The 56,886-nt window shown below is 72.2% G+C and carries 49 protein-coding genes and 1 pseudogene (1 of these 50 only partly in view); 31 read left to right on the plus strand and 19 right to left on the minus strand.

Annotated features, from left to right (window positions below; all coding sequences use genetic code 11):
• Window positions 1-1,090, plus strand: a 1,090-nt coding sequence (locus IF29_RS0108545; protein WP_030251878.1) for an HNH endonuclease signature motif containing protein, incomplete at its 5' end; no start/stop codon positions are given.
• A 38-nt stretch (window positions 1,091-1,128) separates the two neighbouring features.
• Here the strand turns inward: IF29_RS0108545 and IF29_RS0108550 are convergent.
• The 3 genes from IF29_RS0108550 to IF29_RS0108560 form a co-directional block, all read right to left on the minus strand.
• Window positions 1,129-1,659, minus strand: a complete 531-nt coding sequence (locus tag IF29_RS0108550; protein WP_037594669.1) for a hypothetical protein — start codon at window positions 1,657-1,659, stop codon at window positions 1,129-1,131.
• Window positions 1,660-1,909: 250 nt separating this feature from the next.
• Window positions 1,910-3,226 (minus strand): MFS transporter, encoded by a 1,317-nt coding sequence (locus IF29_RS0108555; RefSeq protein ID WP_030251882.1) that lies wholly within the window; start codon window positions 3,224-3,226, stop codon window positions 1,910-1,912.
• Between the two features lie 44 nt (window positions 3,227-3,270).
• On the minus strand, window positions 3,271-3,912 hold the full coding sequence (locus IF29_RS0108560) for a TetR/AcrR family transcriptional regulator (protein WP_030251884.1): 642 nt from the start codon (window positions 3,910-3,912) through the stop codon (window positions 3,271-3,273).
• A gap of 325 nt (window positions 3,913-4,237) precedes the next feature.
• Here IF29_RS0108560 and IF29_RS0108565 point away from each other — a divergent pair, with 325 nt between their 5' ends.
• Window positions 4,238-6,769, plus strand: coding sequence for a carbohydrate-binding module family 20 domain-containing protein (locus IF29_RS0108565; protein ID WP_063757457.1), 2,532 nt, complete (start codon window positions 4,238-4,240; stop codon window positions 6,767-6,769).
• A gap of 83 nt (window positions 6,770-6,852) precedes the next feature.
• On the opposite strand, the gene IF29_RS0108570 is transcribed toward IF29_RS0108565, so the two are convergent.
• From IF29_RS0108570 to IF29_RS0108580, 3 genes and pseudogenes are all read right to left on the minus strand, one after another.
• Entirely contained in the window at window positions 6,853-7,191 is a 339-nt protein-coding gene (locus tag IF29_RS0108570) for a P-II family nitrogen regulator (protein WP_030251888.1), read from the minus strand.
• The gene (locus IF29_RS0108575) at window positions 7,188-8,510 is read right to left on the minus strand and encodes an ammonium transporter (RefSeq protein WP_198037350.1); all 1,323 of its coding nucleotides are present in this window, start codon (window positions 8,508-8,510) and stop codon (window positions 7,188-7,190) included. Before IF29_RS0108575 ends, IF29_RS0108570 begins: the two co-directional genes overlap by 4 nt.
• 262 nt (window positions 8,511-8,772) lie before the next feature.
• Window positions 8,773-9,006, minus strand: a pseudogene (locus IF29_RS0108580) (chaplin); the annotation flags it as partial.
• A gap of 329 nt (window positions 9,007-9,335) precedes the next feature.
• On the opposite strand from IF29_RS0108580, the gene tdh reads away from it, so the two are divergent.
• From tdh to IF29_RS0108610, 6 genes are all read left to right on the plus strand, one after another.
• Complete coding sequence (tdh, locus tag IF29_RS0108585; protein WP_030251896.1) at window positions 9,336-10,364, plus strand: L-threonine 3-dehydrogenase; 1,029 nt, start codon at window positions 9,336-9,338, stop codon at window positions 10,362-10,364.
• 56 nt (window positions 10,365-10,420) lie between these two features.
• A complete protein-coding gene (locus tag IF29_RS0108590) occupies window positions 10,421-11,632 on the plus strand; it encodes a glycine C-acetyltransferase (protein ID WP_030251898.1) in 1,212 nt (403 codons plus the stop codon).
• Between the two features lie 4 nt (window positions 11,633-11,636).
• Window positions 11,637-12,566 carry a LysR family transcriptional regulator gene (locus IF29_RS0108595; protein ID WP_030251900.1) on the plus strand — a complete coding sequence of 310 codons (930 nt, stop codon included), beginning with the start codon at window positions 11,637-11,639 and terminating at the stop codon, window positions 12,564-12,566.
• Window positions 12,567-12,676: 110 nt separating this feature from the next.
• Window positions 12,677-12,991: a hypothetical protein gene (locus tag IF29_RS0108600; RefSeq protein WP_157623658.1), complete on the plus strand. Its 315-nt coding sequence runs from the start codon at window positions 12,677-12,679 to the stop codon at window positions 12,989-12,991.
• 34 nt (window positions 12,992-13,025) lie between these two features.
• Window positions 13,026-13,697: a TMEM175 family protein gene (locus tag IF29_RS43330; protein ID WP_051725066.1), complete on the plus strand. Its 672-nt coding sequence runs from the start codon at window positions 13,026-13,028 to the stop codon at window positions 13,695-13,697.
• A gap of 154 nt (window positions 13,698-13,851) precedes the next feature.
• Window positions 13,852-14,469, plus strand: coding sequence for a mycothiol-dependent nitroreductase Rv2466c family protein (locus tag IF29_RS0108610; protein ID WP_030251907.1), 618 nt, complete (start codon window positions 13,852-13,854; stop codon window positions 14,467-14,469).
• A 40-nt stretch (window positions 14,470-14,509) separates the two neighbouring features.
• Here IF29_RS0108610 and IF29_RS0108615 read toward each other — a convergent pair whose 3' ends face one another.
• The 4 genes from IF29_RS0108615 to IF29_RS0108630 all read right to left on the minus strand — a co-directional run bounded on the left by IF29_RS0108615 (window position 14,510) and on the right by IF29_RS0108630 (window position 19,505).
• The gene (locus tag IF29_RS0108615) at window positions 14,510-15,334 is read right to left on the minus strand and encodes a MerR family transcriptional regulator (RefSeq protein WP_030251910.1); all 825 of its coding nucleotides are present in this window, start codon (window positions 15,332-15,334) and stop codon (window positions 14,510-14,512) included.
• 37 nt (window positions 15,335-15,371) lie between these two features.
• Complete coding sequence (locus IF29_RS0108620) at window positions 15,372-17,111, minus strand: peptide-N4-asparagine amidase (RefSeq protein WP_030251913.1); 1,740 nt, start codon at window positions 17,109-17,111, stop codon at window positions 15,372-15,374.
• A 132-nt stretch (window positions 17,112-17,243) separates the two neighbouring features.
• A complete protein-coding gene (locus tag IF29_RS0108625; protein ID WP_030251916.1) occupies window positions 17,244-17,681 on the minus strand; it encodes a nitroreductase family deazaflavin-dependent oxidoreductase in 438 nt (145 codons plus the stop codon).
• 87 nt (window positions 17,682-17,768) lie between these two features.
• Window positions 17,769-19,505, minus strand: a complete 1,737-nt coding sequence (locus IF29_RS0108630; protein ID WP_084713761.1) for an alpha/beta hydrolase — start codon at window positions 19,503-19,505, stop codon at window positions 17,769-17,771.
• Between the two features lie 114 nt (window positions 19,506-19,619).
• Between IF29_RS0108630 and IF29_RS0108635 the strand changes: the two genes are divergently transcribed.
• The gene (locus tag IF29_RS0108635; protein WP_030251926.1) at window positions 19,620-20,318 is read left to right on the plus strand and encodes a CPBP family intramembrane glutamic endopeptidase; all 699 of its coding nucleotides are present in this window, start codon (window positions 19,620-19,622) and stop codon (window positions 20,316-20,318) included.
• A gap of 53 nt (window positions 20,319-20,371) precedes the next feature.
• On the opposite strand, the gene IF29_RS0108640 is transcribed toward IF29_RS0108635, so the two are convergent.
• The gene (locus tag IF29_RS0108640; RefSeq protein ID WP_030251928.1) at window positions 20,372-22,180 is read right to left on the minus strand and encodes an SLC13 family permease; all 1,809 of its coding nucleotides are present in this window, start codon (window positions 22,178-22,180) and stop codon (window positions 20,372-20,374) included.
• Window positions 22,181-22,195: 15 nt separating this feature from the next.
• Complete coding sequence (locus IF29_RS0108645) at window positions 22,196-23,782, minus strand: leucyl aminopeptidase family protein (protein WP_198037352.1); 1,587 nt, start codon at window positions 23,780-23,782, stop codon at window positions 22,196-22,198.
• 245 nt (window positions 23,783-24,027) lie between these two features.
• On the opposite strand from IF29_RS0108645, the gene IF29_RS0108650 reads away from it, so the two are divergent.
• From IF29_RS0108650 to IF29_RS0108700, 11 genes are all read left to right on the plus strand, one after another.
• Complete coding sequence (locus IF29_RS0108650; protein WP_030251932.1) at window positions 24,028-25,011, plus strand: serine/threonine-protein kinase; 984 nt, start codon at window positions 24,028-24,030, stop codon at window positions 25,009-25,011.
• Complete coding sequence (locus IF29_RS41680) at window positions 25,004-25,459, plus strand: hypothetical protein (protein WP_232242070.1); 456 nt, start codon at window positions 25,004-25,006, stop codon at window positions 25,457-25,459. Before IF29_RS0108650 ends, IF29_RS41680 begins: the two co-directional genes overlap by 8 nt.
• Window positions 25,460-25,490: 31 nt before the next feature.
• Window positions 25,491-26,285: a hypothetical protein gene (locus IF29_RS0108660; protein WP_157623659.1), complete on the plus strand. Its 795-nt coding sequence runs from the start codon at window positions 25,491-25,493 to the stop codon at window positions 26,283-26,285.
• Window positions 26,275-27,066 carry a vWA domain-containing protein gene (locus IF29_RS0108665; protein WP_232242071.1) on the plus strand — a complete coding sequence of 264 codons (792 nt, stop codon included), beginning with the start codon at window positions 26,275-26,277 and terminating at the stop codon, window positions 27,064-27,066. Before IF29_RS0108660 ends, IF29_RS0108665 begins: the two co-directional genes overlap by 11 nt.
• On the plus strand, window positions 27,067-27,858 hold the full coding sequence (locus IF29_RS0108670; protein ID WP_030251941.1) for a PP2C family serine/threonine-protein phosphatase: 792 nt from the start codon (window positions 27,067-27,069) through the stop codon (window positions 27,856-27,858).
• Entirely contained in the window at window positions 27,855-29,084 is a 1,230-nt protein-coding gene (locus IF29_RS0108675; RefSeq protein WP_051725067.1) for a hypothetical protein, read from the plus strand. Before IF29_RS0108670 ends, IF29_RS0108675 begins: the two co-directional genes overlap by 4 nt.
• Window positions 29,085-29,149: 65 nt before the next feature.
• Window positions 29,150-31,756 carry a helix-turn-helix domain-containing protein gene (locus IF29_RS0108680; RefSeq protein ID WP_030251946.1) on the plus strand — a complete coding sequence of 869 codons (2,607 nt, stop codon included), beginning with the start codon at window positions 29,150-29,152 and terminating at the stop codon, window positions 31,754-31,756.
• A 377-nt stretch (window positions 31,757-32,133) separates the two neighbouring features.
• Window positions 32,134-32,886, plus strand: a complete 753-nt coding sequence (locus IF29_RS43335; RefSeq protein WP_051725068.1) for a ferric reductase-like transmembrane domain-containing protein — start codon at window positions 32,134-32,136, stop codon at window positions 32,884-32,886.
• The gene (locus IF29_RS43340) at window positions 32,883-34,787 is read left to right on the plus strand and encodes an FAD-dependent oxidoreductase (protein ID WP_157623660.1); all 1,905 of its coding nucleotides are present in this window, start codon (window positions 32,883-32,885) and stop codon (window positions 34,785-34,787) included. The genes IF29_RS43335 and IF29_RS43340 overlap by 4 nt, the downstream gene beginning before the upstream one ends.
• Window positions 34,784-35,101: a hypothetical protein gene (locus tag IF29_RS0108695; RefSeq protein WP_030251953.1), complete on the plus strand. Its 318-nt coding sequence runs from the start codon at window positions 34,784-34,786 to the stop codon at window positions 35,099-35,101. Before IF29_RS43340 ends, IF29_RS0108695 begins: the two co-directional genes overlap by 4 nt.
• A 333-nt stretch (window positions 35,102-35,434) precedes the next feature.
• Window positions 35,435-37,090, plus strand: coding sequence for an ABC-F family ATP-binding cassette domain-containing protein (locus IF29_RS0108700; protein ID WP_030251956.1), 1,656 nt, complete (start codon window positions 35,435-35,437; stop codon window positions 37,088-37,090).
• Between the two features lie 64 nt (window positions 37,091-37,154).
• Here the strand turns inward: IF29_RS0108700 and IF29_RS0108705 are convergent, their stop codons facing one another.
• The 4 genes from IF29_RS0108705 to IF29_RS0108720 form a co-directional block, all read right to left on the minus strand.
• On the minus strand, window positions 37,155-37,895 hold the full coding sequence (locus tag IF29_RS0108705; protein WP_037594670.1) for an amino acid ABC transporter ATP-binding protein: 741 nt from the start codon (window positions 37,893-37,895) through the stop codon (window positions 37,155-37,157).
• Window positions 37,892-38,803, minus strand: a complete 912-nt coding sequence (locus tag IF29_RS0108710; RefSeq protein WP_084713764.1) for an amino acid ABC transporter permease — start codon at window positions 38,801-38,803, stop codon at window positions 37,892-37,894. Before IF29_RS0108710 ends, IF29_RS0108705 begins: the two co-directional genes overlap by 4 nt.
• Window positions 38,804-38,815: 12 nt before the next feature.
• Complete coding sequence (locus tag IF29_RS0108715; protein WP_030251964.1) at window positions 38,816-39,727, minus strand: ABC transporter substrate-binding protein; 912 nt, start codon at window positions 39,725-39,727, stop codon at window positions 38,816-38,818.
• A gap of 313 nt (window positions 39,728-40,040) precedes the next feature.
• Window positions 40,041-40,493, minus strand: a complete 453-nt coding sequence (locus IF29_RS0108720) for a nuclear transport factor 2 family protein (protein ID WP_037594672.1) — start codon at window positions 40,491-40,493, stop codon at window positions 40,041-40,043.
• Between the two features lie 99 nt (window positions 40,494-40,592).
• Here IF29_RS0108720 and IF29_RS0108725 point away from each other — a divergent pair, with 99 nt between their 5' ends.
• Window positions 40,593-41,162, plus strand: coding sequence for a TetR/AcrR family transcriptional regulator (locus IF29_RS0108725; RefSeq protein ID WP_030251971.1), 570 nt, complete (start codon window positions 40,593-40,595; stop codon window positions 41,160-41,162).
• Between the two features lie 10 nt (window positions 41,163-41,172).
• Here IF29_RS0108725 and IF29_RS0108730 read toward each other — a convergent pair whose 3' ends face one another.
• A complete protein-coding gene (locus IF29_RS0108730) occupies window positions 41,173-41,613 on the minus strand; it encodes a pyridoxamine 5'-phosphate oxidase family protein (RefSeq protein ID WP_232242072.1) in 441 nt (146 codons plus the stop codon).
• 134 nt (window positions 41,614-41,747) lie between these two features.
• Between IF29_RS0108730 and IF29_RS0108735 the strand changes: the two genes are divergently transcribed.
• The 6 genes from IF29_RS0108735 to IF29_RS0108760 all read left to right on the plus strand — a co-directional run bounded on the left by IF29_RS0108735 (window position 41,748) and on the right by IF29_RS0108760 (window position 49,524).
• On the plus strand, window positions 41,748-43,058 hold the full coding sequence (locus IF29_RS0108735) for a YhgE/Pip domain-containing protein (RefSeq protein WP_030251975.1): 1,311 nt from the start codon (window positions 41,748-41,750) through the stop codon (window positions 43,056-43,058).
• Between the two features lie 100 nt (window positions 43,059-43,158).
• Window positions 43,159-43,605, plus strand: a complete 447-nt coding sequence (locus tag IF29_RS0108740) for a MarR family winged helix-turn-helix transcriptional regulator (RefSeq protein WP_030251977.1) — start codon at window positions 43,159-43,161, stop codon at window positions 43,603-43,605.
• Window positions 43,602-44,480 (plus strand): DNA-3-methyladenine glycosylase family protein, encoded by an 879-nt coding sequence (locus IF29_RS0108745; protein ID WP_030251980.1) that lies wholly within the window; start codon window positions 43,602-43,604, stop codon window positions 44,478-44,480. Before IF29_RS0108740 ends, IF29_RS0108745 begins: the two co-directional genes overlap by 4 nt.
• 161 nt (window positions 44,481-44,641) lie before the next feature.
• Window positions 44,642-45,367 (plus strand): lysozyme family protein, encoded by a 726-nt coding sequence (locus tag IF29_RS0108750; RefSeq protein ID WP_157623661.1) that lies wholly within the window; start codon window positions 44,642-44,644, stop codon window positions 45,365-45,367.
• Between the two features lie 3 nt (window positions 45,368-45,370).
• Window positions 45,371-47,500: a hypothetical protein gene (locus IF29_RS0108755; protein ID WP_030251985.1), complete on the plus strand. Its 2,130-nt coding sequence runs from the start codon at window positions 45,371-45,373 to the stop codon at window positions 47,498-47,500.
• Window positions 47,497-49,524 (plus strand): hypothetical protein, encoded by a 2,028-nt coding sequence (locus tag IF29_RS0108760; protein WP_030251988.1) that lies wholly within the window; start codon window positions 47,497-47,499, stop codon window positions 49,522-49,524. Before IF29_RS0108755 ends, IF29_RS0108760 begins: the two co-directional genes overlap by 4 nt.
• A gap of 19 nt (window positions 49,525-49,543) precedes the next feature.
• Here IF29_RS0108760 and IF29_RS0108765 read toward each other — a convergent pair whose 3' ends face one another.
• Window positions 49,544-51,121: a glycoside hydrolase family 43 protein gene (locus IF29_RS0108765; RefSeq protein ID WP_030251990.1), complete on the minus strand. Its 1,578-nt coding sequence runs from the start codon at window positions 51,119-51,121 to the stop codon at window positions 49,544-49,546.
• Window positions 51,122-51,202: 81 nt separating this feature from the next.
• A complete protein-coding gene (locus IF29_RS0108770) occupies window positions 51,203-52,255 on the minus strand; it encodes a LacI family DNA-binding transcriptional regulator (RefSeq protein ID WP_030251992.1) in 1,053 nt (350 codons plus the stop codon).
• A gap of 200 nt (window positions 52,256-52,455) precedes the next feature.
• Here IF29_RS0108770 and IF29_RS0108775 point away from each other — a divergent pair, with 200 nt between their 5' ends.
• From IF29_RS0108775 to IF29_RS0108790, 4 genes are all read left to right on the plus strand, one after another.
• Window positions 52,456-53,721 carry an ABC transporter substrate-binding protein gene (locus tag IF29_RS0108775; protein ID WP_030251995.1) on the plus strand — a complete coding sequence of 422 codons (1,266 nt, stop codon included), beginning with the start codon at window positions 52,456-52,458 and terminating at the stop codon, window positions 53,719-53,721.
• Window positions 53,721-54,728 carry a carbohydrate ABC transporter permease gene (locus tag IF29_RS0108780; RefSeq protein WP_084713770.1) on the plus strand — a complete coding sequence of 336 codons (1,008 nt, stop codon included), beginning with the start codon at window positions 53,721-53,723 and terminating at the stop codon, window positions 54,726-54,728. The genes IF29_RS0108775 and IF29_RS0108780 overlap by 1 nt, the downstream gene beginning before the upstream one ends.
• Window positions 54,729-54,730: 2 nt before the next feature.
• The gene (locus IF29_RS0108785; protein ID WP_030252000.1) at window positions 54,731-55,630 is read left to right on the plus strand and encodes a carbohydrate ABC transporter permease; all 900 of its coding nucleotides are present in this window, start codon (window positions 54,731-54,733) and stop codon (window positions 55,628-55,630) included.
• 164 nt (window positions 55,631-55,794) lie between these two features.
• A protein-coding gene (locus IF29_RS0108790) for a beta-xylosidase/alpha-l-arabinosidase (RefSeq protein WP_030252002.1) crosses the window boundary here: on the plus strand, window positions 55,795-56,886 show its 5' portion. The gene runs 1,341 nt beyond the window's last position; 1,092 of the gene's 2,433 nt are visible here — the first part of the coding sequence; its start codon is at window positions 55,795-55,797; its stop codon lies beyond the right edge, outside the window.

Raw genomic sequence — 56,886 nt, forward strand, 5'->3', positions numbered from 1 at the left:
GCAGCCCTCCTCCTTGTCGGCCCACACGGTGGGTGGCGGTGAGGCGATCCAGGCTGCGACCGGGCTGGACTGGTCGACCGGCTGGCGGCAGCAGGTCGCCGAGGAGGGCGCCGGGGTGTCCGGGCGCAACGGCGGGGTGGGCGGGATGCTCACCGACGCCTCAGGGTGTTCGGTGCGGGCCGGTACGCCGGTGTCCTCGCGTACCGCCGTCCTGTCCGATCCGCTGCGCTCGGTGCCGGGCCGGCCGCAGGCGATGCTGGCGGCGCTGGCCGGGCAGGACCAGGAGGCCCTGCGTGCCACCGGCGCGCTGGCCCTGGGCGAGCAGGTGCTGGCCCTGCTGCGGCTGGGCGAGATGCTGGAGGCCGAACTGCTGCGGCGGGTGGCGGTCTTCGACGCCATGGACGGCGCCACCGTGCTGCGTTCACGTTCCACCGGCGGCTTCCTGGCCACCCACGGCCAACTCGCCAGCGCACCCCAGGACCAGGCCCCGGCCGGGTTCCAGTCCTGGGTGAAACTCTCCGCCACCGGAACCACCGACCGCCCGTTCTGGGTCCTGTCCGGCGAACTGGAGGCCCTGGCCGGGGAGCGGCTGCGGACCGCCCTGGAGGCCGCCGCCGGCCCACCGACGACCGAGGACCCGCGCACCGGCGCCCAGCGCCTGGGTGATGCGCTGGCCACCGTGGCCGCACTGGCCCTGAACACCGGCACGCTACCGGTCACCGGCGGCACCCGCCCCCACCTGACCCTGATCGCCGACCTGGACACCCTCACCACCCCCCACCCACACCCCACCCCACGGCGCCTTCACCACCCGCGGACTGCGCCTGGACGGCCCGGCTGCCAACGGCCACCCTCCTGGTGCGAGGGCCACCACGCCATCCACTGGGCCGACGGCGGACCCACCTCCGTCGACAACATCACCCTGCTCTGCCCCGAACACCACCACGACCTGCACACCACCGGCTGGAACCTCACCCGACAACCCAACGGCCACTACACCGCCACCCCACCCCCCAACACCCCCACACCACCCAACACCCGCATCCCCCCACCACCCACCCGGCACAGACACACCACCGCCGCCGCCTAAACAGCCCGATTCTGGAAGCTGGCGCAGTGTGCCTGCCGCTACCGGCAGGCCGCTCGCTGGCGGGCGCCCTCGTGCCCGTAGGCCGCTGTCTCGCTGGTCTGCTTCAGCACTTGGGCCGGTTCGAGTGGGCTGGGCCAGAACTGGAGCAGGTACCGGTCCAATTGCGGCACTCCGGCCGGTCTGTTGTCGGCGATTCTGGCCCGGTCCATTCCGATGGCGCAGTAGCGAACGCGGTAGTCGATCTCTGCGAGATCAAGATCCCATCGTGCTTCGCCTGCCCGCTGCAGCAGTTGCGTCCTCGGCGATGACGGAGTGAACCCGACTTCGACTATCTCCTCCCAGGCCTCGTCGACCGGCGGGCGATCCTGGTGAAGCTCGACGGTGAACCCGACGTCGCCGGTATGAAGTCCAGTCGTCAGCCACAGGGCTCCTGCCTGTGCACCGCCGCAGAGCCCGGCGGCCTGGCCCGCGAACGCCTCCTCAAGTCCTGGAGTGAACCTGTCCTGGTCGCTTTCGACGTAGAGCTGGTGGTAGTGCACGGACACCTCGCCATCGACCAGTACGCGCATTGCGAATGCCCCATTCCGAATCCCGAGTTGATTGGGTACCAAGCATGGCGGGGAGCTCTGACATCACCAGCCGGCCGGATATTCAGCCGCTCACTGCCTGCGAGATCGTTACTCTGCTTCCGGTCGCCTTCATTGACTTCGACACCGCCCATCCGGTTCGCGAGTCTGGGACGCGGCGTACACCGCGAGGGCACGCAGCGGCAGGCCATCCTGCCTTCTCCCGTCACGTCGCAGAGGGCCACGATCGTCGCTACCTCACCGACGCCCGCTGGATCGAGTCCACGTTCGGGTGACGGGCGTCCCGCCCGGGGAGCAGGGCGGCTGGTAGGAGGCCGAGGGCGGCCAGGGCCGAGAGGGTGAGGAGAGTGGGGGTGAGGGTGGTCAGGCCGGCGGCTATGGCGATGCCGAGGGTGGGGCCGAGGTTGTTGGCGGTCTGTTTGAGGCCGCCGACCACTCCGGCGTAGCCGGGTGGGGCGTCGCCGACGACGGTGCCGGTGGCGGTGACCATCACCGTGGTGAAGCCGGCGCCGAGCAGTGCGAAGCAGACGCTGGTGAGCAGCCAGGGACTGGTCGGGCTCTGCCGGGACAGCGCCGCGATTCCGACGGCGACGAGACCGATGCCGCCGATCGCGGTGCGGCGTGGCCCCTGACGGCGGAGCACCGCCGTGGCGAGCGGCGCGCCGGGGATCATCAGCGCGGTCATCGGGATTCCCCACACCACGCTGACCAGGGGGCTCAGCCCGCGGACGTCCTGGAGGAAGAACGTGGTCGCGAACAGGGCCCCGAACAGGCCGCAGCTGGTGGTCAGCAGCATCGCCATCGAGGCCGTCACCGGGACGGACCGGGCCACCGCTCGCGGCACGATGGGATGTTCCGCACGGCGTTCGTGCCGGACGAACGCGGCCGTGAGCCCCGCAGCGGCGGTGAGTCCGAGAACGGTGCGGCCGGCGGTCCACCCGTACCCGGGCACTCCGGCGAGGGCGTGCACCAGTACCGCGAGCGCCGTCGCCAGCAGGGCCGCGCCGGTCAGGTCGAGGCGGGTGGATTCGACGGGTGCCGGCATCGGCACCCGTACGGCGAGGGTGACCAGGGCGATCGCGACGGCGATCGGGATGTTGATCACGAACACCGCGCGCCAGCCCAGTTGGGTGACCAGAACACCGCCCAGCAGGGGGCCGGCCGCGGCGGCCAGTCCGATCGCGCTGGTACGGACGGCGACCGGGCCGGAGAGTCGGTCGGCCGGGTAGGCCAGCCGAAGCAGCGCGAGTGTCGCCGGTTGCAGCAGGGCGCCGCTCACTCCCTGGGCGACGCGCATCGCTGTCACCCAGCCGATGTCCGGTGAGAGCGCGACCCCGGCGGAGGCTGCAGCAAACCCCAGCAGCCCGATCAGCAGCAGCCGTTGGTGGCCGTACCGGTCGCCTAGGTGTCCGGCGATGACCAGCAGTGCGGCCACCGCCAGCAGATAGCCGGTGCTGGTCCACTGGACCTGGGCCACGCTCGCGCCCAGGTCGCGCTGCAGGCTGGGCTGCGCCACGGTCAGGATGGTGCCGTCCAGGGCGACGATCATCGCTCCGCCGGTGCTGGCCAGCAGGGCCAACCGGTGTCGTGGGGTCACCTGTCGGCCGGGCCGAGGTGGGCATCCAGGGCGGCGTTGATCAACAGGTCGAGTGAGTCAGGGTCAGTGCCCGATCCATTGGTGTCCAGGGCGAGTTGCAGGCTCTGCCAGGTCCAGAGCTGGGCGATGCCGTGGAGGTTGGACCACAGCGCTGCGGCGGCCACAGCGGGGGGAGGGGCGGACGGTCGCTCGCTCTCTGCCGTTTGCCGCTCCGAGCGGTGACGGGTGATGAGCTCGACCACGAGCCGGAACTGCGGCAGGGACGACTCCCGCAGACGCGGCCCGTCCGATTCTTGCTTCCTGCTGTCCAGCAGGTCATGACGGAACATCAGCTCGAACATGCCGCGCTGCTCCAGTGCGTAGCCGACGTAGGCCCGGGCGATCGCCTGCACCTGGTCGCGTGCGGAGTCCAGTCCGGCGGTCGCGGCGGCGGAGCGGTTGCCGAGTTCGGCGAAGCCGCGGCGGGCGATGGCCGACAGCAGGGAGTGGTGGGTCGGGAAGTAGCGGCGCGGAGCGCCGTGCGACACCCCCGCCCTGCGGGCGATCTCACGGAGCCCCAGCGCGGCGGTCCCCTCCGTGGTCACCAGCTCCACGCCGACGTCGATCAGCCGTTCCCGAAGCGATCCCTGATGGTCCATGGAGGTTGTCTACCACCGCTCCGTAGACACTGTCTACTTTCTGAGGGCGACTGCAAGCGCGCATGAAATTTTCGAAAGACGTTGAAATTGTTTGCACCCAAGGCTTGACCACCGCCCGTCAGCGGCGGGATCGTCATCTCGCGCAGCCGTCAAGTCCCCAGTGGCCACCGGGGTTGGACGGTCCATCAGGCGCCGTTCGCAGTGAGCTGCGGACGGGCCATTGCGCTTCGTGCGGGCCCGCATGACGACCTTCCCATCCACCCTCCTGGGAGAAGTCACGATGCAGTCGCAGTCATCGCGCAGATCCACGCGCAGATCCATGCCCATGGCACCACCCCCGGAAGGCGGCTCCCGCCGCAACCGCCGTCTCGGTTCGCGCTCGGGCGGCCTGCTGCTGGCCGGCGCCCTGCTCGCCGGCGGACTGCTGCCGGTGGCGCTGGGCGGAGCCGCGCATGCCAGCAGCAGCAACGGCGGTGACGTGATCGCCAACCTCTTCGAGTGGAACTGGACCTCGGTCGCCTCCGAGTGCACCAATGTCCTCGGCCCCAAGGGCTACGGCGCGGTGCAGGTGTCCCCGCCGCAGGACTCCATCCGGCTCTCGGGCAGCACCCACGCCTGGTGGGACGTCTACCAGCCGGTCGGCTACGACCTCAACAGCCGGATGGGCACCGCGGCGCAGTTCCAGGCGATGGTGACGGCCTGTCACAACGCGGGCGTCAAGGTCTACACGGACGCGGTCATCAACCACATGTCCGGCACCGACCAGACCAGCACCGACTCCTACGGCGGCGACAGCTTCAACGTGTCGTCGCGCAGCTACAGCGAGGTCCCCTACACCTCCGCCGACTTCCACAGCTACCCGACCAACTGCCCCAACTCCGACCTGTCGATCAGCGACTGGAACAGCCAGACCCAGGTCCAGGAGTGCGACCTGGAGAACCTGGCCGACCTCTACACGGAGACGGACGACGTCCGCGCCAAGATCGCGGCCTACCTCAACACGCTGATCGCGGACGGGGTCGACGGCTTCCGGGTCGACTCCGCCAAGCACATCGCCCAGGCCGACATGGCCAACATCGAGTCCCGGCTGAACAACACGCTGTGGGGCGCGCGGCCGTTCGTGCTGCAGGAGGTGTATCCGGGCAGCAGCGGCAATCTGGCGCCCGCGGCCTTCGAGAGCAACGGCAGCCTGATCGGCTTCGACTACGCGTACGACATGAAGAGCCAGTTCCAGGGCAGCATCGCCAACCTCAAGACCTTCGGCAGCACCTGGGGCCTGCTGCCGAGTGCGTACGACGGCGCCATGGTCACCAACCACGACACCGAGCGCAACGGCAGCACCCTGAACTACAAGAACGGCACCCAGTACACCCTGGCCACCGAGTTCATGCTGGCCTGGGGCTACGGCACCCCCTCGGTCTACTCGGGCTTCTCCTTCAGCAGCTCGGACGACTCCCCGCCGGCCGACTCCAACGGCTTCGTCACCAACACCGACTGCTCCTCCAGCGCCTGGGTCTGCACCGACCGCAACACCGGCATCGCCAACATGGTCGGCTGGCACAACGCGGCCGGCACGGCGGCCGTCGCCAACTGGTACGACGACGGCTCCAACCTGATCGCCTTCTCCCGCGGCTCCAAGGCCTGGATCGCGATCAACAACGAGAGCACCACGCAGACCAAGACCTTCGCCACCGGTCTGGCCGCGGGTACCTACTGCGACATCATCCACGGCGACTACACCGCCTCGACCGGCGCCTGCTCCGGACCGACGGTGGCCGTCGACAGCTCCGGCAACGCGACGGTGTCCATCGCGGCCGGCGACTCGGTGGCGCTGTACGCGACCACCACCGGTACCAGCACGCCGACCGCTTCGGCGAGTGCCAGCGCGAGCGCCAGTGCCAGCGCCTCGGCGAGTGCCAGCGCGACGGCCACGGCCACCCCCACCTCGACCAGCACCAGCACCAGCAGCTCGACCGTGAACGAGACCTTCACCGTCAGCGGTGCCCCGAGCAGTGCTCCGCTCTACCTCGTCGGCTCCACCAGTGAGTTGGGCAGCTGGGCCCCGGGCAGTGCGATACCGATGACCCAGTCGGGATCGACCTGGACGGTCACCGTCGCCCTGCCGAAGTCCACCGCGATCCAGTACAAGTACATCGCCAAGGACTCGGCGGGCAACGTCACCTGGGAGCCCGGCTCCAACCACAGTGCGACCACCGGTTCGGGCGCCAGCGCCACCCTCACCGACACCTTCAACGGCTCCAGCACCACCGTGGCGGAGACTTTCAACGACACCGCCACCACCTGGTACGGCCAGAACGTCTACGTGGTCGGCTCGATCGCGGCGCTGGGCGGCTGGAACACCGCCAACGCGGTCGCCCTCTCCTCCGCCAACTACCCGACCTGGTCGGCGACGGTGAACCTGCCGTCCAACACGGCCTTCGAGTACAAGTTCATCAAGAAGGACCCGGACGGCACCGTCACCTGGGAGTCCGGCGCCAACCACACGGCGACCACGGGCACCTCGGCGGCCACCCTCAGCAACACCTGGGGGGCCAACGCCACCAGCTCGGTGGGTGTCGTCTTCGACGAGACCAAGTCCACCGTGACCGGCCAGAACGTCTACGTGGTCGGCAGCATCGGCGGGCTCGGCTACTGGGACCCCAACAGCGCGATCCTGCTGTCCTCCAGCAGCTACCCGGTCTGGTCGAAGACCATCAGCATCACGCCGAACACGTACTTCGAGTACAAGTACATCGTCAAGGACGCCGCCGGGAACGTGACCTGGGAGTCGGGCGCCAACCGCAGCTACACCACCGGCAGTTCGGGCACCGTGACGCTGTCGGACACCTGGAAGTAGTACCGACCGCTGGACGCACGGGTGGAGGGTCCGACACCGAGACCGGTGTCGGACCCTCTCGTGCCGGGCGGACCGTCGGACCGTCAGACCGCGTCCGGGCCCTGCTCGCCGGTGCGCACCCGGACCGCCGTCTCTACGGGGACGCTCCACACCTTGCCGTCGCCGACCTTCCCGGTCCGCGCGGCCGCGACGATCGCGTCCATCACCGCGTCCGCCTCGGCGTCCTCGACCAGGACCTCGATCCGCACCTTGGGCACCAGGTCGATGCGGTACTCGGCGCCCCGGTAGACCTCGGTGTGGCCGCGCTGGCGCCCGTATCCGCTGGCCTCGGTCACCGTGAGACCGCGTACACCGACCTCGTTCAGCGCCGTCTTCACCTCGTCCAGTCGGAACGGCTTGATGACGGCGGTGATCAGCTTCATGGGGTGTGGATCTCTCTGTGGTGGCTCGCGGGTCCAGCGAGGGCGCCCTGGTGGATGACGCCGTGATCGTATGCGGTCTCCGCGTGTTCGGCGAGGTCCAGGCCGGAGAGCTCGTGCTCGGCGGGGGCGCGGAAGCCGAGCACCCGGTCGATCAGCTTGCCGATGCCGTAGCTGGCGGTGAACGCGTAGGCCCCGGTGGCCAGTACCGCGACGGCCTGCCGCCAGAGCTGGTCCAGGCCGCCGCCGTACAGCAGCCCCTCGGCGCCGCCGGTCATCACGCTGGTGGCGAAGACCCCGATCAGCACCGTCCCGGCGATGCCGGCGACCAGGTGCACGCCGACGACGTCCAGCGAGTCGTCGTAGCCGAAGCGGAACTTCCAGGACACCGCGTAGGAGCAGAGCACACCCGCGACCGCTCCGATCACCAGGGCCCCGAGCAGGTCCACCGATCCGCAGGACGGGGTGATGGCGACCATGCCGGCCACCGCCCCCGAAGCGGCGCCGAGGGTGGTGGCGTGACCGTCCCTCAGCTTCTCGGTCAGCAGCCAGCCCAGCAGTCCGGTGCAGGCGGCCGCCTGGGTGTTCAGCAGTGCGGCCGCGGCCAGGCCGTTGGCGCCGAGCGCGGAGCCGGCGTTGAAGCCGAACCAGCCGAACCAGAGCAGCCCGGCGCCCAGCAGCACCAGCGGCAGGTTGTGCGGACGCATCGCCTCCCGGCGGAAGCCCAGGCGCGGGCCCAGGACCAGGGCCAGGGCCAGCCCGGAGGCGCCGGAGTTCACCTCGACCACCGTGCCGCCGGCGAAGTCCAGGGCGTGCAACTGCGCGTTGATCCAGCCGCCGGGCGCGAACACCCAGTGCGCCACCGGGACGTACACCACCAGCGTCCAGACCAGGACGAAGACCACCCAGGCCGCGAACCTGGCCCGGTCCGCGACGGCGCCGCTGATCAGCGCGGCGGTGATGATCGCGAAGGTCAGCTGGAAGGTCGCGTAGAGCAGGGTGGGGACGCTGCCGGTGAGCGAGGACGGGGTGATCCCGGCCATCCCCAGGTGGTCCAGGCTGCCGATCAGGCCGAGCCCGCCGAGGTCGCGGCCGAAGGCCAGGCTGTAGCCGGCCAGCAGCCACACCACGGTGACCAGGGCGATCGAGACGAAGCTCATCATCAGCATGTTGAGCACGCTCTTGGTGCGCACCATGCCGCCGTAGAAGAGGGCGAGCCCCGGGGTCATCAGCAGCACCAGCGCGGTGGCGACGAGCAGCCAGGCGGTGTCGCCGGCGTCGAGGGCGGGAGGGGCGGCGGCGAGCAGGGCAGGGGTGGTCACGCTGGCGATGGTTGCCGGGGCAGATTTCCGGTTGCGTACGGGTGTGTTTCACCGGCGTTTCGCATTGCCGGGAGATGTCCTGAAGGCTTCCGTGCCGTTTCGGTTTCCTCACCGATTCCGCGCCTCCGGCACGGGTGGGCCGGATGGCGGCGCCCGCGGTGCGGGTGGGTCACCCGGACGCGTGAACCCCCGGCACCGTGGCGGTGCCGGGGGTTCACGCGTCGCCCGCGGGCGCGGGGTGGTGCGGGGCGGTTCAGCCCCAGTTGGCGCACTCGTTGCCGAAGGCCGGGTTGAGCACGCCGATGACGTTGACGCTGTCACCGCAGACGTTCACCGGGACGTGCACCGGAACCTGGATCAGGTTGCCGGAGCCGACGCCGGGGGAGCCGACAGCGGCGCCCGCCGCCGTGCTGGAGGCGGAGGCGACACCCGCGCCGGCGGCGAGCAGACCGAGAGCGGCGGCGGCGACGAAGGTGCTGCGCTGGTGGTTCACGATGGGACCCTTTCGAGCGACGGAGACTGAGCGAGCCGATCGGGACACGAGGCTCTGCACCTCCAACGCCGCGCCCGCCCGCCGGGCAACGCCGGGAGGCCGGGCATCACCCGAACGCGTGGCGCGACCGGCCCGTGGTCCGGCCGCCGACCGGCCGGGGCACCGACCGCCGCCGATCGCGGGCGCGGCCGGATCGGGGCACCATGAAGCTCCGGTGGAGGCGTGCTTAAGAAAGCCTCGATGGACCTGCGGCGGGGCGGGCGGGCAGGGTTTGTCAGCGTCGGCCGCACTCGCCGCCGGCGTACGTCGTCGCACCTCAGGAGGCTCCCGCCGTGAAAGCACTGGTAAAGGCGAAGGCGGAGCCGGGGCTGTGGCTGATGGACGTGCCGGAGCCCGAGGTCGGCCCCGGCGAGGTGCTGATCAAGGTGCTGCGCACCGGTATCTGCGGGACCGACCTGCACATCCGTGCCTATGACGGCTGGGCGCAGCAGGCCGTGCGGACCCCGCTGGTGCTGGGCCACGAGTTCGTCGGCGAGGTCGTCGAGGTGGCCCCCGGGGTCGCCGACGTCGCGCCGGGCGACCTGGTCAGCGGCGAGGGACATCTGGTCTGCGGCAAGTGCCGCAACTGCCTGGCCGGCCGGCGCCACCTGTGCCGCAGCACGGTGGGCCTGGGCATCGGCCGGGACGGCGCCTTCGCCGAGTACCTCACCCTGCCGGCCTCCAACGTCTGGGTGCACCGGGTGCCGGTGGACCTGGACGTCGCGGCGATCTTCGACCCGTTCGGCAACGCGGTGCACACCGCGCTGTCCTTCCCGCTGGTGGGCGAGGACGTGCTGATCACCGGGGCGGGCCCGATCGGCATCATGGCGGCGGCGGTCGCCCGGCACGCCGGGGCCCGCAAGGTGATGATCACCGACGTCAGCCCGTACCGGCTGGAGCTGGCCGAGAAGGTCGGTGTCAGCCTGGCCCTGGATGTGAGTACCGCCACCATCGAGGAGGGGCAGCGGCGGCTGGGGCTGCGCGAGGGCTTCGACGTCGGGCTGGAGATGTCCGGCCGCCCCGAGGCGCTGCGCGACATGATCGCCAACATGACCCACGGCGGGAAGATCGCCATGCTGGGGCTGCCGGCCGAGGAGTTCCCGGTCGACTTCGCCCGCATCGTCACCTCGATGATCACCCTCAAGGGCATCTACGGCCGGGAGATGTTCGAGACCTGGTACGCCATGTCGGTGCTGCTGGAGGGCGGGCTCGACCTCAGCCCGGTGATCACCGGCCGCTACGGCTACCAGGACTTCGACGCCGCCTTCGACGACGCGGCCGGCGGACGCTGCGGCAAGGTCATCCTCGACTGGACCGCGTGACCTGACCGCACTTCCCCGGCAACCCTCCGTACCCAGATCCAAGGAGTGACCCCAGAATGCTCGACTCGGTCCGCGCGGACCTCCGCGCCACCCTCGACGAGATCCGCTCCGCGGGGCTGCACAAGCCCGAGCGGGTCATCGGGACCCCGCAGAGCGCGTCGGTCGACGTCACCGCGGGCGGGCGCCCCGGCGAGGTGCTGAACTTCTGCGCCAACAACTACCTGGGTCTGGCCGACAACCCCGAGGTGGTGGCCGCGGCCAAGCAGGCGCTGGACCGCTGGGGCTACGGCATGGCCTCGGTCCGCTTCATCTGCGGCACCCAGGAGGTGCACAAGGAGCTGGAGGCCCGGCTGTCGCGCTTCCTGGGCATGGAGGACACCATCCTCTACAGCTCCTGCTTCGACGCCAACGGCGGCGTCTTCGAGACCCTGCTGGACGAGCGCGACGCGGTGATCTCCGACGCGCTCAACCACGCCAGCATCATCGACGGCATCCGGCTCTCCAAGGCCCGCCGCTTCCGCTACGCCAACCGCGACATGGCCGACCTGGAGCAGCAGCTGAAGGAGGCCGGGGACGCCCGCCGCAAGCTGGTCGTCACCGACGGCGTCTTCTCCATGGACGGCTACGTGGCGCCGCTGGAGCAGATCTGCGACCTGGCGGAGCGCTACGGCGCCATGGTGATGGTGGACGACTCGCACGCGGTCGGCTTCGTCGGCCCCGGCGGGCGCGGCACCCACGAGCTGCACGGGGTGATGGACCGGGTGGACATCCTCACCGGCACCCTGGGCAAGGCCCTCGGCGGCGCCTCCGGCGGCTATGTCGCCGCCCGCGCCGAGATCGTGGCGCTGCTGCGGCAGCGCTCCCGGCCCTACCTGTTCTCCAACTCGCTGGCCCCGGTGATCGCGGCCGCCTCGATCACCGTCCTGGACCTGCTGGAGGACGACAGCGCCGACGGGCTTGGCGCCGGGCTGCGGAGCCGGCTCTACGCCAACACCGAGCTGTTCCGCCGCCGGATGACCGAGGAGGGCTTCGAGATCCTGCCCGGCGACCACCCGATCGCCCCGGTCATGGTCGGCGACGCCGAGCAGGCCGGACGGATCGCCGAGCAGCTGCTGGAGCACGGTGTCTACGCGGTCGGCTTCTCCTACCCGGTGGTGCCGCACGGCAAGGCCCGGATCCGGGTCCAGCTGTCGGCCGCCCACTCGGCCGAGGACGTCGAGCACGCGGTGGGGGCATTCGTGATGGCTCGGGCATCCCTGGCAAAATGACCGGGTGATCGACACCCGGCGGCTGCGCACCCTGCGGGCCGTGGCGGACCACCGGACGGTGACCGCCGCGGCCGCCGCGCTGTATCTGACCCCGTCCGCCGTCTCCCAGCAGCTGGCCGCGCTGGAGCACGAGGTCGGCCACCAGCTGCTGGTGCGCGACGGCCGCGGGGTCCGGCTGACCGCCGCCGGGGAGATCCTGGTGGCGCACAGCAACACCGTGCTGGCCCAGCTGGAGCGGGCCGAGGCCGAGCTGGCCGCCTACAGCGCGGGCGACGCGGGCGAGGTCACCGTGGCCTCGTTCGCCACCGGTATCGCCGCGGTGGTGGCGCCGGCGATGACGGCGCTGGGGGTGTCCGACCCCGGCATCCGGATCCGGGTGCGGGACGCCGAGGGCGACGCCAGCCTGATGATGGTGCTGGACGGGCACGCGGACCTGGCGGTGGCCGTCGAGTACCGGGGGGCTCCGCGCGAGGACGACCAGCGGCTGTCCCGGGTCCCGCTGTACGCGGAGCCGTTCGACGCGGTGCTGCCCCGAGGCCACCGGCTGGCCGGCGGCGAGCGGGTCGACGTCGCCGATCTCGCCGACGAGCCCTGGATCGGCCCCTACCCGGGCAACCCCTGCCATGAGGTGGTCATGCTGGCCTGCGAGTTCGCCGGCTTCCAGCCCCGGGTGACGCACTCCTCGGACGACTTCAGGGCTGTCGCCGCGCTGGCCGGGGCGGGGGCCGGGGTGGCTCTGGTGCCGCGTTCGGCGCTGCGCGGGGTGGACCTGCCGGAGGTGGTGGTGCTGCCGGTGGCCGGGGATCCGGCGACCCGGCGGGTCTTCGCCGCGGTCCGGCGCGGGGCGGAGCAGCATCCGCTGATCCGCCCGGTCCTGGACGCCCTGCGCTCGGCCGCCGACCGGGTCCGGCCGGCCGGACCGCTCGGTCCGTAGCGCGCGGTCCGTAGCGCTTGCCGCAGTCCGCAGGTGGCCTGATTCCGCCGGTGACGCCCGCCCGCTCGCTACTGTGGAGCAAGGAGCTCGACAGACGGGGGAGGGGTTCCATGAGGCGTGCTGTGCTGGTGCCTGTGCTGTTGGGAACGGTCCTGCTCGGAGGCGGCGTGCTCGCCGGCTGTTCCGACTCGGGGGACGTGGGCTGCGCGGGCGGAAGCTGCCATCTGACGTTGAAGGAGGGCGAGAGCCTCACCTTGAACGGCCAGAAGTTCACCATCGACCGGATCGACAACGACCATGTCACCTTCGACTCGCACGGTGTCAGTTTCGTGCTGAACAAGAACACCGACCTCGGCCTCGGCCGCTACCACCTGCACCTGGGCGGCATCAGCGGGGCCTCGGCCAGCGTCGACATGACCAAGTGACGGTGCGGCAGATCACCGTGCGATAGTGTCCGCCATGAACACGCTGACCGAGGACCAAGTCAACGAACGCGCGACCGGACGGCTCTTCGGGCTGTCCGACGGCGTGTTCGCGATCGCGATGACGCTGCTCGCCTTGGACCTGCGCGTTCCCGACGAGGGCGACCGTCCGGCCGACCACGTCCTGGTCCATGCACTGCTGCACGAGTGGCCGCACTACCTGGCGTTCCTGATCAGTTTCTATGTGATCGCCAGCTACTGGCGCCGCCACAACACCGAGATGCGTACCGTGCAGGCCACCCACCCGGCGCTGCTGGCACGCACCCTGCCGCTGCTGCTGGCGGTGTGCGCACTGCCCTTCGCCGCCGAACTGCTGGGCACCTACGGCGGGCAGGACGGGATCGCGATCGCCGTCTACGCCGGGATCAACGTCCTTGCCGTGGTCTCGCTGCTGACGATCCGTCACGAGGCCCGGCGGCACCGGCTCTCCGCTGACGCCGGAACGACCGCGGACAGCCTGGAGCTCTGGTTCGACCTGGTTGCCCTGCTGCTGGCCGTCCCCGCGGGCTACCTCTTCCCCGGCCACGGAGTGCTGGTCCTGGTCGTGCTGCTGCTCGTCGGCGGCCGGGGCGGCTCCTACGCGACCCGCCGCCGCGCCGCCCGGGAGGCGGCGCCCCGCCCCGTCTCCCCGCAGGACCCGGACGCCTGATCGGGACGCCTGATCCGGGCGCCTGGTCCGGACGGAATTGGCCCAGCGGATCATGCCCCCATTGGCCCTGCTGGGCGGATCAATGGGTGACTAACGTGGTTCCTGTCAGCAACTGCGACAGCTAACGCCTGAGATGTCGAGAGGAACCACGGTCATGACCCGAACCGAGACGCCCGCCAAGGTCGACTTCTACTTCGACGCCGCCTGCCCGTTCGCCTGGATCACCTCGCGGTGGATCCTGGAGGTGCGCGGGCTCAGGGATTTGGAGCTCCGGTTCCGGCCGATGAGCCTGTACGTGCTCAACGAGGGCCGCGAGCTGCCGGACTGGTACCGGGAGCTGGTGGACAACTCGCTGGCGATGGCCCGGATCGTGACCGCCGCCGGGCAGGAGCACGGCGAGCAGGTGTACGAGGACCTCTACACCGCCCTCGGGACCAGGATCCACAAGGGCGGCGACAAGGACTACCGCGCGGTGGCCGCCGCGGCGCTGGCCGAGGTGGGGCTGCCGGCCGGGCTGCTCGCCGCGGCCGACAGCGACGCCTACGACGAGGAGCTGCGCCGCAGCCACCACCAGGGCATGGACCCGGTCGGCGAGGACGTCGGGACGCCCACCATCCACATCGACGGCGTGGCCTTCTTCGGTCCCGTGCTCAACTCCATCCCGCGCGGCGAGCAGGCGGCCAGGATCTTCGACGGGGCCCGGGCGCTGGCCGGTTTCCCGGACTTCTTCGAACTGAAGCGCACCCGCACCGGCAGCCTGAACTTCGACTGACCGGCCGACCGGCCCTCGACCGGCCCTCGACCGGCCGTCGTCAGGCCCCGACCACCGGGGCCTGCAGTTCGGCCACCCACTCGTCCGGATCCTCCGAGTAGTTCAGCGTGATCTCCCGGGCGTGCTGGCGGAACCGGTAGCCGTGGGCCTCGGCCCAGCGGGCCAGCAGTTGGCTGGTGGCCAGCACCCGGTCCATCGAGCCGCGGTGCACGATGGTCGCGGCCTGCTCCACGGCGGGCAGGGTGACCACCTGGAAGCCGGGGCCGCCGGTGACCCCGGCGGCGACCGGGAGGCCGGCGTGCACGACGACCTCCGCGCCGAGGGCCTCGGAGGTCTCGTAGTACACGGTGCTCGGGCCGACCGGGGTGACCCCGGCCGCCTCGGTCTGTGCGCACAGCTCGTCGAACAGCCGGTTGACCACCGGGCCGATGGCGGTCGGGTCGAAGCTCGCGGCCGTTCCGCTCAGCTCCGCCAGCCGCAGTGCGGGCAGGCGCTTGATGACGACGTCTTCCTCGGGCATGGCACCCTCATTCTCGATCGACCGGAGCCTCGCCTCGACCTGGACCAGGTTCGACGCCGCCTCGGCGACGGCCGCCTCCAGCTCGGCCCGCCGCAAGCGCAGCATCCCGCGCAGCTCCTGGGCGCTGACGTCCTCGTCGAGGATGGTCTGCACCTGCTGCAGCGTGAAGCCGAGGTCCTTCAGCGCGACGATCCGGTTGAGCCGGGACAGCTGCGCCGCCTCGTAGAAGCGGTAGCCGCTGGACCGGTCCACCCGGGCCGGCCGCAGCAGGCCGATGGCGTCGTAGTGCCTGAGCATGCGGATCGACACCCGTCCGTGCCCGGCGAAGTCTCCGATGGTGAACATGATGCTCTCGAGGTTCGGCCCTCACACGGTGTGAGGGTCAAGGGCGGACCGCCTCCAGTGTCCCCCAGTCGCATCGGGACTGCCGGTCCGCGGTCACATAGCCGTGGGCTGCGGCGATGCTGTGGTCGTAGCAGCCGCCGGTGTCGGTGCTGCCCAGGTAGTGCTCGGAGTCGGTGCCGTCGGCGGCGGTGGTGACGCCGGCGGTGCGGGCCAGGGTGCCGGTGGCGTCGACCCGGTCGTCGGTGACGGCGGTGGGCCGCCAGCCGGCGCCGGTGCGGACGCTGTCGACCAGGATCCGGCCCTGGGAGACGGTGGCGGAGAGCGAGTAGTTGTCGCCGTCGGTGTAGAGCGGGACGTCGGAGTCCACCGTGACCGGGTACGACCAGGCGTGCCGGACGGTGCTGTCCCGGCGGCCCGGGCCGGCGGTGGTGGTCGTGGTGGTGCCGTACTCCTGCTGGGTCATCAGCTGCCGCTGCCCGGCCGAGGAGACCGCGTCGCTGTTGCTGTAGACGGCGTGCTGGGAGACGGTGGTGACGATCCGTCCGTGCGAGGTCTGCAGCCAGCCGCTGGTCCGCCAGTCGCGCTGGGCGGTGGTGCGGACCTCGGTGGTGTCGCCGCTGCCGGCGGTCTCGGTGGTGGCGACGGCGGGGGAGAGCCCCAGGGTGTCGCTGCTGAGCGCGCCGTGGGTGCTCGCCGCGCCGTGGTCGGTGTCCAGGAACAGGGTGCCGTCCACGGTCCAGGTGTCGGCGGCGCCGTAGGGGGTGATGGTGAAGGTGTGCGGCCTGCCGTCGACCAGGGTGCTGGCGAAGGGGGTCAGGTCGATGTCGTAGGCCTGGGTGACGAACTGGTCCACCGCCGGGATCGGCCGCCACAGCGTCGGCACGATGCCGCCCGAGTAGACCACCGGGTAGGGCTGGGCGATCCCGGCGGGCCTGCCGTCAACGGAGACCTGCACCTCGCGGTAGGAGCCGCCGCCGCACAGGTAGTCCGGGTACTTCGCGGCGAGGTCCGACGGGACCGAGTCGAACCACTGCTCGTCGCAGCCGCCGCCCCGGGCGTAGACCTCCAGCTGCACGCCGGTGAGGTTGCGGGGCAGGGTGACGGTCCTGGTCGCGGACTGCCCCGGGCCGAGGGAGTACCAGCTCGCGGCGGAGCCGCTCCCGGCCGGGGTGGAGTCGGACAGCGGCAGTACCTGGTCGGCGGTACGCGCGGCCGGGTGGCTGCGGTCGGCCTGGTAGTAGGTCAGCGTCAGCTTCATGTGGTAGACGCCGGTGTAGGTGGCGTTGACCACGTTGCCCAGCGAGACGGCCAGCGGCTGGGCGGTGCGCAGCAGCGGGATGAAGCTGCTGACGTCCTTCTCCAGGTGCCAGCTGATCCCGGCGGCGGTGGGCTCCGGCGTGCTGGTGCGCAGCACCTCGGCACCGCCGATCCAGACCCCGGCCAGCCGGTCGTACTGGCGTCCCTGCACGCTGCCGGACCAGTCCAGCACGACCTTGCTCCACGGCCCGGGGCAGTCGGCGGGCGGGGTGACGGTGCCGGTGTAGGGCGGCGAGCTGATGGTGTTGCCGAAGTCGTTCTGCATCACCGTCACCGTGCAGTGCGGTGTCGGCGGACGGCTCACCGGTGGCAGGGCGGTAACCGGGTTCTGGTACCCGGTCTCGATCGGCGCGTCGGCGGCGACCGCCGTTCCGGTCCCCGCCCCCAGCGCGGTCGTCACCAGCAGGACGGCGGCGCCGCCCAGCACTCCGAGTCCGTGCAGCAGGCCCCTTGCTCGCATCCGACTGCCCTCCGCCGATCATGACCAGGTCCTCGGAGGACCATGCACCCAATGACAGTGCATGCACAAGAGGGCGGTCCGGGCGGCCGCTGCGAGCGGGGCCTGCGCGGACGGAGCCTATGCCGACGTGAGCTATGCCGACGGGGTCAGCACGAGGACCGGGATCACTCGGTCGGTCTTCTTCTGGTAGTCGGCGTAGTCCGGGTAGGCCTCGACGGCGCGCGCCCACCACTCGTCGCGCTCCGCGCCAGTGACCTCACGGGCCGTCATGTCCTGGCGCACCGGGCCGTCCTGGAGCTCGACCAGGGGGTTGGCGGTGATGTTGTAGTACCAGACCGGGTGGGTCGGGGCGCCGCCCTGGGAGGCGACCACGGCGTAGCTGCCGTCGTGCTCCACCCGCATCAGCCCGCTCTTGCGGATCTTCCCGCTCTTCGCCCCCTTGGAGGTCAGGATGACCACCGGCATGCCGCGCAGGGTGGTCCCCTCGGTGCCGCCGGAGCTCTCGTAGAGCTCCACCTGGTCGCGTACCCACTTCGACGGGCTGGGTTCGTACTCACCCTCAAGAGGCATGTCAGTCCACTCCGTTGTCGATACTGTGCTGCTGCCATCATGGTCCGTCCGCCGACGAACCGCGGCAACCGACCCGCCAGTGCGGCGTCAGGCCTGCCCCAGCAGGGCCTCCAGCCTTGCGGTCTCCGCCGCGGTCCAGCCGGGCGGCTGGGCGACGGCGGCCCAGCCGGCGACGGGCAGGGTGCCGAAGCGGTGGCCGTGGCCGACCGGGACGCTGTCGGCGCCCAGCATGTCGCAGGTGACCTGCCAGAAGGTGACGAAGGGGTACCACTGCATACCGCCGGTCACGTCGGGTGCGCGCGGACCCACCAGCCAGCCGGGGCGGTGCACGATCAGGTGCGGGGTCCACCAGGTGATCGGGTCCCCGCCGTTCTGCAGGTAGAGCACCCTGGGGCCGGGCCACGGGTTGGCAGGCCTGCCGAAGTCGGCGGCGACCTGGCCCCAGCGCACCTTCTGCCCCTGCTGGTAGATCGGCAGCCACATCGGGCTGCCGCTGTCACGGCCGTTGGTGACGGTCTGCCAGAGCGGGTTGTCGGCGGTCGGGCCCAGCAGCAGGGCGCCGCCGGCCCGGGCGGTCAGCTCGTCGAGGCTGCCGTCGAAGGCCCGTTCGGTGGCGTAGGAGCCCAGGCTCTCGCCGGCCAGCAGCAGCTTCGGGCGGGTGGCGGCGGGCAGCGAGGACCACTCGGCGTAGACGGCGTCGAACAGGGCCCGGCCGGCGTGCGCCGCCTCGTCCTCGGTCAGCACCGACACGAAGCTGGGCAGGTAGGAGTACTGGATGGCGACCAGCGCGCTGTCGCCGTCGTACATGTACTCCAGCGGGTTGGCGAGGTTCTGGTTCACCCAGCCGCTGCCGGTGGTGCTGATCACCGCCAGCACCTTGCGCTTGAAGGCGCCGGTCCGCTGCAGTTCGGCGACCGCGAGCCGGGCCCGCTCGGCCAGCGTCGGCGCGGCCCGCAGCCCGACGTAGACCCGGACCGGGTCCATGGCGGGCTGGCCGCTGAAGGCGGTCAGCTGGGCCCGGGTGCGGGCCTGGCCGACGAAGTCGCGGCCCTTGGCCCCCAGGCTGCCCCAGGACTCCAGCGAGGACGGACTGCCGGAGAGGGTGGGCAGGGTGGGCTGGACGATGCCGGGTGACGTGGAGTCATTGGCCAGCCTGGCGCTGCTCTCCAGGACGCTGAGCACCCCGCGCTGCAGGAAGCCCTGGCCCAGGCCGATCACCAGCACGGTCACCACCACCACCGCGCAGGCGGCCGCCAGTCTCGGCGGGAGGATCCGGCCGAGGCCGCGCGCCGCGGCGTGGGTGGCCAGCCGCAGCGAGCGGCCGATCACCACCAGCAGCGCGCAGAGCAGCACCGCGATCGGGGGCACCAGCGCCCACAGCCACCAGGTGACCCGGGGGTCCATGCCGACCGCGCGGCGCGAGTCGCCCTGCCAGGTCACGCTCCACGCGGTGGTGACCACCACGGCGACCGGGGCCGCCACGCCCAGCGCCCACCAGGCGGCGTGCCGCAGCCGCTCGGAGGGGGTGAACCAGATCCGGACCACCCGGGCGATCAGCGCGCCGAGCGCGTAGCCGATGGTGGCGGTGACCGCCGCCGCCAGCACCTGCAGCCACCAGGGCCGGGGCAGCAGCGAGGGGGTGAAGGAGAGCCAGTAGAAGACGGTCGCGGCCAGCAGCCCGCCCCAGTCCGGACCCTGACGCACGATCGGGCGACGGCGCTGCGCGGCCCGGTGCGCCCCGGGCGGCGGCTCGGCGGGGGGTTCGGAAGAGGACGGGGCGGGGGGTTCGGCAGGGGGCTGCTCTTCGGGCACCTGCTGCGACATGTGTCGACTGTAGGTGGTTTCATCCATATTTGACCGATCTGCTCCGCGTGTTGCACCCCCGGGTCCCTTCGTTCGGGGCAGCATCGGACTCCTCCGACCTGCCAGGGGGCATCCGTGCGCGACATCGCCGCGCTCAGCGCCGCAGTGGTGCTGCTGGTGCTGACCAATCTGGTCAACAACCGCTGGCTGCCGGCCTGGGGCCTGCTCACCGCGGTGGTCGTGGTCGCCCTGCTGCTGGGCATCGCCCACTGGGCCGGCGGCGCCCTCGAACTGGTCGGGCTGACCCGGGCCGGCTTGCCGCGCGGCGCCCGCTGGGCACTGGTGATCATCGGGATCGTCGCCGCCGTCTACCTGGTCGGCGCGCTGTTCCCGCCGACCCGCGGGCTCTTCGCCGACCAGCGCACCGACTCGCTGAGCGGCGGTCAGGTCGCGCTGCGGGTGCTGGTCAAGGTGCCGCTGGGTACGGTGCTGCTGGAGGAGGTGGCCTTCCGCGGGGTGCTCTACGGGCTGCTGCTGCGGATCCGCGGGGTCTACTGGGCGACCGGGGTGTCCTCGCTGCTCTTCGGGCTGTGGCACATCCTGCCCTCGCTCCACCTGGCCAGCGACAAGCCGGCCCTCGGCTCGCTCTTCGGACACTCGGTGTTCGGCGCGGTGCTGGCGGACGCCGGTGCGGTGCTGTTCACGGCGGCGTCCGGGGTGGTCTTCTGCGAGCTGCGCCGGCGCAGCACCAGCCTGCTGGCCCCGATGGGGCTGCACTGGGCCACCAACGCCCTCGGCTACGTCTCCGCCTACCTGCTCGGCGGCCTGGTCTAGCCGCCGGGCCCGGTCCAGGGGCCGGGCCCGATCTCCAAGGGCGGAGGGGCAGGTCAGAACCTCCAGACCAGCGGGACCAGGCCGATGGTGACGGCCAGGTACCAGAGCAGGATCGGCGCGCCGAACTTCCAGTAGTCGCCGAAGCGGTAGCCGCCCGGACCCAGCACCATCAGGTTGGCAGCGGTGGCCACCGGGGTCAGCAGCGCGGCCGCGGCCGCGGTCGCCACGCACATCAGCAGCGGCAGCGGTGATACCGCCGCGTCATGGGCCGCGGAGACGGCGATCGGGGTGACGATCAGTGCGGTCGCCATGTTGCTGATGAACTGGCCCAGCACCGAGGTGAGCACGAAGATGCCGAGCAGCAGCAGATAGGGGCTGCCGCTGGCCGCGTCGACCACCACCCGGGCGATCTCGTCGCCGGCCCCGGACTGCTGCAGCGCGACCGAGAGCGGGAACATCCCGCCGACGATCACCACCGTGGTCCAGGAGACGCCCTGGTAGGCGTCGTCCACCCGGACCACCCGGCAGACCACGATGGCCAGCGCGGCCAGCAGCCCCGCCACCGGCGCCGGCACCGCGCCGGTGGCCAGCAGCACCACCATCGCGCCCAGCACGGCCAGCGCACGCCAGGCGTCCGGGCCGAGCCCGGTGCCCTGGCGGCGCAGCTCCGCGGGCTGGTCCACCACCAGCAGGTCCCCGCGCCGGCTGGTGCGGTCCACGGCCTGCCAGGAGCCCTGCAGCAGCAGGCTGTCGCCGGCCTGGACGGTGCACGGGGCCGGGCCGGTGTCCCGGCCCCTGCGTCGGGCGGTGATGATCACCAGCTCGCCGTCGGCGCTGTTCATGCCGGGGAACAGGGTGCTGCCGATCAGCGGCGACCTGGGGCTCACCACCACCTCGACCAGGCCGGTGTCCCGGTTGAGCAGCACATCGGCGAGATGGTCCCGCAGCGGTGGCGGCAGCGGCTGCAGCCCGGTCCCGGCGGCGAAGGCGTCGACGAGTTCCGGGGCGCCGCGCAGGATCAGCACGTCGCCGGACTCCAGCGGTGCGTCGCCCCGGGAGTCGTGGCCGTCGGCGGTCAGCGCGCCGACGACGACCACACCGTCCGGGGCCCGGGTGTTGAGGTCGGCCGGCAGCGTGCCGACCAGTTCGCTGCCGGCCGGCAGTTGCAGGCTGGCCGCGTCCTCGGCCAGACCGTAGTGGGACACCAGGGTGTGGGCGTGCCGGCTGAGGTCGGCGGGCATCGCGGCGGGCTGCCGCAGCGGCAGCAGCCGCGGCCCCAGCAGCACCGCGATCGCCACGGTGCCTGCCAGCACCGGCACACCGACCAGGGCGAACTGGACGAAGCCGAAGGACCCGGCCCCGGCCTCGTCGGCCGCCTCGGAGACGATCAGGTTGATCGGCGAGCCGATGAGCAGCAGCAGCGATCCGGCGTGCGCGGCGAAGGCCAGCGGCATCACCAGCCGCGAGGGGGCCTGGCCCTGTTGCACCCCCAGCAGCACCACCAGCGGCAGCAGCGCGGCCACCGAGCCGTTGACCGTGATCAGCGCGGCCAGTCCGGCGGCCAGCACCATGGTCGCCACCAGCAGCCGGCGCCGGCCGGAGCCGACCACGTCGGCCAGCCGGCGTCCGGCCCAGGCGGTCAGTCCGGTGCTCTCCAGGGCGGTGCTGACCACGAACAGCGCGGCGACGAAGAGCACCACCGGGTCGCCGAACCCGGCGAAGACCTGACCGGACGTCAGCAGTCCGGTGGCGTAGCACACGAGCGCCGAGCCCAGGGCCACGACCTCCACCGGGAGGCGGTTCCACACGAACAGTCCCACCACCACGACCAGGATCACCAGGCACAGCGTCGCGTCGCTCACGGCGGCCGGCTCCGGCTAGGGCTTGCTGAAGTCGAGCGCCAGCTCGGTGAGCAGCCGGGCCCCGAAGCCGGTGCAGCCGCGCGGGCGCCAGGACTTGGGGCTGTCGTTCTGCGCCGGTCCGGCGATGTCGATGTGCGCCCAGGGGCGTCCGGCGACGAACTCCTCCAGGAACAGCGCCGCGTGGATCGCGCCGCCGTTGGGTCCGCCCATGTTCTTGATGTCGGCGACGTCGGAGTCCAGTTCGGCGCGGTAGCGGCGGGCCAGCGGCAGCTGCCAGCAGGGCTCGTCGCTGCGCCGCGCCGCCGCCAGCACCTGGTCGATCAGCGGCTGGTCGTTGCCGAACAGCCCGGCGATCTCCGCGCCCAGGGCGCGCATGCTGGCGCCGGTGAGGGTGGCGATGTCGACGATGGCGTCGCAGGGCTCCTCGGTGGCCAGCACCAGGGCGTCCGCCATCACCAGCCGCCCCTCGGCGTCGGTGTTCAGCACCTCGACGGTGGCGCCGCCGCGGATGGTCAGCACGTCGCCGAGCTTGGTGGCGCTGCCGGAGGGCATGTTGTCGGTGCACATCAGCCAGCTGGTCACGGCGGTGCGGCAGTCCAGCGCCGCCAGCGCGGTCATGGCCGCCAGGATGGAGCCCGCACCCGTCATGTCGTTCTTCATGGTGGCGTGCACCGCGTCGCTGGGCTTGAGGCTGATGCCGCCGGAGTCGTACATGATGCCTTTGCCCACCAGCGCCAGCGTGGCGGCCTCCGGGCCGGAGCCGCCGGCCGGGGAGTAGCGGACCTTGACCATCCTGGGCTCGTCGGTGCTGCCGGCGTTCACGCCCAGCAGTCCGCCGCAGCCCAGCCGCCGCAGCGCCGCGCGGTCGAAGACCTCGACGGCGAGGCCGCAGTCGGCGGCCAGCCTCTGGGCGATGTCGGCGAAGGCCTCGGCGGTCATGATGCTGGGCGGGCAGGTGGCCAGGTCCCGGGCCAGGGACTGGGTCCGGGCCAGCACCCGGCCGCGCTCGGCGCCGCGGGCCACCTGCTCCAGCCGGTCCTCGGTGGTCAGCAGCACCAGTGACTCCAGGGCCGGCTCCGGCTCGGGCCGCTTGAGCACCGGATAGCGGTAGCGGGCCAGCAGTACGCCCTCCACCAGCGCCTGCGCGGCCGACTCCGCGGAGAGGGAGGAGCCGTCCGGGCCCGGGGCCGGGTCCGGGACGATCAGGGCCAGCCGACTGTAGCCCGACGCGGCGGCGGCGAGGGCCGCGCCGGCGTCCCGCAGTGACCGTGCGTCAGCGGCGCTCGCGGCGCCGGTGCCGTAGAGCAGCGCCACGCCCCCGCCGGAGACCGGGCAGGCCAGGGTGGAGCCGACGGCGCCGTCCATCCCCGCGGCCCGGAGCCCGGCACCGCCCAGGCCCAGCCAGGTCTGGTCGCCGACCGGCGTCGCGACCGGTACCCCCAGCACCTCGTCCACCGCCACGGCGTCCACCAGGTCGCCGGGCAGCACCGCCGCCGACACCCCGACCTGCCGCTTCCAGGACGGGACGAGGTTCATCACGTCGCCGTCCACCACGCCACCGTTCACCGTGTCGCTGTCCACCGTGTCGCCGACCTTCGCCATGTACGCGCTCCTCGCGGTCCGGGCGGGGGCCACGACACCCCGCAGCTTCACCCCTTTTATCCCATATGCCCGTTCAGCTGGGACCAGGGCGCGCCGGTGGCCGGGCCTTCGCGGCGAGGCCCGGGCGGCCGAATCGAGTACCCCGCTACGCGTGCCGTCCGCGCCGGGCCGCTGCATGCTCGATGGACCGGGCGGCCGACCAGGGAACCGCCGTCGGGGATTCCGTCCTGCGCGGGGAGGACTGAGTGCGCACGCCCGTCAGTGACCCGTTGACGCTGGGGTCCTACCGTGTCGTCGGCCGCCTCGCCTCCGGTGGGATGGGCTGGGTCTACCTGGGTCGCTCGCGCAGCGGACGGGCGCTGGCCATCAAGGTGGTGCGGCCCGAACTGGCCTCCGACCCGGAGTTCCGCAGCCGCTTCGCCCGCGAGGTGGAGGCCGCCCGCGCGGTCAGCGGCGCGTTCACCGCGGCCGTCGTGGACGCCGACATCGAGGGCGACCCGCCCTGGCTGGCGACCGTGTACGTGCCGGGTCCCTCGCTGGCGGAGGCGGTCAGGGCGGACGGGCCGCTGACCGCGTCGGCGGTGCGGACGCTGGGGGTGGGCCTGGTCGAGGCGCTGCAGGCGATCCACGCCGTCGGCGTCGTGCACCGCGACCTCAAGCCGGCCAATGTGCTGCTCGCCGAGGACGGCCCCCGGGTGATCGACTTCGGCATCTCCATGCTGGGCGGGGCCAATCCGATCACCAGGGTCGGTGAGGTGATGGGCACGCCCTCGTTCATGTCCCCCGAGCAGCTCAGGGGCGAACCGGCCGGACCGGCGAGCGACGTCTTCGCACTGGGCGCGGTGCTGGTCTTCGCGGCGGCGGGACGGCCGCCGTTCGGCTCCGGGGCCGGGGTGATGTACCGGATCACCGAGCAGCCGCCGGACCTGGACGGCGTGCCGGCCGGGCTGCGCGGGCTGGTCGGGGCCTGCCTGGCCAAGGCGCCGGGGCGGCGCCCGGACCTGGACGTGCTGCTGGACGGGCTGATCGGGGTCAGGAACAGCGCCCAGGTCTGGCCGCCGCCCCGGGTCGCCGAGTCCATCAGGGTGCGCACCGACGACCTGGAGGCCCGCAACCACAGCAGGGGGCCGGTACTGCCGGTCTCCTCCTACCTGCTGCTGCACGCACAGGCGCTGCTGGACGCCGGGCTGACCGACGCCCTGGTGGCCGAGGCGGCCGGCCGTGGCTGACGGCACCGGAGCGGCCACCGGCGAGCTGGAACTCGGACTGCACTGGCGGAAGCTGGTGGTCGGCTGGGCCGAGAACGGGCACTACGCCTGGGCCGAGGACGGCGCGTCGATCTCGCTGGACTTCGACCTGGAGGGCACCGACCGCCGGCTGACGCTGCGTCTCATGGCGACCAAGGAGCTGCTGGTGGCCTTCATGACGGACGGTCATGTACTGAAGCCGGGTCAGATAGCGCTGGCCGCAGCGGCATCCAACGCCTGGAACACCGAGCAGCTGATCCCGGTGCTCTCGGTCTGGGACGTCCGCGGTCCGGGACCGTGCCTGGCCGGGGTCTGCGTGCTGCCGCTGGTCTGCCGGATGACCCCGGCGGAGTTCGGCGCGCTGGCGAGCAGATGGGCCGAGCTGGCGCGGCAGATGTTCGTCCGGTGCCACCGGGTGTTCCAGCTCTAGCAGCAGGTCGGACGGGGACGGGGGGCCTCTGGTGTCAGTCGAACCGGCGCGGCGGGGTGGTGCGGCCCGGTCCGCCCGCGGGCGGGCGGTGGTCGTCCTGCTGGTGGCGGCGGCCCTGGCGGTGCTGCTCGGCGCCCTGCCGGGCGGCGGGGCGCAGGTCCGCTACGTGGCGAGGCCGCAGTGCACGGGGCTGCCGCCGTGCGTGCTGTCGCAGGCCGCGTCCGGGTCCGGGCCGGTCTCCCCGTCCGCCCCGGCCTCCCGGTCGGCCTCGGCCGCTCCGTCCGCTGCAGTGGTCCCGCCGCCGGCCCCGAAGGGAGGTCACCACCCCTGGTACGACAGCGGCGGCGTCCAGGCGCTGGGCGGCGGCGCCCTGGCCGTGCTGGTGGGGATCGCCCTGCTGGTGCTGTTGCGCCCGCACCCCGAGCGGGCCGGACCGGTGGCCCGCCATGCCTTCCCAACCCATGCCCTCCCGGCCCGTGCCTTCCAGGCCCACGGCGGACCGCCCACGGTGGTCGACCCGCCGGTGCCGGACCGGTCGGTGCGCGATCCCGCCGGGCCCGATCCGGTCGCCGCGGCGCCTGCCGTCCCGCGGCCGGCCGAGCTGCACCGGGCCACGGTGGCCACCGACCTGCATCCGCAGGGCTACGTCGAGATCGACGACTGCCTCTACCGGGCGGTCTGGTCCGAGCCCGGCGAGCCCGCGCCCGATCCGGGGCAGCCGGTCGAGGTGGGCTTCCCCGAGGTCCGCGGCGCGGACCGGGACGCCGACGTCCTGCTCGCCTTCCCGCAGCCGCAGCACCCCCACAGGAGACACGATGCGCGATAGCACCCATCCGATGACCGTCCGCAACGACCCGCGGACGGCCACCCTGCCCCAGCAGTACGCCGACCTGGAGATCGAGAACAACGCCCAGCGGCTGCCGCTGGTGCTGTGTCTGGACACCTCGCACTCGATGTTGGGCGGCCCGATCGCCTCGCTCAACGAGGCCTTGAGCGAGTGGACCAGGGAGCTGCACGACGACGTGAGCCTCAGCTACAGCGTCGAGGTCGCGGTGCTCACCTTCGGCGACGCCGGGGTCAGCGCCTGGCAGGGGCCCAATCTGCTGTCGCCGGACACCAGGGTGAGCCCCTTCGTCCCCGCGCACCGGTTCGAGCCGCCGCTGCTGCGGGCGGCCGGGGTGACCCTGATGGCCGAGGCGCTGGAGCTGGCGATGCAGATCGTCGCGGCGCGCAAGACCGAGCTGCGACAGCTGGGGCTGCAGTACTACCGGCCGCAGATCTGCCTGGTGACGGACGGTCTGCCGACCGACCGGACCGGGCATCCCACCGAGGCCTGGCGGCGGGTGGTCCCGGTGATCACCGCGGAGCAGCGGGACAAGCGGTTCCGGCTCTACGCCATCGGCGTCGGCGGCATCACCGACCGCGGCGAGGAGGTGCTGCGGGCGTTCGCCCCGGCGTTCAACGCCAGGCTGCAGGGGTTCCCGTTCCGCGAGCTGCTGCAGATGATGTCGGCCAGCGCCAACGCCGAGCAGAAGGGCGCCGGGGACGAGGTCTTCGAGAAGATCTTCAGTCAGTTCAAGACCCAGCGGCCGGCCTGGGAGTCCTGAATGGATCCGGCGGTGGAATGGCGGGTGCACGGGGTCAGCGTCGAGGGCTACCGCCACCGGAGGTCCGGAACGCCCTGTCAGGACGCCTGGCTGTCACGGGAGTTCGGGCCGCCGGAGGCCCCGGTGACGGTGCTCGCGGTCGCCGACGGGGCCGGCAGCCGGTCCCGCTCCGACGAGGGGTCCGCCCTCGCGGTGCGGCTGGCCGCGGCCGGCTTCGCCCGCCGCGCCGCCGAGCGGCCGCGGACCGCGGCCGGGGTCCGCAGCGCGCTGCGCGAGGCGTTCCTCGACGTCCGGGACGAGTTCCTGCGGCGTACCGGTCCCGACGCCAAGGAGTTCGCGACCACGCTCACCGTGGTGGTGCTGGCCCCGGACTGGATCGGACACCTCAGCGTCGGCGACGGATTCGTGGTGCTGCGCGCGGGCACGGTGGACGGCGTGCCGCAGTTCCACCTGCTGCCGCAGCCCGACGCCGCCAGCGAGTACAGCAACGAGACGGTCTTCCTCACCTCCGCCGAGGCCGAGCGCTCGGTGCGCACCGCCTGCGTCCGCGACCCCGGGGTGGACGGGGTGCTGCTGTCCACGGACGGGCTGGCGCAGTTGGCGCTCAGCTGGGCCGACGGCCGGCCGCAGCAGCCCAAGCCGTCGTTCGTCGCGGCCATGCTGCGCAGCCTGGACAGCCCGGGTGAGGACCCCGAGGAGGACGAGCGGGCGCTGGCGGTGCTGCTCCGCTCGGACCAGCTGACCGCGGTGAACGCCGACGACAAGACGCTGCTGAGGGCGGTGCGCCGATGACCGGGACGACCGGGTCGACCGGAACGGCGGGGACGGCCGGGCACCGGATCCTGCTGGACGGCCGTTCGGTGCTGCTGTCCGACCGGCCGCTGAAGAGCGGCGGCGAGGCCGCGGTGTACACGGTGGTCGGTGACGACGGGGTGGTGGTGAAGGTCTACCGGGACACCCCCGGGCCGCAACAGGAGCGCAGGCTGGAACGGATGCTGACGATGACTCCGCTGGGCGGCCGCCCCACCGACCGGGCCCAGCCCTCCGAACTGGCCTGGCCCACCGCCCAGGCCCGCGGCGCCGACGGCGGCTTCCTCGGCTACGCCATGCAGCGGTTCGGCGAACCCGACCACGTGCGGCTGGTCGGACTGTTCACCAGGGCGCAGCGGATGCGGCTCTTCCCGGGCCGGGTGGACTGGCGCTTCCTGCTCGGCGTCGGCTGGAACCTGGCCTTCATGACCGCCCGGATGCACCACGAGGGCCTGGTCGTCGGCGACTTCTCCAGCAACAACGTGGTGGTGGACGCCAACGGCTTCGTCACCTTCCTGGACTGCGACTCCATCGCCTTCACCGACCCCGCCACCGGCGAGTACTTCCCCTGTCTGATGCAGACCGCCGACTACTGCGCCCCGGAGCGGCAGAAGGGCGGCCCGGCCACCGAGGCCGGTGACGACTTCGCCCTCGCGGTGCTGGTCTACCAGTTGCTCTCGGTGGGGAACCATCCCTTCGGCGGCGTCCCGCACGACAGCGACTCGCAGTCCACGGTGAAGGACAACATCGCCGCCAGCTGCTCCTACGTGGTCCAGCCGGAGCGGGTGGTGGTGCCGCGCGGGGTGCTGGACCCCGGGGTGCTGCCGCCGGAACTGCTGCTGCTGGCCCGCGCGGCCTTCGGCCCGGGGGTGGCCGATCCGGCGGCCAGGCCCAGCGCCGAGGCCTGGCTGCGGGCGCTGGACCTGGAGCGGTCCCGGGTGCGGGTCTGCCCGGCCAGACCGCACCACACCTACGGCTCGCACCTGCAGGCCTGCCCCTGGTGCGGGCGGCTGGAGCGTACCGGCCAGGACGACTTCAACGCCGCTCCGGCCGCGGCACCGGTCGCCGCGGCGGCCCCGGCCCGCGCCGCGGTCCCGGCTCCGGCCGCCGCGGCGGCGAGGCCGCACCGGCTGCGCACCGCGCTGCTCACCCTGGTGGGGCTGGTCGTGCTGCTGGTGCTGCTGGGTCAACTGCTGTCGCACGGCTAGTCGATGGGGATGAATCGGGTAGGAATCTCCTTACCGCCCGGCGGGGCGCTCGCTACTGTTCTGGCATGGGCGAGGTCTGGCCGCTGACCGGGCGCTCCGAGGAGCTGCGGCTGATCAACGCGGCGTCAGGTGGTGCCGGAGCGCGCGGAGTCGTGCTCTCCGGCGGCGCCGGTGTGGGCAAGACCCGGCTGGCCAGAGCGGCCCTGGGGGCGGCGTCGAGGCGTGGCGCGGCCACCCGCTGGGTGGCCGCGACCGAGTCCGCGCGGGTGCTGCCGCTGGGAGCCTTCGGCGCGCTGATGGGAACCTCGGGCCACGACCCCGGCCTGGTGGTCCGTCAGGCCTCCGAGGCACTGCTGGCCGAGGCCGGCCGCAGGCCCTTCCTGATCGGTGTCGACGACGCGCACCGGCTGGACCCGCTGTCCGCGCTGCTGGTGCACCGGCTGGTGCTGCACAGCAGGGCCGCCGTGGTGGTCACCGTCCGCAGCGGCGAGCCGGCCCCGGACGCGATCACCGCGCTCTGGAAGGACGGCCACCTGGACCGGGTCGAGGTCGCCCCGCTCGACCGGGCCGCCACCGCCGCCCTGCTGGAGGCGGTGCTCGGCGCCCCGGTGGACGGTGCCGCCGCCGACCGGATCTGGGACCTCACCCGGGGCAACGCGCTCTACCTGCGGCAGCTGGTCGACGGCGAACGCGGGGCGGGCCGGCTCGCGCCGGTGGACGGACTGTGGCGCTGGTCCGGCCGGCCGGTGGTGTCACCGGGGTTGGCCGAACTGGTCAGCACCACCATGGGGGAGCTCAGCGAGCCGCTGCGCGGGGTGGTCGACCTGCTGGCCCTCAGCGAACCGCTGGGGGTGCCGCTGCTGACCCGGCTGGCGGGCGCCGAACCGGTCGAACTCGCCGAGGACCGCGGCCTGGTGAGCGTCGAGCGGGACGGCCGCCGGCTCGACGTGCGGCTGGCCCACCCGCTCTACGGCGAGGTCCGGCGCGCCGAGATCGGCCTGCTGCGCGCCCGCAGGCTGCGCGGCCGCATCGCCGAGGCGCTGCGGGCCACCGGCGCCAACCGGGCCGAGGACACCCTGCGCCGGGCCACCCTCACCCTGGAGTCGGACCTGGAGGCCGATCTGGCGCTGCTCACCGCCGCCGCGCGGCACGCCCTGGAACTGTTCGACCTGGACCTGGCCGGGCGGCTCGCAGCGGCGGCGGTCGCCGCCGGGGCCGGGTTCGAGGCGCGCTGGACCCTGGCCTTCTGCCTGAGCCTGCTGAGCCGCGGCGACGAGGCCGAGGACCAGATGGCCCCGCTGGCCGCCCTGGCCGGGGACGACGGCGAGCTGGTCCGCTGCGCCACCCTGCGCGCCAACAACCTCTTCTGGACGCTGGGCGAGCCGGCCCGGGGGACGGCGGTGCTGGACCGGGCCGAGGCGGCGATCGGCGCCGCCGGACCACGGTTCGAACTGGTCGCGGCACGGGCCCCGTTCCACGCCGCACTGGGGCGGCCCGCCCCGGCGATCGCCTGCGCGCAGGAGGCGCTGGCGAGCCCCTCGCTGTCCGGCCAGGGCACCGCGCTGGCCACCTGGGGCCTGATCATGGCGCTCGGCGCGGCCGGCCGGGCCGACGAGATCGCCCCCTGGGCCGAACGGGCTCACGTGGTGGCGGCCTCCTCGCACGACGCCGCCAATCTGGGTCCGATCCTGACCGACATGCGGATCGACGCCCTGCGCCTGGCCGGCCTGCTGCACCAGGCGGCGCGGGTCGCCGAGGTAAGCCGGGAGCGCGGTGCCGAGGCCCCCGGGCTCTCCCGGGCCTTCGACGCCGCGGTCCAGGGCCGGGCCGCGCTGGCCCGCGGCCGGCTGGGCACCGCGGTCCGGCTGCTCAGGGAGGCCAGGGCCGGGCTGCGCCAGGACACCGGGGGCTGGGCCATGGCCACGCTGATCGCGCTGGTCCTGGCACTGGCCCGGACCGGGGACGCGGCGGCGGCCGAGCGGGCGCTGGCGGAGCTGGAGGCGGCCAGTCACCCGGGGCTGCTGTGCTACGGGCCCGAGGTCCTGCTGGCCCGGGCCTGGGTGGCGGCGGCGCGCGGTACGGTCTCCGAGGCCGCCGCCCTGGCCCGCCAGGCCGCCTGCAGGGCGGGGGAGTTGGACGCTCCCGCGGCCGAGGTGGTGGCGCTGCACACCGCGGTGTGCTTCGGCGACTGCGGCGGAGCCGGCCGGCTGGCCCAACTGGCCGCCGTGGTCCGCGGTCCGCGCCCACGGGCCGCCGCCGACCATGCGGCTTCCTTACTGGCAGCGGATGGTGACGCAGTGTCAATGGCAGCGGATCTGTTCGAGGAGATGGGCGACCCGCTGGCGGCGGCCGATGCCGCCGCCCAGGCGGCGGCGGTCCACGCCGGCGCGGGCCGCACCCGGGCCGCCCGCGCGGCCTCGGTGCGCGCGGCCCGGCTCGCCGAGGAGTGCCAGGGCGCGCGGAGCCCCGCGCTGCTCGCCGCGGCCCGGCCGCTGCCGCTGACCCGGCGGGAGCGGGAGACGGCCACGATGGCCGCGCAGGGGCTCTCCAGCGGTGAGATCGCCCGGCGTCTCGGCGTCTCGATTCGTACCGTGGAGGGCCATCTCTACCGCACCCACGCGAAACTCGGCACCAGCAGCCGAGCCGAACTCGCGGCCTTCCTGGGCACCTGACAATTGCCGGTGAGTGAGCTGGGAATCGCTTTGCCAGGAAGAATTATTCGTCTGCGCCGCAGGCTTCCGTTCTGTTCCGAAAAGTGCCTGGTGGCGGCGGTGCAGGCCATTGTTGATTTCTCGGGAATAGTGGCCTATATCCCATTTCGCCTGCTTGGATCGGGCCTGTCCGGTCGCAATCGACCGGCTGCGATCCCGTGGTGTAGCCTCCCCCCAAGTTGCGCGCCCTTCCGGGGAAAGGGTCCAGAGACAGCCTGCCCGGATCCGTACCAAATTATTGTGCAGAAAGCGTGAAAACAGATTCGGATCCCCGCGGGTGTTAATCCGGGCCTTTACCACCGGGCTTCCGGGGCGTGCCGACGCAAGGAGTCCAGGACATGAACTCGGTTGCACCCCCGAGCAACCGCCGACGGACCGCCCGCACCATCGCAGCCGTGCTCGTCCTCGCGCTGCTGGGGTTCGTCGTCCCCGCCCTGCTCGCACCGCCGGCCGCCCTCGCCGCCGCGGTCGCGCCGATCCCCGGGTCCCCGCTCGACGCCTACGACAAGGGCGTCAGCTACGACCAGGGTGTGCACATGATCGCCCGGGTCTTCGCCCTGATCGCGTACGTGCTGATGGTCGCCACCATCGTGCTCGGCGTGGTGCTGCGGCTTCGCTTCATGCAACGCGCCGTCAACCGGCAGACCTTCTACGGCGCCCACATGGTGCTGGCGCTGTCCGCGCTGATCTTCGGCGCCCTGCACGGTTTCACCTTTCTCTACCAGCCCATCTGGCAGATCGGCGCCCGCGAACTGACCGTTCCGTTCACCGGCGGGGTGCAGCGGATCCCGGTCGGGCTCGGCATCCTCGGCACCGAACTGGCCATCGCGGTGGGCTGCTCGGTCTGGCTGCAGCGCCGGCTGGGCTACCACCGCTGGCTGAGGTTCCATCAACTGGCTTATGTCGCTTTCGCGCTGATATGGCTGCACATATTCCTGGTGCACCCCGAACCGCGGCACGAGAACCTGGTGGCCGTCGGCGTCGCCGCCGGAGCCGCCACCTGCCTGCTGGCGTTCCTGATCCGCGCCTTCCCCTCGCGCTCCAGACTGCGGCAGCGGGCCTTCCCCGGTAGCCAGGGGGCCGCCCGATGACGGACCCCGACCCCCTCGCGGATCCGCTGACCGGCCCGCTGCCGGCCGTCCCGGTGACGTTCCGTCAACCCGGCCCCCCGCAGCCGGGACAGCCCGGGCAGCCGTACCCCGGCTATCCGCAGCCCGGCCCACCGCAGCAGGGACCACCGCCACAGGGTCACTGGTACCCGGTACCGGTCCATCCGCAGCAGCCGGTGCCGATGCCGGCCCCGCACATCCCGGCCCAGCACGTCCCGGCCCAACCGGCCCCGGCCCAGCAGTACCTGGTGCACCAGCACCAGGGCCAGCTCCCGGTGCCGCAGCGTCGGCCGGCCGTGCCGGTCGAGCACCGGCCCGCTCCGGTCCCCACCGACTCCTTCGAGCCGGTGCACCCGGTGCTGGTCTCCGAGGCCGAGCCGGTGCGGGTCAGCGTCGACAACAACCGCTGCCACATCTACGGCATCTGCCAGCAGGAGGCGCCGGAGGTCTTCCGGATCTCCGAGGGCGGTTCGCTGCACTACACCCGCAGCGTGCCGGCCGAGTTCGCGGCCCAGGCCCGGCAGGCGGTGCGCTGCTGCCCGATGCAGGCCATCGCGATCCGCGGCGGCGACGCGCCGGGCGGCGGTTCCGCCGTCGGCCGCGGCGCCGCCCGCCCGCTGCGCAGCGGGACGGCCGCGCGCAGCAGCCGCAGGCGCATCGTGGTGGCCGGCGGCGGCCTGGCCGGACTCAGCGCCGCGACCAGGCTCAGGGACCGCGGCTTCGACGGCGAGCTGGTGCTGGTGGGCGAGGAGTCCCGCCGCCCCTACAGCCGTCCGCCGCTGTCCAAGCAGTACCTGGCCGGGGTGCTGGACGACGAGGACCTCACCTTCCGGGCCGACGAGACCCTGGACGCGCACTGGCTGCTGGACACCCGGCTGATCGGCCTGGACGTCGAGCGCCGGACCCTGGAACTGCGCGGCGGCGAACGGCTGCCCTACGACGGGCTGGTGCTGGCGACCGGGGTGGACGCCAAGCGGCTGCCGGAGGCCCCGGTCTTCAGCGACCGGGTCCGCACCATCCGCACCGTGGCGGACGCCGAGGCGGTCCGGCGGGCGATGCACGCCGCCCGGGCGCACCATGTGGTGATCCTCGGCGGCGGCTTCGTCGGCTGCGAACTGGCCTGCACCGCACGGGAGCACGGGATGGACGTCACCCTGGTGGTGCACAGCGCCCCGCTGCTGCGCCGGGTGCTCGGCAAGCAGATCGGCACCGTGGTCGGCGACATCCAGCGCCGGGCCGGCGTGGACGTCAGGCTCGGCACCGAGATCACCGACTGGCAGGACCACGGCGACGTGCTGCGGCTGCGGCTGGACGACGGCTCGGTGCTGGACTGCGACTTCGTGGTGCTCGGCCTGGGCAGCGAGCCGCGCACCGAGTGGCTGCGCGGCAGCGGCCTGGACGTCTCCGACGGCGTGCTCTGCGATCCCACCTGCCATGCGGTGGACCAGTGGGGCCGGGCCCACCCGAACATCGTCGCGGCCGGCGACGTGGCGCGCTGGCCCAATGCCCGGTTCGACTCCCAGCCGCGGCGGGTGGAACACCTGATCCACGCTGTCGAGATGGGGCAGCACGCCGCCGACTCGCTGCTGCGCGGCCCGGACCGTGCGGCCCGGTTCACCCCGGTGCCGCGGTTCTGGTCGGAGCAGCACGGCACCCGGATCCAGGCCGTGGGCAGCCCCGCGCTGGGCAAGGAGGTCGAGGTGGTCGAGGGCTCGCTGCGCTCGGAGCGCTTCGTCGCCCGCTACACCCGGGCCACCGACTACGGACCGCAGACCGTCGCGGTGGTCGCCTTCGACATGCCGCTGGAGCTGCTGGCCTACCGCGACGAGATCGGCCGCACCCGGCCGCACACGCGTACCCCGAACCGAAGGAGGCGTCGTTGAGCCGCCGGGTCAACCGCAACCGCCGCACCGGACGGGCCCCCTCCGGCGGGGTGCTGCCCTGGATGCTGAGCCTGCCGGCGCGGCTGCACCTGCGCTGGCTGGTGATCCTGGTCGTGCTGGTGGCGGCGATGGGCGCCTACGCCAGGGTGCTGGTGACCGCCCCGCCGATGCCGCCGAGCAAGGCGCCGGTGGTCGGCTCCAGCGCCGGTGCCGGCTCGGGGTCCGGCTCGGGCTCCGTCACCGGCACGGTCACGGGCACCGGGACGGCGGCGAGGCCGTCGACCTCGCCGACCCCGACCTCCAGGGTCGGCTGAGCAGGACCGCGCGGCCCCGCCCGGACCCGCACCGGAAATCCGGTTGTGCGCCCGGGCGGGGCCTGCGTACGCTGAGCGGGTACCTGATGCCGCCCGACAGGAGAAGGCCGTTGCTCGTCTGAGTTCGGAGACACCGCAGCCCGTGGTCACCCCACGTGAGCCCGCGTGCCCCGTCCGACCTCGACGATCGGCCATGCCCTGTTCCTGGGCGGCTTTTTCGTAGGTGCTTCCGCAGTGTCCCTTCCTGCGGGGCTGTCGGTGTCTCCCTCCGTGGCTGTCACCGGACCTCCATGCGCGAGGTCCGCCATCCGCACCGACACCAGGAGCTGCTCCATGTCACATCCCACCCCGAGCCACACCCCCACCGCCCCGGCGGCCTCGCTGGTCTGCTCCGGACTCGGCTTCTGCTGGCCGGACGGCCGCACCCTGTTCGAGGACTTCGACCTCTCCATCGGACCCGGCCGCACCGGTCTGGTCGGGCTGAACGGCTCCGGCAAGTCGACGCTGCTGCGGCTGCTCGCCGGGGAGCTGCAGCCGGACGCCGGCACCGTGGGCGTCACCGGCACGCTCGGACACCTCCCGCAGAACCTGGTCCTGGACGCGGCGCTGCCGGTGGCCGAGGTGCTGGGCATCGCCGGGACCCGTTCCGCGCTGCTGGCCATCGAGCGCGGCGAGACCACCGAGGAGAACTTCGCCGCGGTCGGCGACGACTGGGACGTCGAGGAGCGGGCCAGGGCCACCCTGGACCGGCTCGGACTGCAGGCCGTGCGCCTGGACGGAACCGTCGGCGAGGTCTCCGGCGGCGAGGCCGTACTGCTGGGCCTGGCCGGGCAGTTGCTGCGGCAGCCCGAGGTGCTGCTGCTGGACGAGCCCACCAACAACCTGGACCTGGAGGCCAGGCAGCGGCTGCACGAGGTGGTCGCCGGCTGGCGCGGTGCGCTGGTCGTGGTGAGCCACGACCGGGAGCTGCTGGAGCACGTCGACCGGATCGCCGATCTGCGCGACGGCGCGGTGCACTGGTACGGCGGCGGCTTCAGCGCCTACCAGGAGGCGCTGGCGGTCGAGCAGGAGGCGGCCGAGCGGATGGTGCGGGTGGCCGAGGCCGATGTCCGTCGCCAGCAGCGCGAACTGGTGGAGACCCAGATCACGCTGGCCCGGCGGAAGCGCTTCGGCCAGAAGCAGTACGACAGCAAGCGGGAGCCGAAGATCGTGATGAACGCGCGCCGGCAGCAGGCCCAGGTCTCCTCCGGCAAGCTGCGGATCCAGCAGCAGGAGAAGGTGGCCGAGGCCAGGGAGCGGCTGGCCGGGGCGGAGCTGGCGGTCCGTGCCGACGCGGAGATCCGGGTGGACCTGGCGGCCAGTGAGGTCCCGGCCGGACGGACCGTGCTGACGCTCCGTGGGCTGCGCACCCGTTACGCGGCCGACGGGGTGTCACTGGACCTGGACCTGCGCGGCCCCGAGCGGATCGCCCTGGTCGGCGCCAACGGCGCGGGCAAGACCACGCTGCTGCGCACCCTGGTCGGCGAGCTGGACCCGCTGGCCGGCGAGGTCGAACGGGCGGTGCCGCTGCGCTACCTGCCGCAGCGGCTGGACGTGCTCGACGACGACCTGTCGGTGGTGGGCAATGTCGCCCGCTTCGCGCCCTCGGCCACCGACAACCAGGTCCGGGCCAGGCTGGCCCGCTTCCTGTTCCGCGGCGCCAGGGCGGACCAGCAGGCGGCCACCCTGTCCGGCGGCGAGCGCTTCCGGGCGGCCCTGGCCGCGCTGATGCTGGCGGAGCCGGCCCCGCAGCTGCTGCTGCTGGACGAGCCCACCAACAACCTGGACCTGGCCAGCGTGCGCCAGCTGTCCACGGCGCTCGCCTCCTACCAGGGGGCCCTGGTGGTGGCCAGCCACGACCTGCCGTTCCTGCGCGGCATCGGCGTCACCCGCTGGCTCCGGCTGGACCGGACCGAGGGGCTGACGCCGTGGCAGCCGCCGGAGGAGTGAGCCGGGGCCGGGGCCGGGGCAGGGTCCGAGTCCGGGGCAGGAGCAGCCGCCGGGTGCCGGACCGTCAGCGGTCCAGCACCCGGGCCAGGAAGCGGCGGGTCGACTCGTGCTGCGGATCGGTGAGGACCTGCTCGGCGGTGCCCTGCTCGCGGATCACGCCGTCCTCCAGGAAGCAGACCCGATCGGCGGCGTGCCGGGCGAAGCCCATCTCATGGGTGGCCATCAGGATGGTCAGGCCGCGCTGCTTCAGGTCGGCCACCACGTCCAGCACCTCGCCCACCAGCTCCGGGTCCAGCGCCGAGGTGATCTCGTCGAAGAGCAGCACCTCGGGTTCGGTGGCCAGCGCGCGGGCGATCGCGGCGCGCTGCTGCTGGCCGCCGGAGAGCCGGTCCGGGTAGTCCTTGGCCTTGTCCGAGAGGCCGAGCCTGGCCAGCAGTTCCTTGGCGTACTCCTCGGCCTGCTTGCGCGGCACCTTGTGCACCTTGCGCGGTGCCAGGGTGATGTTGTCCACCACGCTGAGGTGCGGGAAGAGGTTGTAGGCCTGGAAGACGATGCCGATCCGGCGCCGGGCGGCGTGGTCGTCCAGGCGCGGATCGGTCAGCTCGGTGCCGCCCAGGTGGATGGTGCCGTCGTCGACGGTGTCCAGCAGGTCGACGCAGCGCAGCAGGGTCGACTTGCCCGAGCCCGAACCGCCGATCAGGCAGACCACCTGGTGCTCGGCCACGTCCAGGTCGATGGAGCGCAGCACCAGCCGCTCGCCGTACTGCTTGCGCAGGCCGCGGATCCGCAGCAGGGGCTCGCTCACCGTCCCGCCTCCGCCCAGGTGCGCTGCGCAACCTTGCGCTGGAGTCGGTCGGCGTACCTGGTCATGGGGATGGTGATGGCGATGAACAAGAGTGCGGCGCCCAGGTAGGGGGTGTAGTTGAAGTCGTAGTCCGCGTTGATCTGGGCCACCCGCAGGGCCTCCAGCGGGCCGAGCACGGCCACCAGCGCGGTGTCCTTCTGCAGCGCGATGAAGTCGTTGAGCAGCGGCGGGACCACGGTGCGCACCGCCTGCGGCAGGATCACATGGCGCAGCGTCTGGGTCTCGTTCAGCCCCAGCGCCCTGGCGGCATTGCGCTGCGCCGGGTGCACCGAGTTCAGCCCGGCCCGGAACACCTCGGCGACATAGGCGGTGTAGGAGAGCACCAGCGCGATCACCCCGAGCACCCAGGGCTGGGTGGGGGTGCCCTGGAGCTGCAGCGCCGGCAGCCCGAAGCCGACCAGGAAGACCAGCAGCAGCGTCGGCACCCCGCGGAACACGTCCACGTAGAGCGTCGCCGCCAGCCGCAGCGGCAGCAGCCCGGGGGCCCGGGTGACCCGGACCACCGCCAGCAGCAGCCCCAGCACCAGGATCAGCACCTCGGCGATCAGGAACATCTGGACGTTGAGCCAGAAGCCCCGCAGGATCGCCGGGAAGGTCCTGGTGAACTCGGAGTGGTCCAGGAACAGGCTGTGCACCCGGTCCCAGCCCGGCGAGGCCACCACCCCGACGACCACGACCACCACGAACCCCAGCGTGCACAGCGCGGCGATCCACTGGTCGCGCCGCTTGCGGGAACGGCGGAACCGTTCCCGCTCCTGCTGGCCGGCGCTGGGCCGGTACTCCATGTGGGCGCCGTCGTCGCCGCCTTCGCCGCTCTCGCCGCCGCTGTCCTCGATGCTGACGTCCATGGTCCGGGCCCGCTACTGCTTCAGCGTGGCGACGTTGGCCGAGGCCGACAGCCACTGGTCGGTGATCTTGGTGAGGGTGCCGTCGGCCTTGAGCGCGGCGATGGCCTGGTTGACGCAGCTGGTGAGCCCGCTGTCCTTCTTCAGCAGCAGCGCGAACTCCTCCGGCGTGCCGCCGGCGTAGTTGAACTGGCCGAGGATCTTCCCGCCGGTCAGCTCGGCGCTGGCCAGGTAGAACACGGTCGGCATGTCGGTGACGATCGCGTCGATCTGGCCGTTCTGCAGCGCGTGGATCTCGTCGTTGGTGGTGTTGAAGACGCTGGGCGTCTTGGTGGGCTTGATCTCGTTCACCACGGCCTGGTAGCTGGTGGTGGCCACCTGCACGCCGATCTTGGCGTTCTTCAGCGCGCTCAGCGAGGTCGCCGTGGCGTAGCCCGACTTGTTGAGCACCAGGACGCCCTGGTTGGCGGTGTAGTAGCCGGTGGAGAAGTCCACGGCCTTGGCCCGCTGCGCGGTCGCGGAGATCTCGTTGATGTCGAAGTCGAAGTTCTTGGCGCCGGGGGCGTAGGAGTTGTCGAAGGGCTCGACGACCCACTTCACCTGGGCGGCGCTGAAGCCCAGCTTGTCGGCCACCGCGTAGGCGACGGCGCTCTCGAAGCCCTTGCCGTTGGACGGCTTGTTGCTGTCGAACCACGGCGCGTAGGCCGGGGAGTCGGTGGCGACCGTCAGCTGCCCCTGCTTGTACAGGCTGGGGCTGCTCGTCGAGCACGAGGCGGCGACGGCGGTGGCGCCGGCACTGGTCGAGGCGCTGCCGGACGCCGCCGTCGACGCGGACGACGAGGTGGTGGACTGCGGAGCGCAGGCGGCGGCGGTCAGGGCGAGGACGGCCCCGACGGAGGCGACGAGGGCGGTACGGGCACGGGACACGGGGATGTTCCTTTGCGATGGGGTCCGGAAGAACGGCGCACGGTCGGCGTGGCGGGAGCCGGGTTCAGCACACGGGCGCTCAGCGACAGAGACCTCAGCGACAGAGGTCGGTGGAGCAGCGCTCGTGGTCCACGTGGCGGCGGCGTATCAGCGGAGAGGTTCCGGACATTCATCGAGCATTTCGGTCGGTGCGGTGCCCTGTCAATCGCGTCGGCTACGTTTCAGTAACGCCGGGACAACATGTCAGCTGGTGAGACGCCGCAGGTGGCGGCCCTGCCATGAGTCCGGCGACGCGGCGGCCGGGGGCCGGCGGTCACCGTCCGGCCTGTGCGGGCGATTCCAGCGCGGCCACCAGCGCGGGCAGTTGGCCGGTCGCCAGGGCGATCACCGGGTGGTTGTGGAAGTCCCGGCTGGCCGCGATCAGACCGTCCCGGACGGTGAGGATCTGCACATTGGCCACGTCGAAGCTGCGACCGGTCGAGCTGACCCGTCCGTGGTAGTCGAACTCGGCGACGATCACCTCGGGGTCGGCGGTCCGGTGCACCCGGACGTTGCGCGCCTCCATCTCGACGCCGGCGTCGGTGGCGGTGGCGAAGTGGGCACGCAGCTGTTCGCGGCCCTCGATCCTGGCCGGGGCGGGCAGTGCGAAGGGGATCTCGACCACGGTGTCCTCGGCGTAGAGGTCGGCGATCTGCTCCCAGCGGCCGGCCGAGATGTGGCCGATCAGGGCTTCGAACGCCTGGTGCGGGGTGGCTGCTGCGGACATGGCTCCTCCAGCTGTGGATAGAATCGGAGTTGTGACTCCGATTGAACGATACGGACTGGTTACTCCGTTTGTCCATGCTTTCGCGGGACGTGGTGCCCGATGACGCCCGATCGGCCACTGCGCGCCGACGCCCGGCGCAATCGGGAGCGGCTGCTGGCGGTGGCCGAGGAGGTCTTCGCCGCTCGGGGGACCGGGGCGTCCACCGAGGAGATCGCCCGTCAGGCCGGCGTCGGCATCGGCACCGTCTTCCGGCACTTCCCCACCAAGGAGGCGCTGCTGGCTGCGGTCTTCCTGGGACGGCTCGAACGGCTGGGGGAGCGGGCCAGGGAACTGTCGGCGGCGGCCGAGCCGGGGCCCGCGTTCTTCGGGTTCTTCGCCCTGGTGGTCGACCAGGCGTCGGCGAAGAACGCCTTCGCCGACGCCCTGGAGCAGGCCGGGGTGGACGTCGAGGGGGTGACCTCCGGGGTCTCCGGGCAGCTGGGCGAGGCGCTGGGGGAGCTGCTGCACCGGGCCCAGGAGGACGGAGCGGTCCGCGCCGACCTTGGTGTCGCCGAGCTCAAGGCGCTGCTGGTCGGAGCGTCCAGGGCGGTGGAGTTCGCCGGCGACCCGGAGACCCGGGCCCGCACCCTCGCGGTGTTCCTGGACGGGCTGCGGCCGACCTCCGGTTGAGCGGGCGTCCTCAGCCGGGCCACTCCTGCTTGTGCCCGAAGCCCTTCCCGTTGTCGATCAGCCGCAGCCAGTCGGGCCGCAGGGCCCACAGGTCGGTGCGCCGCAGCGCCTCGCCGAGCCGCGGGTCGGTGCCGACGAAGGGGAAGCGGTCGAGGTAGGCCGCCCAGCCGGCGTCGCGCTGCGCACCCGTCAGCAGCACGCACCTGCCCCGGCCCTGAAGGCCCGTCAGCGACAGCCAGTCCTGCCCGTCCGCCTGCGCGGTGAACGCCACCGAGCCGTCGGCGGCCAGCGCGCCGCCGTGGCGGGTGCTGCGGGAGGTGACCAGCACCAGCGAGCCGTCCGGCGCGCAGGCGTAGAGCACGGCGCAGGCGCCGGGGCCCTGGGCGTCGGCGTAGGCGAGGGTGAGCGTGGTGTGCGCGGCCAGCGCGGCACGGATCTCGGGCGGGTACACGGCGACCCATCCAATCAGACGCCCGCTCGGCCAGTCGGGTAGAACCGCCGTGCGCGGCCGGGCGGGGCGCCGGGTCCCGGCGCCGGCAGCGGTTACGTTGCCCAAGGCCGATCGCCTATGCCCCCTGGAGCGCCATGTCTTCCCCTCTCCCTCCCGCGGACCGGCCGCGGCCGGGGCAGGTGCGCCCGCTCCAGGTGCTGCGCAACCCGAAGATCTGGATGTTCCCCACCACCATCGTGTCGCTGGTGGTGGTGGGGCTCTCGATCTTCTACATGGGCGGCATCGTCAACCCCAACGGGAACCTGCACCGGCTGCCGGTCGGGCTGGTCAACGCCGACCGCGGTGCGGTGGTGTCCGGCCGGCAGACCGTCCTCGGCGCGCAGATCACCGACTCCATCGCCACCGCCGCCGACCCGAAGCGGCAGGCGTCCTGGCGGCGACTGGACCAGGCCGAGGCCCAGGACCAGTTGGCCTCGGGCAAGCTGGACGGAGTCCTGGAGGTGCCGCCCGGCTTCACCGCGGCGGTGGCCGCGCTCGGCGGCACCGGTACCGCGAACCCGGCGCGGCCCACGCTGAACGTGCTCACCAATCCGGGGGTGGGCAGCCTGGCCTCGTCCTTCGCCAGCACCATCAACCAGACCGCCGCCCACCAGGCCTCGCTGGAGCTGGGAAAGACCCTGACCGCCACCGCGCCGACCGTGGCCGACGGCAGCGCCAGCAGCGCCACCCGGCTGCTGCTGGCCGACCCGATCGCGGTCTCGGTCCAGGTCGGTCATCCGATCGGGACGCACAGCGGGCTGGGGCTGACCGCCTTCTACTACACCCTGCTGTTGGTGCTCGCCGGTTTCATGGGCGGCAATGTCATCAGCAACGGCGTGGACGTGGGCCTCGGCTACGCGGACAGCGAGATCGGCCCCTGGCACACCCGCCGGCCGGTGGTGCCGATCAACCGCACCCGGACGCTGCTGGTCAAGTGGGCCATGTCGGTGGCCGTCGCCGCGCTCACCTCGGGGCTGATCCTGCTGGTCTGCGTGGTGCTGCTGGGCATGGACGCCTCGCACCTGTGGCTGCTGTGGCTGTTCTCGTTCTGCGCCAGCGCCACCGTGGGCCTCGGGGTGCAGTCCATCAACGCCGCCTTCGGCGGCATCGGACAACTCGTCAGCATGTTCGTCTTCATCGTGCTGGCGCTGCCCTCCTCCGGCGCGACCATCCCGCTGGAGGCGCTGCCCGGCTTCTACCGCTGGCTGGCGGTGTTCGAGCCGATGCGGCAACTGAGCGGCGGGCTGCGGGCCATCCTCTACTTCGACGCCCGCGCCGATGCGGGCCTCACCCGCGCCTGGATCATGATCGCCATCGGAGTGGTGGTCGCCCTCGGCTTCGGTCTGGCCGCCGCCTCGTACTACGACCGCAAGGGCCTGCACCGGATGGTTCCGGAGACCTCGTAGCGGCGGCACCCGGATCGGAGTCCGCGTCGCCCCCTTGCCCGTTTACTATGCGTGCATATAGTATGTGAGCATAGATAGTCGAGGCGAGAGGATCGCGACGATGAGTCACCCCACCCCCAGCGGTCCGGACGACAGTCCGGGCTTCCTGCTCTGGCGGGTCAGCCTGGGCTGGCAGCGGCGGATGGCCGCGGTGCTGAAGCCGCTCGGGCTGACGCATCCGCAGTTCGTGCTGCTGGCCTCGGCCGGCTGGCTGGCCGGGCAGGGCGGTCCGGCCACCCAGCGCGGGCTGGCCGACCACGCCGGGACCGACCCGATGACCACCAGCCAGGTGCTGCGCACGCTGGAGGCCAAGGGGCTGCTGGAGCGGCTGGAGGACCCGGCCGACGCCCGCGCCAAGCGGATCAGCCTCACGGCCGCGGGCCGGGAACTGCTCACCGTCGCCGTACCGGCCGTCGAGAGGACCGACGCCGAGTTCTTCGCCCAGGTGCCGCGCGCGGACGCGATCGGCCTGCTCACTTCTCTTCTGAAAGAGGCGAAACGGACATGAGCCACACCACCGAACTCACCCTGACGGCACGTCAGCCCTTCGACTTCGCCGCCTCGCTGGGGTTCCTCCGCACCTTCCCGGCGATGACCGGCGAACAGGACGCCGGGGACCGGGCCCTGGTCAAGGCCGTCCGCGCGGGCGGTCTGACCATGGCCGCGACGATCGCCGCGGTCGAGTCCGGAGTGCGGGTCGGCCTCAGCGCGGACCAGCCGATCGCCCCGGCGGCCGCCGCTGCCGCCGGCGAGCAGATCTCGTTCTTCCTCGGGCTCGACGACGACCTCACCGGGCTCTACCGGACCGCCGAGTCCGACCCGCCGTTCGCGGCGGTGGTGCGGCGGCTGCACGGCTACCACCAGGTCAAGTTCCCGACCCCGCTGGAGCTGCTGTGCTGGTCGATCCTGTGCCAGCGGACACCCATCGCCAGAGCCAGGGCGGTCAAGCAGACCCTGACCGAGTCGTTCGGCAACTCGGTCACCCTGGCGGGGCGTCAACTGTGGGCCTTCCCGGACCTGGAACAGCTGCTGACGCTCACTCAGGAGGAGTTGGCCGCCCTGGTCGGCAACCCGCGCAAGGCCGACTACCTCCACCGGTCGCTGCGCGGCTGGGCCGAACTCGACCAGGACTTCCTGCGCACCGGCCCCTACCAGCAGGTCGAGCAGGAGCTGCTGGCCCTGCCCGGCATCGGGCCCTGGTCGGCGACCTTCCTGCTGATCCGCGGCCTGGGCCGGATGGAGCGGGCGCCCATCGAACCGAGCCTGCTCAAGGCCGCCGCCCGGGTCTACGACCGTGCCCTCACCGAGTCCGACCTCGCCGCCCTGGCCGCGCCGTACGGAACCTCGCAGGGCTACTGGGCCCACTACCTCCGCGCCGCGTGACCCCGGACGGCGTCAGCTCCGGTAGGGGCGCGCGGCCGATCGCGCCCGCCTCCCCGGCGGCCGTGCGCAACCGTGCGCCGGGGAGTTGACGGGCACGACGTTTCGCGGCCATTCAGTTCGAGCACTAACTCTTTGCCGTCGGAGGCAACGGAGAGGTGTTCATGAAAGACAGTACAAGAGCATACTGGCTCGAATTCAACAGACCGCTCGAGGGCCGGGTCGACTACATGTACCTGGACGTCAAGGGCCTTGTCAGCACGGGCGTCGGCAATCTGATCGACGCCACCCGGGCTCCGCTCACCGCACCCACCGACGCGGAGCGGGCCCAGTCCCACGCCATCGCCGAAGGGCTCGACTGGCACGACTCGGACGGTAGTTCGGCTACGGCCGAGGTCGTGGACGGTGCCTGGGACACCGTCAAGGCCCGCATGGACCTGGCGTCCCACGGCGGCGGGGCCTTCCGGGACCTGACCACCCTCCGGCTGACCGACGACGAGATCGACCGGGTGGTGTTCGCCAAGCTCGACGAGATGGAGTCCGTGCTGAAGGGCCGCACCCCCTTCGCGGACTACGACAACTGGCCCGCCGACGCCCAGCTCGGGCTGCTCAGCATGGCCTGGGGCATGGGCCCGGCTTTCGACTTCCCCCGGTTCCAGGGCTTCGTGGCAGCGGGTGACTGGGCCTCCGCTGCTGACGAGTGCCGGTTCAACCCCGAGGTCGGCACCATCGTCCTGCGCAACGACCGCGACCAGCAGCTGTTCCGCAACGCCGCGGCGGTGCTGGCCGGCGGCTACGACCCGGAGGTGCTGGTCTTCCCGGCGACGGAGCCGTCCGGGACCAGGCCGACGGACCCTCAGCCCGAACCGTCCAGCACCGAGGGGATCTAGCGCATGGGTGACTTCCCGAACATCGACACCGCCGAGCCGGTCGGCCCGATCTGGACCGGCGGCTTCCAGCAGACCGTGGTCAGCAAGGACGGCGTCGACTACACGCTCTCCTACCTCCCGGACAAGCACAACGACCTGATGCAGCAGGCCGGGATGCCGCCGGTCTACTACTGGGTGCCGAACGGGGTGCGCCTGGCCCGGAAGCCCGACGGGGACTACGAGTTCTACTACCTGCACTTCGCCGGGGTGCAGACCGGCAGCACCACGGTCGGCGTGATCCCCGGGACGACCAGGGAGGTCACCGGCGGGGCGCTCTCCTTCACGATCACCTCGGCACCGCCGGACGGGGTCCTGGCGCAGGCGCACCAGCAGATCCTGGACACCTGGAAGGACAAGGGCGACCGCTACACCCGGTACCAGTCCTCGGCCCCCGCGCCCACCCTCGGCGACCCCGCCTTCTTCCGTCCCATGCCGATCGCCTCCAACATCGTCAGCGTCACCAACGCCAGCATGAACCCCGACGGCTCGCTCACCACGGCCGGCGGCACCGACCCCTTCTTCTGGAAGATGCAGGGCCAGGGCCCCGGCGCCACCGACCCGGTCGCCGACAACTCCTTCACCTGCATGATGGGCTCGGTGTCCGCGGAGATCGTCGCCGCCGGCTTCAAGGCCAACCAGAGCGTCATCGCCGTCATCGAGAACCTGCAGGTCCCGCTGTGGGCGCCGATCACCTCACTGACCATGACCTCCGACTGGGAGCGGGTCTTCTCGCACCTCTCCACCGCCGTGCACGCCCAGTACTTCTGGGCCTCCGCGGACGTGAAGACCACCTGGAACTACCTGCGCACCACCGGCGCGATCAAGGTGAACCTGGAGATCGACCGCACCCTGCAGGGGGCGGACGACCAGGAGAAGACCGTCGAGAAGTTCATCGACATGCTCATCCCGCTCTGGATGGACCAGGCCAAGCAGGTCATCTTCCAGCCGATGCCCACCGTCCCGGACGCGCAGGCCCCCTCCGGCGGCAGCGGCTGCTTCGGCACCGGCTGGGGCCTGGGCGTGGGGGTGTCGCTGGACTTCCGGCACGACCAGGTCGACATCGCCAACAGTTTCCAGTTCACCTCGGACTCCCGCTACCTCCAGCCGCACACCATCGGCGGCGCCCTGGACGGCCTGGGTGACGTCCTCGCCCATGATCCGTCGGTCCTGCGGAAGTACTTCGGCGAGCTGTACCTCGACGACTACGACCGCATGATCACCGTCGCCTGCAAGCCGGGCGTCAACTGGCCGGACCCGCAGCGGCACTGGGTCGGCGACCCGGTCGACTACGTCAGCGTGCAGATCGGCTACCCCAACACCGCCGGCAGCCTGCAGTGGAGCGGCACCACCTTCTCCCCGCCGAGCGACCCGTCGGCGGTCGTGCCCGCCAACCCCGCGCAGGGCCTGCCCACCGGCAGCCCCGGCTCGACCTCGCCGAGCTCCGCGCCCAGCGCCTACATCAGCTTCGCCGACGGCACGACGTCCTCCACCTGGTTCGCCCGGATGACCGAGAAGCAGGCCGTCGACGTGGCCAACCCGCCGCAGGGCTGGACCCCGGACAAGCTGTACGTGAAGCGCTCCATCGTCTTCAACCCGCCGGCCCCCGACACCGACAGCCCCTATCTGCGGCAGCGGGTCGAGGTGGGCCAGGTCCAGCTCGACCCGGGCGAGAACGGCACGCTCACCAACGACCTGGCCCAGGCCGTGAAGTGCGACCACGTCGGCGTGCTGAACGTCGGACCGATCGCCCTCGGCGGCCACCTCAGCGGGAACTGGACCGCCGACATCGCCCTCAAGCCGCAGGGCACCCGGCTGGACGGCACCTCCAGGGCCGACGACGTGGTGACCTTCTCCTTCACCGCGGACGACCAGCACACGGCCCGCTACTGGACCGTCTACACCGGACAGCCGGACTATCAGCCGCAGTTCAGCTACCGGGTCACCGTCTACCGCAATGCGGACATCGGCGACGCGGCACCGCCCAACGACGGCTGGACCGGACCCTGGATCGAGGCCACCTCCGGCAACGGCGCGTTCACCGCGCTCCCGCCCAGGGTCGGCGAACCCGGCGTCACCGAGACCAACCCGCGATGAGGATCCGACCGCTGCTGACGCAGCCGCTACTGACCCAGGCGCAGACCGCGGTGGTGCGCGACGCCTCCCCGCCCGACGACGGCAACCCGGGCGGGCCGAAGCTGCCCGGCAGCGACCCGGACGGGTTCGACGTTTTGGAGGACATCTACCTCGGCTGGTTCAGCTGGTACCTGCCGACCTTCCGCATCGTCGCGCCGACGGCGCAGAGCCAGTGGCCGCAGAGCCCCTTCGGCTACACCTTCGTCACCGGTCACGCAGCGGACGGCGAACCGAGCCTCGCCGCCACCATCACCGTGCAGCTCCAGTCCTTCCTCAGCGACGCGACCAAGGCGAAGATCTCCGACCTCGGCCACTGCGCGCCGATCCCGCTGGACGGTTTCCAGGCCGTCATCGACATCCCCTACGTGGACGAGGTCAAGGGCAGCCTGACCACCACCTCGGTCGCGGCCTCCCGGACCACCCAGGACGGGGACACCCGCACCCTGGTCTTCGAGGTGGCCGGAGACCTGGCCCGGGCGGCGTACGGAAGCCTCTCGCGGCCCGGGTACCAGCCGGTTCCGCTGCGGCTGCGGACCAGCGTCACCTTCACCGCCTACTGGTGGGACTGGCTGCTGCCGCCGCGCGGGACCTCGGCGGAGCTGGTGGCTGCGGACGGCGTCCGGCTCGCGCCGGAGCGTGTTCCGCCGGTCTCCGACGGCGGCGACGACCCGGTGGGCAGCTGGGACCGCGTCTCGACCGGGCAGAGCCGCAGCCTGGACCTCCTGGTCCCGTGCACCGACTACGGCCGGCTCTACCTCGACACCACCGACCCGGCCAAGCCGGTCCCGATCGGCTGCCAGGACGGCATGGCCCTGGGCCGACTCCCCGACAAGCTTTACACCGCCCTGGACGAACTGGCCACCGCGGACTACGAGGTGCTCGCCTCGCTCACCCGGCCGGCCGTCTACCTGGTGCTCCCGCGCCGCTACCGGGTCGGCCGGGCGGACCCCGGACACCCCGGAGTCCAGGACTGGAGCCCACTGATCCGCTGGATCGAGGTGTTCGACGCCACCCACGACGGGGGCCTGCCCTGCCGGCTGCAGGCGAGCCTGCAGCCGGACCTGCGCCACGCCCAACTGGCCGACCTGAGTGCGGTACTGGCAGTCCGTGCGGGGCGCCGGCCGACCCTGCTGCTGCCCACCGACTACGGCTCGGGAATGTCGGCCCTCACCGTGACCGGGTGGAATGCGAGCACTCCGGTGCAGGCGACGGTCTCCGGCAGCTCCCTCCAGATCAGCGCCGAGCTGAACTACACGGACGCCGTGGTCGTCAACGCGATGCTCGGATCCGCCGCCGCGGAGGGGCAGTTGGTGGGCAATGCCGCCTTCGCCCTCAGCGACGGCAGCAGCATCGGCCCGGTCGAGCTGCACGTGGACGTGGTCCACCTGACCGGGCCCTGGCCGGCCGGTCCGGTGTCGGCGAGCGGCGACGGCACCACGGCCACCGTGCAGAACCACGCGGAGACCGCGGCCACCCTCAGCCGGCTGCTGGAGACCCTGGCCGACGGCTCCAGCCGGCTCGTGGCGGGCGGCCTGGCCGTGGCGGTGCCCGGCGGTGGTGGTACGGCGGCCGTCCCGGCCGTCTCCTCGACGGGGGCGCTGCTCACGGCCGACTACGCCCTGGCCGACTCCACCCCGGCCGTCATCGACCAACAGCGGCTCTACATCGAGGACCTGCACACCACCATCACCCTGGTCAACGACGCGAAGATGGGGGCCGACGGCATCACCGGCGTGGACGTCAGGGCCCGGCTGGACGGGGACACCCAGAGCCTCTCCTTCGCCCTCGCCCCCGACACGCCCATGTTCCAGATCGACCTGGTGCAACCACTGGTGGCGGACCGTCAGGCCGATTCCGGCCTGCTCCACCTCGGCGCCACCGTGCACCGGGCCGGTCAACCGGACACCAGCACCGGAGACTTCACCGCCGATCTGCACCAGGGGGTGATCCTCCGGCTCTCCAGCGTGCTGGCCACGCCGCCCTGAGGAGGTCCGCCCAGCCCTGCTACCGGCGCGGGGAGTAGCGGAACCAGGGGAAGTCGGCGTGGTTCGGGGAGTCCGGGGCGCCGTGGGAGCTGGCGTAGAGGCCGATGTAGGCGCCGGTGAAACCGCCCGCGGTGCGGGTGCTCAGCACGGTGGCGTCGGCCTCGGCGAACTCCCGGTCCTGGTACCGGAAGCGGAGCCGCAGGCCGTCGGCGCGGACGGTCAGCCGCAGCGGGGTGCCGGCCGGGACGGCGCTGGTGGTGGCCAGCAGGGTCTCCTTGCCGGCGCGGCGTTCGATGAGGGTGAGGACCGGGTCCAGCTGTCCGTCGGCGCCGAGCAGCAGGCGGAGTTGGTGGTCCTCGTCCTGGAACAGCACCAGGCCGGCCGCCTCGCCGGGCGCGGCCGGGGTGAAGTCGAGCAGGGTCTCGGCCTCGAAGGCGTGGTGCTGCAACCGGCGGGCGACGAAGGCGGGGCAGACGCGTTCGGTGATCGTCTCCGGCAGCAGCGGCAGGCGCAGGCCCGTGCCCGGCAGTTGGTGGACCGGCCGGTACGGGGTGCGCAGCAGGTTCCAGTGCGGGGCCAGTGCGGGGGCGGCGAAGTCGTCGGTCTCGGCGGGCGGGGCCGCCTCCGGGTCGGCCGCGTCCGGGAGCCGGATCTCCAGCCGGGGCTCCACCTGGCCGACGCCGGGGGAGAACAGCGGCCAGCCGTCCTGCCAGTCGACCCGGGCCAGGAAGGTCTCCCGGCCCAGCAGTTCGTGCGGTTCGCCGTCCGGGCCCGGCAGTGGGCGGGTGGCCAGCAGCACCGCGTACCAGTCGCCGTACTGGGTCTGCACCAGGTCGGCGTGGCCGACGGCGCCGACCGGCTGCCCCGGGCCCAGGTGACGGTGGGTCAGCAGCGGGTTGCGCGGGCAGTTCCGGTACGGGCCGGTGATCCGGTCGGCCCTGGCCGCGGTGATCGCGTGGTTCTGTTCGGTGCCGCCCTCGGCCAGCAGCAGCAGGTAGCCGCCGTCGTGGCGGTAGAGGTGCGGCCCTTCGGCCCAGACGGCGTCGACCAGGGCGCCGGAGAAGAGGACGCTCTCGGGGCCGGTGAACCGCCAGTCGCCGCCCGCCTCGATCGGGCGCAGCCAGATCTCGGTGCGGCCCTCGGGCTCGGCGCCGGGTATCTGCCGGGTGCCCAGCAGGTACGCGGAGCCGTCCTCGTCGAAGAAGAGCGAGGGGTCGAAACCGGGCGCCTCCGGCAGCCAGACCGGGTCGGTCCAGGGGCCGGCCGGGTCCTCCGCGGAGACCACGAAGTTGCCCTGCCGCCCCGGCAGGGTGCCGTCCACCAGGGTGCAGACGACGTGGAAGCGGCTGCCGTCGTGCCGGATGGTGGGCGCGTACAGCCCGCCGGAGGGGCGCACCCGGTCCAGCGGGAGCTGCCCGGGACGGTCCAGCACGTGCCCGACCGGCTGCCAGTGCACCAGGTCCCTGCTGTGGTGCAGCGGCAGGCCGGGGAAGTACTGGAAGGAGGAGTTGACCAGGTAGTAGTCCTCGCCGACGCGGCAGATGCTGGGGTCCGGGTGGAAGCCGGGCAGCAGCGGGTTCCGGGCGGTCGTCGGCATGGCGGCAGGTACCTCGGTTCGGGCGGTGGCGGCAGTGGCGGCGTTGGTGGTGGTGGCAGTGGCGGGTGGCGCGGCCGGTGCTCAGGCTGCCGGGGGAGCGGTGCTGCTGCGCTCGACCAGCCGGGTGGCCAGGTCGAGCTGGCGGGTGGCCGGGGCCTCGCCCCGGGCCAGGTCCAGGACCAGCCGGATGGCCGACTCGGCCATCTCCACCAGCGGCTGGCGGACCGTGGTCAGCGGCGGGCCGACCCAGCGGGCCAGCGGCAGGTCGTCGAAGCCGATCACGCTGAGGTCGTCCGGGATGCGCAGCCCCAGTTCGCGGGCGGCCTCGTAGAGGCCGAGCGCCTGGAGGTCGTTGCCGGTGCAGATCGCGGTCGGCCGGTCCGGCCTGGCGAGCAGTTCCAGTCCCGCGGTGTAGCCGGTCTCGTGGTGGAAGTCGCCCTCGGCGACCAGGCTCTCGTCGAAGGGCACCCCGGCGGTGTCCAGCGCCGCCCGGTAGCCGTCCACCCGGGCCCGGCTGCACATCATCCGGGCCGGGCCGCTGATCACGCCGATCCTGCGGTGTCCCAGCTCCAGCAGGTGGCGGGCGGCGCTGAGGCCGCCCTGCCAGTTGGTGGCGCCGATGGCGGGCACGTCGGGGCCCGGGTCGCCGGCCGGGTCTATCACCACGTAGGGGATCCCGCGGCTGGTCAGCTGGTCGCGCTGGGCCTGGTCCAGGTCGGAGAGGACCAGGATCACCCCGACCGGGCGGCGGGCCAGCACCGCGTCGACCCAGCTCTGCCCGGGGCTGAGCCGTCCGGCCGACTCCGAGACGACCAGCGACAGGCCCTCGGTGCGGGCGACGGCCTCGACCCCGCGGATGACCTCCATCGCCCAGGGGCTCTCCAGCTCGTGGAAGACCAGGTCGAGCAGGGAGGACGGGGCGGGGCCGCTGCGCCGGCGCGGCTGGTACTCGTGCTGCTGCAGGAGCTCCTCGACCCGGAGCCGGGTGGCGGGCGCCACATCCGATCGTCCGTTGAGAACCTTCGAAACTGTCGGAGCGGATACACCCGCGGCACGGGCGATCTCAGCGAGCGTGGCTCCGGTCGGGGAGGAGCCGTTCTCGCTGCGCAGGCGGGGTTCTCGGGCGGTGCTCATGGCGGAGATGCTAGCGGATCGTGACCAAAACGGGAACGAGATCCGAACGGACCTCTCTTGACGTCGATCGCAACCGCCGCTTAAGTTCCCCGTAATCATTCGGAATTTGCTCCGAAACATTCGACACGAAGGTGTGTGTGATGGCGATCAGGTCGAACGGTGCTCGGCAGGGGAGTCGACGGGCTGTCAGAACCACCGCGATGGTGGGGGCGGTCTGTCTCGGTCTGCTGACCGCAGCCTGCGGCTCCGGCTCCGGCTCGGGGTCGAGCTCCGGCGGTGGCACGCTGACCGCGTACGTCTACGGCGACGGCGCCGTGAAGGTCCAGGAAGCGGCGGTCGCCGAGTTCAACAAGACCTCCAAGGTCAAGGTGAAGCTGGTCGAGATCCCCGGAGACTCGTACCAGAACAAGCTCAACGCGGTGATGAGCTCGCCCAACGCTCCGGACCTGCTCTACAACTGGGGCGGCGGCAGCATCAAGCCCTTCGTGGACGCCGGCGAGCTGCTGGACCTGACCCCTTACCTGACCCAGGACTCCTCGTTCAAGAGCTCCTTCCTGCCCTCGGTGCTCGCGGCCGGCGCCATCGACGGCAAGAACTACGGCATACCCATGCGCGGCATGCAGCCGGTGGTGCTCTTCTACAACAAGACCCTGTTCACCCAGAACGGTCTGCAGGCCCCGACCACCTGGGCGGCGCTGCAGACGGCCATCACCACCCTGAAGGCCAAGAACATCACCCCGGTCGCGCTCGGCGGCGCCGACGCCTGGACCGAGCAGATGTGGCTGGAGGAACTGCTGGACCGGATCGCCGGGCCCTCGGTCTTCCAGAAGATCGCCGGCGGCGACTCCTCCGCCTGGGGCGACCCGGCGGTGCTGAAGGCGGCCCAGACCGCGAAGCAGCTGATCGACGACGGCGCCTTCGGCAAGACCTTCACCGCCACCAGCTACACCAACAACGCCGCCCCGACCCTGCTGGGCACCGGCAAGGCCGCGATGCAGCTGATGGGCACCTGGGACTACTCCAACCAGCTGGCCAACCACAAGGAGTTCGCCACCAAGGACGAGGGCTGGGTCAACTTCCCGACCGTCGACGGCGGCACCGGTGACGCGGCCGACGTGGTCGGCAACCCGACCAACTACTGGTCCGTCAACGCGCACACCAAGAACAAGGACGCCGCGGTCGCCTTCCTCAAGGCGATGGCCACCGCCGACTACGCCAACAAGCTGGTCGCCAACGGGGACGTCCCGGCCACCACCTCGGCCAAGGACCTGCTCTCCAGCTCGCCCAACCCGGCGTTCGCGCAGTTCCAGTACGACATGGTGCAGAAGGCCCCGTCCTTCCAGCTGTCCTGGGACCAGGCGCTGCCGGCCAAGCAGGCCACCCAGATGACCACCGAGATCGGCAAGCTCTTCGCCGGCCAGGTCAGCCCCGAGCAGTTCGTCACCGACATGAAGGCGCTCAAGTAATGTCCAGTCAAGCTGAGGCCCGGCCCGCCAGTAAGGACGGCGGGCCGGGCCGGGCCCCGGCCGGTGCCCAGGGCTCCGACGCCCGGGATGACGCCCCGCAGGGCCGCGTCCGCCGCAGTGTGGCCGCCCGGGTCGGGCGCCCCAGCCCCGGCTGGGCCGTGCCCGGCGTGCTGTTCTTCGCGGTCTTCGCGGTGGCCCCCATGGTCTACGCGGTCTACCTCTCCTTCTGCGGCAGCTGGGGCGGCCTGGGCACGCCGCACTTCTCCGGCCTGTCCAACTGGACCCGGCTGTTCCAGGACAGCGACGTCCGCCAGGCGACCGTGATCACGATCGTGCTGACCGTACTGAGCTGGGCCTTCCAGACCCCGGTCGCCCTGCTGCTCGGCGTCTGGGCGGCCGGCCGGGAGAAGAACCGGGCCGTGCTGTCGGCCGTCTTCTTCATCCCGCTGGTGCTGTCCACCACCGCCATCGCACTGCTCTTCAAGGCGATCCTGGACCCCAACTTCGGTCTGGCTACCACCATCGGGCCGTGGCTGGGCTTCCCCGACGGCAACATCATCGGCTCGTCCAACGGCGCGCTGATCGCGGTGGCCTTCGTCGGCGGCTGGCAGTTCATCCCCTTCCACACCCTGATCTACCAGGGCGGGGCGCGGCAGATCCCCGAGGTGCTGTACCAGGCGGCGTCCATCGACGGCTGCGGCCGCTGGCGCCAGTTCTTCCACATCACCCTGCCGCAGCTGCGGCACACGATCACCACCTCCTCGGTGCTGATCATCGTCGGCTCGCTCACCTCCTTCGAGACCGTCTTCCTGCTCACCCAGGGCGGCCCGGGCACCTCCAGCACCACGCTGTCCTACGGGATGTACCGGGAGGCCTTCCAGGGCTTCGACTTCGGCTACGCGAGCGCGCTCGGCACCGCCCTCGTCGTGGTCTCCACACTGCTGTCCCTGCTCATGGTCAAGTTCTCCGGCTTCGGGTCCATGCGCTCCACCCGGGAGGGGATGTGACGATGAGTCAGTCAATCAAGGCCGCCCGGCTCAGGGGCAGCGGGTCCAGGGGCTCCGGGTCCAGGAGCACCGGCCGCAAGGGCCTGCGGATCAAGGGCAACCCGCTGGCCGGCCTCGGCGCCGGAGTCTGGCTGGTCATCGTCCTGGTCCCGCTCTACATCCTGGTGACCACCTCGCTGCGGACCCAGGACGAGGCCCTCGGCGGCAACCCGCTGTCCTGGCCCAAGACGCTGACGCTGAGCAACTACAAGCTGGTGCTCGACAGCGGCTTCTGGGGCTTCCTGGTCAACAACGTGCTGGTGACCGCCTTCACGGTGGCGGCCGTGGTGCTGCTCTGCGTCCCGGTCGCCTACGTGGTGGTGCGCAGCGCCGGCCGCTGGGCCAACTTCGCGTTCCGGATCTTCCTGCTCGGCCTGGCCATCCCGGCGCCGGTCACCATCGTCCCGCTGTACGTGATGATCGGGAAGATGGGCCTGTACGACTCGCTGCCGGCCATCATCCTGCCCACGGCGGCTTTCGCGATGCCGGTCACCCTGCTGATCCTGGTCGGCAGCATGCGCGACATCTCCGAGGAGCTGTACGAGGCGATGGCCCTGGACGGCGCCGGGCAGGCCCGCATCCTGTTGCAGCTGGTCGTCCCGCTGTCCCGGTCCGGGCTCAGCACCGTGGCCGTCTTCACCGCACTGAACGCCTGGAACGGCTTCATCTTCCCGCTGATCCTGACCCAGTCGGACAACGAGAGGGTGCTGACCACCGGGCTCTACACCCTCAGCAGCCAGTACGGCGTCAACATCCCGGCGACGCTGGCGGCCGTGGTGCTGTCCGGCATCCCGATGTTCGTCGCCTACCTGCTCGCCCGCAAGGCGCTGATCAGCGGCCTGATGGGCGTCGGCGGCAAGTGACCGCCCGGGCCTGAGCGCCGCCGTTCCCTTTCCCGGCACTGCCGTTTCCCCGGCACTGCCGTTACCCAGCACCGCCGTTCCCCAGCACCGCCGTTCCCCAGCACCGCCGTTCCCCAGCTCCGCACTGCTCCAGCACTGCATCCCACGAAAGGACGCCTCCTCCGATGGCGACCGAGCACGACCCCAGCCACCCCCACGGCCCCTGGCGGGACCCGTCCCTGCCTGCCGGGACCAGGGTCTCCGACCTGATGGCCCGGATGACCCTGGAGGAGAAGGTCGCCCAGCTCTACGGCGTCTGGGTGGGCGCGGACGCGGAGGGCGGCGGCGTCGCCCCGCACATGCACGACAACCTGGCCGACCCGGTCGACCTGGACAAGCTCATCAGCACCGGGCTGGGGCAGCTGACCCGGCCGTTCGGCACCGCCCCGGTCGACCCGGCGCTGGGCGCCCGCTCGCTGGCCCGGGCCCAGCAGCGGATCGCCGACGCCAACCGCTTCGGCATACCGGCCGTCGCCCACGAGGAGTGCCTGGCCGGCTTCGCCGCCTGGGGCGCCACCATCTACCCGGTGCCGCTGTCCTGGGGAGCGTCCTGGAACCCGGAGCTGGTACGGGAGATGGCCGCCGCGATCGGCAGCGACCTGCGCTCGGTCGGCGTGCACCAGGGGCTCGCGCCGGTCCTGGACGTGGTCCGCGACCTGCGCTGGGGCCGGGTCGAGGAGACCATCGGCGAGGACCCCTACCTGGTGGGCACCGTCGGTGCGGCCTACGTCGCCGGTCTGGAGTCGACCGGGATCGTCGCCACGCTCAAGCACTTCGCCGGCTACTCGGCGTCCAGCGGTGCCCGCAACCTGGCCCCGGTCCGGGCCGGTGCCCGCGAGGTCGCCGACGTCATCCTGCCGCCGTTCGAGCACGCCCTGCGTGACGGCGGTGCCCGCTCGGTGATGCACTCCTACTCCGAGATCGACGGCGTCCCGGCCGCCGCCGACCCCCGACTGCTCACCGAACTCCTGCGCGACACCTGGGGGTTCGAGGGAACCGTGGTCGCCGACTACTTCGGTATCGGCTTCCTGGAGACCCTGCACCGGGTCGCCGCCGACCGGGCCGACGCGGCCCGGCTGGCGCTGACCGCCGGCGTGGACGTCGAGCTGCCCACGGTGCGGGCCTACGGCGAGGAACTGGCCTCCGCGGTCCGCCGCGGCGACGTCGACGAGGCGTCGGTGGACCGGGCGCTGCGCCGGGTGCTGCTGCAGAAGTGC

The organism is Streptacidiphilus jeojiense, assembly GCF_000719095.1.
GTDB lineage: Bacteria > Actinomycetota > Actinomycetes > Streptomycetales > Streptomycetaceae > Streptacidiphilus > Streptacidiphilus jeojiensis.

What these genes read in the sequence shown, in the direction of transcription:
- IF29_RS0108550 (WP_037594669.1), bottom strand. Translation starts at nt 1,659, where the DNA reads ATGCGCGTACTGGTCGATGGCGAGGTGTCCGTGCACTACCACCAGCTC.
- IF29_RS0108555 (WP_030251882.1), bottom strand. Translation starts at nt 3,226, where the DNA reads ATGATCGTCGCCCTGGACGGCACCATCCTGACCGTGGCGCAGCCCAGC.
- IF29_RS0108560 (WP_030251884.1), bottom strand. Translation starts at nt 3,912, where the DNA reads ATGGACCATCAGGGATCGCTTCGGGAACGGCTGATCGACGTCGGCGTG.
- IF29_RS0108565 (WP_063757457.1), top strand. Translation starts at nt 4,238, where the DNA reads ATGGCACCACCCCCGGAAGGCGGCTCCCGCCGCAACCGCCGTCTCGGT.
- IF29_RS0108570 (WP_030251888.1), bottom strand. Translation starts at nt 7,191, where the DNA reads ATGAAGCTGATCACCGCCGTCATCAAGCCGTTCCGACTGGACGAGGTG.
- IF29_RS0108590 (WP_030251898.1), top strand. Translation starts at nt 10,421, where the DNA reads ATGCTCGACTCGGTCCGCGCGGACCTCCGCGCCACCCTCGACGAGATC.
- IF29_RS0108600 (WP_157623658.1), top strand. Translation starts at nt 12,677, where the DNA reads ATGAGGCGTGCTGTGCTGGTGCCTGTGCTGTTGGGAACGGTCCTGCTC.
- IF29_RS43330 (WP_051725066.1), top strand. Translation starts at nt 13,026, where the DNA reads ATGAACACGCTGACCGAGGACCAAGTCAACGAACGCGCGACCGGACGG.
- IF29_RS0108610 (WP_030251907.1), top strand. Translation starts at nt 13,852, where the DNA reads ATGACCCGAACCGAGACGCCCGCCAAGGTCGACTTCTACTTCGACGCC.
- IF29_RS0108615 (WP_030251910.1), bottom strand. Translation starts at nt 15,334, where the DNA reads ATGTTCACCATCGGAGACTTCGCCGGGCACGGACGGGTGTCGATCCGC.
- IF29_RS0108620 (WP_030251913.1), bottom strand. Translation starts at nt 17,111, where the DNA reads ATGCGAGCAAGGGGCCTGCTGCACGGACTCGGAGTGCTGGGCGGCGCC.
- IF29_RS0108625 (WP_030251916.1), bottom strand. Translation starts at nt 17,681, where the DNA reads ATGCCTCTTGAGGGTGAGTACGAACCCAGCCCGTCGAAGTGGGTACGC.
- IF29_RS0108630 (WP_084713761.1), bottom strand. Translation starts at nt 19,505, where the DNA reads ATGTCGCAGCAGGTGCCCGAAGAGCAGCCCCCTGCCGAACCCCCCGCC.
- IF29_RS0108645 (WP_198037352.1), bottom strand. Translation starts at nt 23,782, where the DNA reads ATGGCGAAGGTCGGCGACACGGTGGACAGCGACACGGTGAACGGTGGC.
- IF29_RS0108665 (WP_232242071.1), top strand. Translation starts at nt 26,275, where the DNA reads ATGCGCGATAGCACCCATCCGATGACCGTCCGCAACGACCCGCGGACG.
- IF29_RS0108670 (WP_030251941.1), top strand. Translation starts at nt 27,067, where the DNA reads ATGGATCCGGCGGTGGAATGGCGGGTGCACGGGGTCAGCGTCGAGGGC.
- IF29_RS0108675 (WP_051725067.1), top strand. Translation starts at nt 27,855, where the DNA reads ATGACCGGGACGACCGGGTCGACCGGAACGGCGGGGACGGCCGGGCAC.
- IF29_RS0108680 (WP_030251946.1), top strand. Translation starts at nt 29,150, where the DNA reads ATGGGCGAGGTCTGGCCGCTGACCGGGCGCTCCGAGGAGCTGCGGCTG.
- IF29_RS43335 (WP_051725068.1), top strand. Translation starts at nt 32,134, where the DNA reads ATGAACTCGGTTGCACCCCCGAGCAACCGCCGACGGACCGCCCGCACC.
- IF29_RS43340 (WP_157623660.1), top strand. Translation starts at nt 32,883, where the DNA reads ATGACGGACCCCGACCCCCTCGCGGATCCGCTGACCGGCCCGCTGCCG.
- IF29_RS0108700 (WP_030251956.1), top strand. Translation starts at nt 35,435, where the DNA reads ATGTCACATCCCACCCCGAGCCACACCCCCACCGCCCCGGCGGCCTCG.
- IF29_RS0108710 (WP_084713764.1), bottom strand. Translation starts at nt 38,803, where the DNA reads ATGGACGTCAGCATCGAGGACAGCGGCGGCGAGAGCGGCGAAGGCGGC.
- IF29_RS0108720 (WP_037594672.1), bottom strand. Translation starts at nt 40,493, where the DNA reads ATGTCCGCAGCAGCCACCCCGCACCAGGCGTTCGAAGCCCTGATCGGC.
- IF29_RS0108725 (WP_030251971.1), top strand. Translation starts at nt 40,593, where the DNA reads ATGACGCCCGATCGGCCACTGCGCGCCGACGCCCGGCGCAATCGGGAG.
- IF29_RS0108735 (WP_030251975.1), top strand. Translation starts at nt 41,748, where the DNA reads ATGTCTTCCCCTCTCCCTCCCGCGGACCGGCCGCGGCCGGGGCAGGTG.
- IF29_RS0108740 (WP_030251977.1), top strand. Translation starts at nt 43,159, where the DNA reads ATGAGTCACCCCACCCCCAGCGGTCCGGACGACAGTCCGGGCTTCCTG.
- IF29_RS0108745 (WP_030251980.1), top strand. Translation starts at nt 43,602, where the DNA reads ATGAGCCACACCACCGAACTCACCCTGACGGCACGTCAGCCCTTCGAC.
- IF29_RS0108750 (WP_157623661.1), top strand. Translation starts at nt 44,642, where the DNA reads ATGAAAGACAGTACAAGAGCATACTGGCTCGAATTCAACAGACCGCTC.
- IF29_RS0108755 (WP_030251985.1), top strand. Translation starts at nt 45,371, where the DNA reads ATGGGTGACTTCCCGAACATCGACACCGCCGAGCCGGTCGGCCCGATC.
- IF29_RS0108760 (WP_030251988.1), top strand. Translation starts at nt 47,497, where the DNA reads ATGAGGATCCGACCGCTGCTGACGCAGCCGCTACTGACCCAGGCGCAG.
- IF29_RS0108765 (WP_030251990.1), bottom strand. Translation starts at nt 51,121, where the DNA reads ATGCCGACGACCGCCCGGAACCCGCTGCTGCCCGGCTTCCACCCGGAC.
- IF29_RS0108770 (WP_030251992.1), bottom strand. Translation starts at nt 52,255, where the DNA reads ATGAGCACCGCCCGAGAACCCCGCCTGCGCAGCGAGAACGGCTCCTCC.
- IF29_RS0108775 (WP_030251995.1), top strand. Translation starts at nt 52,456, where the DNA reads ATGGTGGGGGCGGTCTGTCTCGGTCTGCTGACCGCAGCCTGCGGCTCC.
- IF29_RS0108780 (WP_084713770.1), top strand. Translation starts at nt 53,721, where the DNA reads ATGTCCAGTCAAGCTGAGGCCCGGCCCGCCAGTAAGGACGGCGGGCCG.
- IF29_RS0108785 (WP_030252000.1), top strand. Translation starts at nt 54,731, where the DNA reads ATGAGTCAGTCAATCAAGGCCGCCCGGCTCAGGGGCAGCGGGTCCAGG.